This window comes from Chromobacterium sp. CV08, from assembly GCF_051129845.1.
Taxonomy (GTDB): Bacteria; Pseudomonadota; Gammaproteobacteria; order Burkholderiales; family Chromobacteriaceae; genus Chromobacterium.
On the sequence record NZ_CP150453.1, the window covers coordinates 4,706,203 to 4,762,074 of the forward strand.

The following is a 55,872-nucleotide window of genomic DNA, read 5'->3' on the forward strand; positions in this document are numbered from 1 at the left end:
CGCGGCGCCGGCCGCCGCCAGCTCGGCATTGGCCTTGTCCAGCGCCGCCTGGGCGCCGGCCAGCCGCTGCTCGGCCAGCGCCTTGGCGTCCTCGGCCGCCTTCATCCTGGTATCGGCCAGCCGCTGCTGGCTCTGCGCCTGCTGGAACGCCATCTGCGCCGCCAGCAGCTGCTCGTCCGCCGTCTGCGCCAGCGCGGCGCCCGCCCACAGCGCCGTCAGCAACGGCACGCTCTTGATCAGTGTCATCGAATTCCCCTTGGCCGCCATCCGGCCGTTCTGCCGCCATTATGCGGCAAGCCGGCCGGCAGCTCCATTGCGCCGGGCGCGGAGCCCGTCAACGCGGCCTCGATGGCCGGCCGAGCAGATAGGCCAGCACCGCCAGCTCGATCGCCGCCACCAGCCAGGGCACCCAATGCGGCGGCCGCGCCAGCAGCAGCGCCGCGAAGCCGGCGCCCATGCCCAGCGCCGCGAAGCACTTGGCCTTGACCGGCACCACCCGTTGCTCGCGCCAGAGCCTCAGGCCGGGACCGTAGCGCGGATGCGCCAGCAGCCTGGCCTCCAGCCGCGGCGACGACTTGCTGAAACAGGCCAGCGCCAGGATCAGGAAGATGGTGGTCGGCATCACCGGCAGCAGGGCGCCCATCACCGCCAGCGCCACCATCGCGCAACCGCCCAGCAGATAAAGCCAACGCACCGCCCGATGCGGCGTCGCGCTCAAGCGTACACCCGGTCCAGATGGCCGTTCATGCAGGCGAAGGCCGCCACCGCGCCGGCGGTGACGCGCGCCTCCGCCTCGTCGTCCAGCTGCAGGCCGTCCAGCGCCGAGGTGAAGCTGCGCCAGTGTCGGGCGCGGCCATCCGGATGGCCGGCCAGGTGGCGGGCGCCGAAGTTCTCGTCCAGACCCAGCTTGCCGGCCAGCTTGTACAGGATGGCGGCGCCGAGCTTGGAGCCCTCGACCACGTAGAGCCAGCCCATCGCGCTGGCCACGTCCAGGCTGGCGCTGACCGGCGCCGCGTCGAGCTGCGGCAGCGGCCGGCCCAGATCGCCCATGTCGGCGGCGATGCTCAGATAACGGCGGCGCTCGGCCAGGTCGGAGAACAGCTTGGACAGTTCCGGGTTGTCGTACAAGGCGTCGGCGTCGCGCAGGAAACGGTATTGAGCATCGAGGAAGCGCGCGTAGTTGTCGCGGCTGGCGAACGGCTGATTGGCCATGATGCGCTGATCGAGCTGCTCATGGGTCTCGTGGGTGCGGGCCTTCAGGTCCTGGGTGCGGGTGCGTTCGATTACGGTGCTCATCACGGGTACATCCTGTTGCATGGTGGAACATGGCCGCCGGCGATTAAATCGTAATGATAACCATTTTTATTTAAAAGAAAAAGCGGCAACGGCTGCGAGACGGGAAAACGGCGGCAATGGGGAGATGGTGGGTCGTGCGGGATTCGAACCTGCGACCAACGGATTAAAAGTCCGCTGCTCTACCAGCTGAGCTAACGACCCGTTGTGGAATGCGTCTGGGGAGGGTGCAGGGAGGAGATGGTGGGTCGTGAGTGGCTCGAACACTCGACCTACGGATTAAGAGTCCGCTGCTCTACCAACTGAGCTAACGACCCATCGGTCTGCACTGTAAAACGAAGTCAACTTGATTGGTGGGTCGTGCGGGATTCGAACCTGCGACCAACGGATTAAAAGTCCGCTGCTCTACCAGCTGAGCTAACGACCCGCACAACGTACGGCAAGCATGTCTTGGGATGGTGGGTCGTGAGTGGCTCGAACACTCGACCTACGGATTAAGAGTCCGCTGCTCTACCAACTGAGCTAACGACCCGTCCGGGACATGCTACTACACTATATCAAGCTTTCTCTGGTGGGTCGTGCGGGATTCGAACCTGCGACCAACGGATTAAAAGTCCGCTGCTCTACCAGCTGAGCTAACGACCCAACGAGAGTCCGCAACTATAGTGAAACCGTTCAGGCGCGTCAAGCCATGTCGTGAAAAATATTTCGCGCGCGGCCTGGCTGCCGGGAACGAAACGGGCGCCGCGGGGGTCGCATCACGATGCGCCGCGCACGCCGCCACTTGAAAGCACGCTGTCCGATACCCATGTCAGGTAGGCGGGCAAGCCGCAGGCCAGCGGCAGCGCGATGATTTCCGGCACCTGGAACGGATGCAGCTGCATCAGTCGCCGCTCCAAGCTGTCGTAGGCGTCGCGGCGGGTCTTGATCAGCAGCGGGATTTCCTCGGCCCGCTCCAACCGGTCCTGCCAGCGGTACACCGAGCGGCACGGCGCCAGGATGTTGACGCAGGCGGCCAGCCGCTCGTCCACCAGCGCCGCCGCGATCCGTTCCGCCACCGGCTGATCGGGCGCGTTGCAGACAACCAATAAACATTCGTCAGATGGAAAAGTATTCAAGATGCGCGCACTCCTGTTGTTGTTGCTGATCTACCCGTTCGCCGAAATCGCGGCGCTGGTCGCGCTGGCCGATCATATCGGCGGCCTGGCCGTCTTCCTGCTGGTGGTGCTGTCGTCGATGCTGGGACTGTGGATGCTGCGCCACCAGAAGCTCGGCGCGCTGCTGACGCTGGGCAGCATGATGCGTCAGGGCGACAAGGTTTCGCTGTACTCGCTGCTGTGGCCGCTGCGCTACGCGCTGGCCGGCGTGCTCTTCCTGCTGCCCGGCCTGCTCAGCGATCTGGCGGCCATCCTGCTGCTGCTGCCGCTGAAGGGCCCGGACATCCAGTTGCGCACCGCCCCGCCGGCGCCCGGCGGCGGCACCGCTTCCGGCGACGTGATCGAAGGCGAGTACAATCGCGTCGACGAGCAGACGCCGCCGGAGCGCCGCATTCAGTGAAGTCCGAATTTCGCCAGCGCCTCGCCGTCGGCCAGGTCGCAGCGGATTTCGACCACCTTGTGGCGGCTCTTGTCGCCGGACAGCAGCGCGACGTCGCGCCGCGCCACGCCGAAGCGCTCGGCCAGCCACGCCAACAGCGCGACATTGGCCTTGCCGTCCACCGGCGGAGCTGCCAGCCTGATCTTCAGGCTGTCTCCATGCTCGCCGGCCGCTTCGGTTTTGCGCGCGCCGGGCTGCACGTAGAGCGTCAGGCGCACGCGGCCGGCTTGGCAGGACAACCAGGGTTTCATCGCCATTTTCCGTCCAAAACGGAAAGTGTAGTTCAAAACGCGGCCCGGCAGCGCGGCCGCCACACAGGAGCATCGCCATGGATATCGGCATCAACGAACAAGACCGCCAGCACATCGCCGAAGGACTGTCCCGGCTGCTGGCCGACAGCTACACCCTGTACCTGAAGACCCACAACTTCCACTGGAACGTCACCGGGCCGATGTTCAACACGCTGCACCTGATGTTCGAGACCCAGTACAACGAGCTGGCGCTGGCGGTGGACGCCGTCGCCGAGCGCATCCGCGCGCTGGGCCATTACGCGCCCGGCAGCTATGCCGATTACGCCCGTCTGACCGCCATCCCCGAGGCCAGCGGCGTACCCAGGGCTGAGGACATGATCCGCCAGCTGGTCGACGGCCACGAGACCGTCTGCCGCACCGCGCGCAGCATCTTCGAAGTGGTGGACCGCGCCGGCGACGAGCCCAGCGCCGACCTGCTGACCCAGCGCCTGCAGGTGCACGAGAAGACCGCCTGGATGCTGCGCAGCCTGCTGGAAAAATAAGCGCCGGCCGCGAAGACGCCATGCTTGGGTCCGGCGTCTTCGCGACGCCGCCGTGCTACACTCCGGCAAAGTCCGGAATCTCGCCATGGCCGACCATCTGTACAGCACACGACCGAGCGCCCCCGACAACCGCCTGCTGTGGTTGACGGCGGCGCTGTCGCTGCTGGCGCATCTGCTGCTGTTCGGCCTCGGCGGCTTCTCGCCGTTCGGCCCGCCCGCCGCCGAGCCGGCGCCGCGCCAGCTCAGCATACGGCTGACGCGCCAGGCCGCGCCGGCCGCGCCGGCCACCTCCCGCGCGGCCGAGGAGAACCACCTGGGCGCCGGCAACACCGCCGCGCCGGACCAGTTGCTCAGCCGCAGCGCGCAACACCGCCAGGCCGGCGCGCCGACGCCGCCGTCCCAGGCCCCGACCCCGCTCAATCCGATCACCCGGCCGGAACCGGCCAGGCCGCTGCAGCCGACGCCGGCGGTCAGCACCGCCTCGCTGCTGTCCCAGGTCCGCGATCTGGCCAATAGCAGCGGCGACAACGCCGCCGCCGACAACGACCGCGAGACCGGCCGCGACGGCGCCGATCTCGGCGAGGCCGCGCGCGGCTATTCCTGGGCGCGCTACCAGGCCGACTGGCAGCTGAAGGTCGAGCGGATAGGCAATCAGAACTATCCGGAGGAAGCGCGCCGGCAAGGGCTGCACGGCGCGGTGACGCTGGAGGTGACGATAGCGGCCGACGGCAGCCTGCGCGGCCAGCGCGTCAAACGCAGCTCCGGCAACGCCATACTGGACGAAGCGGCCCGGCGCATCATCGACATGGCGGCGCCGTTCTCTCCGTTCCCGCCGGCGCTGGCCAAACGCTTCCCGACCCAGCGCCTGAGCCTCAGATTCATCTTCACCCGCGACAACCTGTTGTCCAGCCAATGAACAAGGATGCATCATGTTTGAAGTCAACCGCAGCATCGCGCTGCTGCGCCCGCAGGCGCCGTTCCTGGCCTGGCTGAAAAGCCTGCCCGGCGGCATCGATCCGCAGCTGACGCTGGAGGCGCTGGCCGCCGCCGGCAACGCGCTGCTGATCCCGGCCGCCGACGACTACGACGACGCGCGCCATTTCGTCCAGCAGCGCTACCGGGAGCTGTTCGAGGCCGAACTCGCCGACTGGTGCGAGGACCAGAGCCTGTGGCCGCAGAACCTCAGCCCGAATCTGTTCCAGCAATGGTTCCGGCTGGAGATTCACCCGGTGGTCACCGACCTGGCCGCCGAGCCGCTGGAGCGGGAGGCCTTCGTCCCGCTGGACCTGGACGGCAAAACCGAATAAGCGCTACGCCATACACAAGGGGGAAACACATGGCACACCACACACGGATCAAGGTCCGCGGCTATCACCTGGACCTGTTCGGCCACGTCAACAACGCCCGCTACCTGGAATTTCTCGAGGAGGCGCGCTGGAACAGCTTCGAGGACAGCGGCACGCTGCCGCAATTCCTGCAGAGCGGCCTCGGCCTCGCCGTGGTCAACATCAATATCGACTACAACCGCCCGGCGACGATGGGCGAGATGCTGCTGATCGAAACCACGGTCAAATCGATAGGCAACCGCAGCGCGGTGATACACCAGCGCGTGCTGCTGGACGGCAGCGATACGCTGGTCGCCGAAGCCGACGTCACCTTCGTGGTGTTCGACACCCGCGCCGGCAAGGCCGTGGTGCTGGAAGGCCAGCTGAGGGAAGCGCTGGAACTGATACAGGCCAAGTCGGCCTGACACCGTAACGGAAACGCGAAATGAAGAAAGCCCTGCTGATCGCGGCGGCGCTGCTGGTGGCGGCCGGCGTCGCCTACGCGCTGCTGTTCTCGAAAAATCCGGCCCCCGAGGTCAGGCTGACCTCGCTGGGCGGCGTCAGCACCAGCACCTCGGCGCTGAAGGGCAAGGTGGTGCTGGTGAACTTCTGGGCCACCAGCTGCCCCGGCTGCGTCGAGGAAATGCCGGAGATCAAGAAGCTGCACCAGCAATACGCCGGCCGCGGCCTGGACGTGCTGGCGGTGGCGATGAGCTACGACCCGCCGAACTACGTGCAGAGCTACGTCGCCAAGAACCAGCTGCCCTTCTTCGTCGCGCTGGACCCGCAGGGGACGACGGCCAAGGCCTTCGGCGACATCCAGCTGGCGCCGACGACCTTTCTGATCGACAAGCAGGGCAATATCATCAAGCGCTACGTCGGCGTGATGAACTTCGCCGAGGTGCGGCAGCTGATCGAGCAGCATCTGTAATCCCGCGTACAGGGCGAAGCATCCGACAGGGTGCTCCGCCCGCGGCGGCATTCAGACTTTGGCCCTGGACACCCACTTTCCGGGCAGCTTGTAGTCCGTTCCCATTTGGATTTTCATACTGACAGGCAGGTAGGCGACAAAAACCGCGTTCTCCACCTCCTGCCGGAAGTCCTGCTTCGTTGCCGCCAGCATCGTCGAATGCTTCTGGATGGCATCGTCGATGTCGTCGGCCATCGCGTACAGATCGTCCAGCAAATCCACCACAGGCTTCCAGCCGGCCTCATCCGCCCCCATCTTCAGCGCAGACTGTCCCTTGCTCTGAGCCGCTCGCGCCTTACGACTCAATTTGTCCAGCTGTTGTTGGATGCTGTATTCCATCATGCCCCCCTCTTTCATTTGGCGCCCAAGCTGGATCAAAAGCTCATGCGCCTCCACACACCGCGCAGCCCGGATCGCGCGGCACGCCGATCTGCTTGAAGCTCCCGCCCAGCGCGTCGTACAGCGTCAGCCGGCCCGGGACCGGCCGGATGCCGGCCAAGAGCTTGACCGCCTCCACCGCCTGCAGGCTGCCTATCGCCCCCACCAAGGGCGACAGCACGCCGAAAGTGGCGCACGGGCCGTCGTCCGCCTCGCCGTCCTCCGGAAACAGGCAGTGATAGCACGGCGACGCCGCGTCGCGGCTGTCGAACACCGCCAGCTGGCCGGAAAAACGCACGGCGGCGCCGGACACCAGCGGCACGCGCGCGGCGACGCAGGCGCGGTTGACCGCGTGGCGGGTCGCGAAATTGTCGGAGCAGTCCAGCACCAGGTCGTGGGCGGCCACCTCGTCGACCAGCCTATCGCCGGACAGCCGCTCGGACAGCGGCCTCACCGTTATCGACGGATTCAGCGCCCGCATCCTCGCGGCGGCCGATTCCGCCTTGCCCCGCCCGAGGCTGGCGCTGTCGTGGGCGATCTGCCGCTGCAGATTGGACAGTTCCACCGTGTCGTCGTCGACGACGGTGATCCGGCCGACGCCGGCGCCGGCCAGGTACAGCGCGACCGGCGAGCCCAGGCCGCCGGCGCCGACGATCAGCGCGCTCGCCGCCAGCAGCCGGCGCTGGCCGACGATGTCGATCTCGGGCAGCAGGATGTGGCGGCTGTAACGCAGCAGCGCCTCGTCGTCCAGTTCGCGGTCTTGCTCCATGCTCGTGCTCCAGAATGCGAAACGCCAGCCGGAAAGGGCTGGCGTCGGTAAGCGATTCGTGTCGAGCAAAAACGCCTGAGACAAGGCGCGCCTCCTCAGACAGTACAAACCGTACGGCAAGGAGGCGTAACGCCGTATCAGGCGTCTTGCCCTACTCTTCGGCCACCTTGCGGGCGAACTTGATGCCCAGCTGCTTCAGCTTGCGGTACAGGTGGGTGCGCTCCAGGCCCACTTTCTGCGCCACCCGGCTCATATTGCCGTTTTCCAGCGAGATGTGGTACTCGAAATAGCGGCGCTCCAGCTGTTCGCGCAATTCGCGCAGCGGGATGTTGAAGTCGAAGCCCGACTCCTCCACCGGCTTCTCGTGGCGGAACTGCGCCAGCACCTTGTTGACCTCGCCGGCGTCGACCTCGTCGGACTCGGCGGTCAGCGCCAGGCTCTTGATGATGCTCCTGAGCTGCTCCAGATTGCCCGGCCAGTCGTACTGGCGCATCGCGTTCAGCGCCGCCGTGGTCAGCTTGCGCGCCGGCACCTGCTTCGATTCGACCAGTTCGACCAGGATCTGCTCGGCGATGAAGGTGATGTCCTCGGAATGCTCGCGCAGCGGCGGAATGGGCACGATGACGCTGGACAGCGCCGTCAGCAGACGGTTGTCGCACTCGGGATCGACCAGCAGCTCCTGCAGCGGGCGGCTGCAGGAACAGAGCAGCCGCACATTGAAGCGGTCCAGCTTGGACAGCAGGAACAGCAGGCCCTGCTGGACGCGGCGGCTGTACTGGCCGATTTCCGGCAGATACAGCACGCCGTTGTTGGCCTTCTGCAGCAATTCCAGCGGCGCGTCGGCCAGCTGCTCCAGCTTGGCCGGCGTGACCCACGGCGTGTTGCCCTGGTGGAAGAAACGCGCCACCAGCTCGAAGCCCGAGCCAGACTCGCCGGTCAGCAGCACCGGCGACTTGACCTTGGCGACGCGCTCCAGCTGGCGCTTCAGCTCCTGTATCGGCTCGCTGCGGCCCAGCTTGTCCAGGTTCAACGAGGTGTTCGCCTGCATGTCGCCGTACTTCAGCGCGCGCTGGACGGTGGTCAGCAGCTTCTGCAGCGCGATCGGCTTTTCCAGGAAGTCGAAGGCGCCGATGCGGGTGGCCTCGACCGCGGTGTCTATGCTGGCGTGGCCGGACATCATCACCACCGGCATATTGAGCAGACCGGACTTGGCCCATTCCTTCAGCAGGGTGACGCCGTCGCAATCGGGCATCCAGATGTCGAGCAGCACCAGCGCCGGACGCGTCTGGTTGCGCAACTGCCTGGCCACTTCGGCGTTTTCCGCCAGGGCCACGGTATAACCTTCGTCCTGCAGGATCTCGGAGAGCAGTTCTCGGATACCGATCTCGTCGTCCACAATCAAAATATCGCTGCTACGCATTAGGCCTCCAGCAATGGCAGGGAGAGAAGGATGCGCGCGCCTCGCCGTTCGGCATTCGCCAAGATGACCTGACCATGATGTTCTTCCATAATCTTCTTGACCACGGCCAGTCCCAGACCGGTCCCCTTGGCCTTGCTGGTCACATAGGGCTCGAACGCGCGCCTGAGGATGTCGGGGCTGAAGCCCGCGCCATTGTCCTCGACGCAGACGAGCGCGTTTCCTTCTTCTTGTCGGCTGCTAATTTGAATCATCGGGATGCCAACGTCAAGGACTGCATCCTGAGCGTTCTGCATCAGATTATGCAGCACCTGGCGCAGCAGGGCGGCATCGCCCATGACAGTCAACGGCACCTCTTCCAGCGCAATCTTAACAGCAGGATTGGATTCGTAAAGGGCCATCACCTCGCGGACCACCTGATTGAGATCAAGCTTGACCAGTTTGATCCTCGGCGCGCGGGCATAGTCGCGGAACGCGTCCACCATGCTTTTCAGCGCGCCGACCTGCTTGATGATGGTGTCGGTGGAGCGTTTGAGCATGTCGGCGTCCGGGCCTTCCAGCTTGTCCGCCAGCTTCATCGCCAGCCGCTCGGCCGACAGCTGGATAGGCGTCAACGGATTGCGGATCTCGTGCGCCAGCCGCTTGGCCACCTCGCCCCAGGCGGCGTCGCGCTGCGCGCGCGCCAGCTCGGTGATATCGTCGAACACCAGCACATAGCCGTCGCTGGAGTGTTCCGGCAGCCGCGCGCCGCGCACCAAGAGCGTGCGCTCGCCCTGGCTGGTCTCGTAGTTCAGCTGGGTCTGCCAATCGCTTTCGACGTCGCTGTCGGCATGCTCGATCACCGTCTCCACCAGCGGCGCCACCGCCGGGATCACGCCGCCCCAGTCCGGGAAGCCGTGCTCGGCCAGCTGGCTGAAATCGATGCCGAGTATCCGCGAGGCGCTGCTGTTGGCGGCGCGGATCTGCCAGTCGCGGCCGAAGGCGATGACGCCGGCCGACAGGTTGGCCAGTATGCTCTCCAGGTACAGCTTGCCGCCCTCCAGCTCGCTGCGGCTCTTGTCCGCCACCTGGCGCGCCTCGTCCAGCTGCTGGGTCATCCGGTTGAACAGCGTGGTCAGCATGCCCAGCTCGTCGCGGCGGTAGACCGGATGGCGCTTGGAGAAGTCGCCCTGCGCCACCGCCCGCGTGCCGGCAGCCAGCTCGGACAGCGGCGCCGACAGGCGCTCGGACAGGAACAGCGCGAAGGCCAGCGCGGCGGTCAGCGCCAGCAGCACCGCCAGCGCCAGCGTCAGCATGTAGAAGGTGCGCAGGCCCTGCCGCGACAGCAGCAGCTGGCGGTATTCGGAACGGGCGCTCTCGATCTGCTCGGCGTCGCGGCTGATGTCGCCGGGCGCGGCCTGCAGCAGTTGCAGCACCCGGGACGATTCGTCCGGCGCCCGATAGGCCAGCAGCACCCGGAGCGCCAGGCCGTTGTTGCCGTCGTTTTCTATGCTCTGCTGCGGCGCGCGCAGCTTGACCCCGCGCAAGGCATCGCGCGTCGGCGCCGTCGGCGGCGGCCGGGAACCGGAGGCGGCGAAGGCCACCAGCCGGCCGTCGGCACGGCCGAAGACGGCGATCTCCTTCAGGCCCAGCTGTTCGCGCATCCGCTCCAGTTGCACCGGCAGCTGGCCGTCCGGCAAGAACTCCACCTCGTCCAGCACCATCCGCCCCTTGCGGCCGACATCGTCGAGCACGTAGTTCAGCGCGCTGCGTCCCAGCACCAGGCCGCGGTCCAGCGCCGCCTCGACGCGGACGTCGAACCAGCTTTCTATGCTTCGGGTCAGGAACTGCGCCGACACGGTGAACACCAAGAGACCCGGCACCAGCGCGACGCCGGCGAACATCAACGCCAGCTTCTGCGTCAGCTTGGCGCCGAACACCCGATTGCGCACCCGCTGCCTGAGCCGCAGCAGCTGGCGGCCGACCACGCTGAGCAGCGCCAGCAGCAGCAGGCCGTTCAGGCCGAACACCCACCAGTAGTAATCGTTGAGTTTGGAGGCGTTGCCGGTCGCCACCGCCAGCAGGTAGAGCAGGATCGCGCCGACGGTCGCCATCGCGATGGTGGCGTAGCGCATCAGCCGGCGTCCTTGACGTCGAGCTTGATCCAGTCGGACTCCAGCGACCAGTCGTCGGAGCCGAGCGCGTTCATCTGGAACGGCTTCGGCAACTCGCTGATGTCAAGCAGCAGCCTGACCTGGCCGGCGACCTGGCCCGGCTTCTTCGGGTCCAGCGCGCCGGGGTTCAGCACGCGCCAGCCCTGGATCGCGCCGATGGCGGCCAGCGCCTCGCGCAAGGTGGGATAGTAATTGGACAGGCTGCCTATGCTGACGCGGTAGCGGCCGGTCAGCGACTGATAAGACAGTTTGAAACCCAGCTGAGCGTGCGGATCGAACCATTCGCGCAGGCTGAGGTAGTAGGCGGTGGTGCGCGGCCGCGTCAGCTGGAACTCCAGGCGGAAGCCCAGCACCACGCCCTGCTGCAGCGCCTCGCTGAGGCTGGGCGTCAGCTTGGTCAGAAAACGGGTGCTGACCGACAGCGTGCCGTCGGGCATCACCTCGGCCTCGGCGCGGCGCGAAGCGATGGAGTCGGCCTGCGCCGCCGGCAACAGGCAGCACAACAGGGCCAAGACCAGACTAAGATTTCGCAAGCAGCGCGTAATAGAAGCCGTCATGTCGCTCACAGGGCAGCAGTTGCTCCTGCTTCAGGCACGCCGCATCCGGGTGGCGCGCGAGAAAGCTTTCCAATTGCTGGCGGTTTTCTTCGGGAAAAATCGAGCAGGTAGCGTATAGCATTTTGCCGCCGCTGGCGAGCAGCGGCCACAACGCGTCGGCCATCGCCGCCTGCTGGCGCCCGAGCGCGGCGAAATCGCCGGGACGGCGCAACCACTTGATGTCCGGATGGCGGCGCACGACACCGGAGGCCGAGCATGGCACATCGGCCAGGATTCGGTCGAAGGGCTTGCCGTCCCACCAGTCCTGCGGCCGCGCCGCGTCGGCCTGGCGCAACGAGGCGTTCAGGCCCAGCCGCTCCAGATTGTCGCCGACCCGCGCGAGACGGGCGGCGTCGATATCGAGGGCGACGACTTCCAGATCGGCCAGCTCCAGCATATGGCCGGTCTTGCCGCCGGGCGCCGCGCAGGCATCCAGCACCCGCAGCCCCGGCGCCAGGTCCAGCCAGTGCGCCGCGCGCTGCGCGCCCTCGTCCTGCACCGACACGTCTCCGTCGGCGAAGCCCGGCAACTCGCGCACCGCCACCGGCTTGGCCACCCGGACGGCGTCGCCGCCGAGCGCCGAGGCCGCCATGCCGGCCGCCTCCAGCCTCGCCAGATAGTCGGCGACCGAGCCGCGGCGGCGATTGACCCGCAACGTCAGCGGCGGATGGACGTTGCTGGCGTCGACGACGTCGCGCCATTCGCCGGGATAGGCCGCCTTCAGCCGCGCCACCCACCAGTCCGGATGATTGGACCAGGCCGCCTCGTCGGCCGCAGCCGCGGCCAGCACCTCGTCGCGGCGGCGCTGGAAATTGCGCAGCACGCCGTTGACCAGGCCCTTGAACTTGCCGCGCGCCAGCTGGCCGGCCTGGGTCACCGCCTCGTTCACCACCGCGTACGGCGCGGCGCGGGTGTGCTGCAACTGGTACAGCGCCACCAGCAGCAGGCGCTCCACACGCGGCTCCGGCAGCGGATTGGGCACCAGTTGGCGCAGGCAGTGGCGCAGCACGCCCAGGTGGCGCAGGCTGCCGTAGCTGAGGTCCTGCAGCGCGCCGCGCTCGGCGGCGCTGAGCCCGGCCTGCTGGCGCTGGGCGTCGGCCAACGCCTCGGTCAGGGTCGTGCCCTCCTCGATGCGGCCCAGGATATCGGCGGCCATTTGCTGGATATGATGCATGGCGATTCTTTCGATGAAACAAGGCCAGTCCGCGGGGACTGGCCGGGATGCTTGGGGAGCGGTCGCAATCAGCGGCCGCCGCGCGCCAGCGCGTGCAGCCGCTCTATCCGTTCGGCGGTGTGCGGGTGGGTGCGGAACAGGTCGCCCAGCGCGCCGCCGCCGGACAGCGGGTTGATGATCATCATCTGCGCCGTTTCCGGATGGGCCTCGGCCGTCGGCATCGCGATGCCCTGGGCGTAGTATTCTATTTTCTGCAGCGCCGCGGCCAGGGCCAGCGGATCGCCGCTGATCTCGGCGCCGCCGCGGTCCGCCTCGAATTCGCGCGCGCGCGAGATCGCCATCTGGATCAGGCCGGCCGCCATCGGCGCCAGCAGGGCCACCGCCAGGCGCGGCAGCCAGCCAACCGGCTGGCCGTTCTCGTCGCGGCCGCCGAAGAACATCGCGAAGTTGGCCAGCGCCGAGATCGCGCCGGCCATCGTCGCCGAAATGGTGGAGATCAGCGTGTCGCGGTGCTTGACGTGGGCCAGCTCGTGCGCCATCACGCCGCGCAGCTCGCGGTAGTCCAGCATGCGCATGATGCCGCTGGTGGCGGCCACCGCGGCGTTTTCCGGATCGCGGCCGGTGGCGAAGGCGTTCGGCTGCTCCTCGTGGATCACGTAGACGCGCGGCATCGGCAGGCCGGCGCGCTGCGCCAGCTCGGCCACCATGCCGTAGAATTCCGGCGCGCTGCTCGCGTCGACTTCCTGCGCATTGTACATGCCGAGCACCATGCGGTCGGAGTTCCACCAGGCGAACAGATTCATGCCGCCGCCGAACAGCAGCGCCAGCAACATGCCGCCCTTGCCGCCTATCAGGCCGCCTATCAGGACGAACAGGGCCATGATCGCGGCCATCAGCACCGTGGTCTTGAGCCAGTTGTCGTTCATGCTTTCCTTTCGAATCCGCCGTTTTACACCAAACTTAGTGCGTCAAACGCCCAGACGGGTTCCCGCCGGCAGGCCGCGCCCGGCGACAAAGTCGCGCGCGGCCAGCCGCTTGCCGCCGGCGGCCTGCAGCACGGCGATGCGCACCAGGCCCTGCCCGGCGCCGACCAGCACGCCGTCGGCGTCGGCCGACACGACGACGCCCGGTTCGGCCGAGCCGGCCTCGGCGCTCGCCATCCACAGCTTCAACGGCTCGCCGCCAAGCGAGGTGAACGCGCCCGGCGCCGGATTGTAGGCCCGGATCGCGCGGGCGACGTCGTCGGCCGGCAGCGTCCAGTCGACCTCGGCCTCGGCCTTGGACAGCTTCTGCGCATAGGTGACGCCTTCTTCCGGCTGCTTCTGCGGCCGGATCGCGTCCAGGCGGCCCAGCGTCTCGACGATGGCCGCGGCGCCGCAGGCGGCCAGCTTGTCGTGCAGCGTCGCGGCGGTCTCGTCGGCGGCGATCGCCAGCGGATGCACGCTCAGCATGTCGCCGGTGTCGAGACCGACGTCCATCTGCATGATGGTGATGCCGGTTTCGCCGTCGCCGGCCAGGATCGCGCGCTGGATAGGCGCGGCGCCGCGCCAGCGCGGCAGCAGCGAGGCGTGGATGTTCAGGCAGCCGCGCGCCGGGATCTCCAGCACGTCCTGCGGCAGGATCAGGCCGTAGGCGGCCACCACCATCACGTCGGCGCCGACGTCGCGCAGCATCTGCTGCGCCTCGAGGTTGCCGCGCAGCTTTTCCGGCTGGGCTACGCGCAGGCCGTGGGCCAGCGCCACTTCCTTGACCGGGCTGGGCTTCAGCTTCATGCCGCGGCCGGCCGGCCGGTCCGGCTGGGTCAGCACCAGCGCGATCTCGTGGCCGGCGGCGATCAGCTCGCGCAACGCGGCGGCGGCGAATTCCGGCGTACCGGCGAAAATCAGTTTCATCATTCGGGCTTTCCGCTACGAGCCTGTTTACGATCTTTTTGCGGCATCGGCGGTTTTCTGCTGGATGCAGGGCGCGGAAAACGGCCCGCCGCAGTATCGATCACTGCAAGGGGCGTTTGACAAAGCCATGCGCCGGCAGAAAACGGCCCCGAAGGGCAGCCCAGCCAGCAGGCCATCTGCGGCGTTGTCAGGCTAGGCCTTGGAATGCCAAGGCCTACGCCCTCCGCCTTGCATCTGGCCTGCTGGCTGGACTGCGACGCTCGTAAAAAGATCATAAACAGGCTCTAAAGACAACGGCGCCGTCGCGCGGCGCCGCCTACTCCGTGCCGGGGGCCGGAGACTGTTACATATTCTGCTTCTCGCGCTTCTTCAGCTTGGTCTTGATCCGCTGCTGCTTCATCTGCGACAGCCGCTCGACGAAGACCACGCCGTTCAGGTGGTCGATCTCGTGCTGGATGCAGATCGCCAGCAGGCCGTCGGCCTCCAGCTCGTACGGCTTGCCGTCGCGGTCCAGCGCCTTCACCTTGACGTGCTCGGCGCGGGTCACCTTGTCGTAGATGCCGGGCACCGACAGGCAGCCTTCCTCGTAGACGGTCTCCCCGTCCTTCTCGACGATTTCCGGATTGATGAACACGCGGCGCTCGTCACGCTCCTCCGAGATGTCCATCACCACCAGCCGGCGGTGGTAGTCGACCTGGGTGGCCGCCAAGCCTATGCCCTTGGCCTCGTACATCGTTTCGAACATGTCGTCGATCTGCTGCTGCAAGGCGGCGTCGAAAACCTCCACCGGCTTCGCCACGGTGTGCAGTCTCTCGTCCGGGTAATGCAAAATGTTCAACAGCGCCATTGCTTTTCATTCACTCCAAGTTGTCGTATCGCTGCGCCCGCGCCGATAATAGAGCCATCCGACGCAGCTTTCGTTCCGTTCCTGCCCCAGGCGCCCGCCCGGCGGCAACAAAAAATGGGATTCACCGTTATGCGTAATCGCATTATATCGCTTGCGCTGCTTCTGGGGCTGGTCTCTCCGGCCTTTTGCCACGATCTGACGCTCAAACCCAACGCGCCCTCGCGCTACACCGTTAACCGCGGCGACACGCTGTGGGGCATCGCCGGCCGCTATCTGAACAGCCCGTGGCAATGGCCGCAGCTGTGGCGGATGAACCGCAGCCAGATCCGCAGCCCGCACTGGATCTATCCCGGCGACGTGCTGGTGCTCGACTACGCCGGCGGCCAGCCCAGGCTGTCGCTGGCCATGGACGTGCAGCGCGAGGTCAAGCTGTCGCCGCGCGCCCGGCCGGAACAGCTGGACCGCGCGATCTCCAGCATCCCCGCCGACGCGATCGAGCCCTTCCTGGTCCGCCCGCTGGTGGTCGACGCGCAACAGTTCGCCACCGGCCCGCGGCTGGTGGCCGGCCCGGACGAGCACCTCAGCATCAGCAGCGGCGACCGCGTCTACGCCAGCGGCGTCGGCGAAACCGGCACCTGGCAGGCCTACCGGCTGGGCAAGGAGCTGGTCGATCCGGACAGCAAGGAAGTGCTCGGCATCGAAGCGGTATATGGTGGCGATCTGATCGTTGACAAGCTGCGCCCCGACATCCAGTCGATGACCGTCGGCCGCGTCGCCGGCGAGGTGCTGGTCGGCGACCACCTGGTGCGCTCGCCGCAGCAGCAATTCGTCAGCTATGTGCCGCACAGCCCGCCGGACGGCCTGCGCGGCAAGATCATCTCCACCTACCAGGGCATAGACGGCGCCGCCCAGTACTCGACGGTGGCCGTCAATCTGGGCAGCCGCCAGGGCATGGAGCCCGGCCTGGTGTTCGGCGTGTTCAAGAAGGGCGGCGACATCGAGATCGTCGGCGCCGACGGCAAGAAGCGGCGGGCCCAGCTGCCGACCGAACAGGCCGGGAAGCTGTTCGTCTACCGCGTGTTCGACCGCGTCTCCTACGCGCTGGTGCTGGACAGCCGCGGCGCCGTCTACGTCGGCGACGGCATCGCCCCACCGGAAAGCGAATGAACGAGAATACCGAAGACTGGCTACGGCTGGCGCTGACCCCCGGCATCGGCCCGCTGGGCTTTCTGAAACTGATAGACGCCTTCGGCTCCGCCGGCCACGCCGTCGCCGCCGGCGCCGCGCAGACCGAGAAGCTGGTGGGCCGCGAGGCGGCCGAGGCGCTGCAAGGCGGCGCGGCCGACGAGGCGGTCGACGCCGCGCTGGCCTGGGCCGACGGCGACGACTGCCACCTGCTCACGCTGCTGGACGACGACTATCCGCCGCAGCTGGCGGAAGCCGCGTCGCCGCCGCCACTGCTGTTCGCCCGCGGCCGACGCGAGCTGCTGGCGCGGACCATGCTGGCCATCGTCGGCAGCCGGGCCGCCACGCCGCAGGGCCGGCGCAACGCCGAGGACTTCGCGTCGGCGCTGGCCGGCCACGGCTATACCATCGTCAGCGGCCTGGCCAGCGGCATAGACGCCGCCGCCCACCTGGGCGCGCTGTCGCAGCCGGCGTCCACCGTCGCGGTGATCGGCACCGGCATAGACCGCGTCTACCCGGCGTCCAACCGCCAGCTGGCGCACCGCATCGCGGCCGAAGGCCTGATCCTGTCCGAGTTTCCGCTGGGCACCGCCCCGCTGGCCGGCCATTTCCCGCGCCGCAACCGCATCATCGCCGGCCTCGCCCGCGGCTGCCTGGTCGTCGAGGCCGGCATCGCCTCCGGCTCGCTGATCAGCGCGCGGCTGGCGATGGAGAACAACCGCGACGTGATGGCGATACCGGGCAGCATACACAACGCCCAGGCCCGCGGCTGCCATCGGCTGATCCGCGACGGCGCGCGCCTGGTCGAAAGCCCGGACGACGTGCTGGACGAAATCGGCCGCCTGGCCGCCGCGTCGCCGACGACCCCCTCGCCCCCGCCGCAGGCCTCGCCGCTGCTGGCTGCGATGGGCTGGGAGCCGGTACTGGCGGAGTCGCTGGCGGCCCCGCTCGGGTTGACGGCCGGGGAGGTTTACGCGATGCTGCTCGAACTGGAGCTGGACGGCCAGGTCGCCAGCCTCGCCGGCGGCCGCTTCCAGCGTCTGGCACAACTCTGAGCGCCCGGCGTTCCATCATGAAAAATACCGATGTTTGACGTACTCACCTATTTATTCGAGCAATACAGCGATCCGGCCGCCTTCGGCGATCGTTCCGCGTTGACCCGGCAGCTGAACGCCGCCGGCTTCGACGACGACGACATCGGCGAGGCGCTGGACTGGCTGGACAGCGTCGGTTCGACCAGCGTCGAGGCCTATGCCGGCGCCGACGACGGCGACGGCCTGCGCGTCTACGCGGCCAGCGAGCTGGAACATCTGCCGGCCGATGTGCGCGGCCTGATCCGCTTCCTGGAAGACAACGGCGCGCTGACCCCCTCCCAGCGCGAGATGGTGATAGACCGGCTGCTGGAACTGGACAGCGACGAGCTGGACGTCGACAACGCCAAGCTGCTGGTGCTGATGGTGCTGTGGGCGCAACAGGCCGAGCTGCCGATACTGTTGGGCGAAGCGCTGCTGGAAGCCGTGCACGGCGAGCCGACCATGCAATAACTTGTCAGGCCCTGCGCAGCGGCTTAACATGCCGCCGTCCGACAAAACGGCTTTTCGCGACCAAGAGCGCCCTTGCGCTCTTGTTTCGTTTGACGGATATAACAAGATGTGTCCGCCGGAGACTCCGGCAATGGAATATTGAAAAGACAACATGCCCACCAGCCTCCTGATCGTCGAGTCGCCCTCGAAGGCGAAAACGCTGAAGAAATACCTGGGCCCGGACTTCGAAGTCCTGGCCTCCTACGGCCACGTGCGCGATCTGGTGCCGAAGAACGGCGCCGTCGATCCGGAAAAAGACTTCGCGATGAAGTACCAGCTGATCGCGCGCAACAGCAAGCACGTCGACGCCATCGTCAGCGCGGTGCGCGAAGCCGACCACGTCTACCTGGCGACTGACCCGGACCGCGAAGGCGAGGCCATTTCCTGGCACCTGGTGCAGATCCTGAACAGCAAGAAGCTGCTGAAGGACAAGACCGCCCAGCGCGTGGTGTTCCACGAGATCACCAAGAACGCGGTGCTCGACGCGATCCAGAATCCGCGCGACATCGCGCAGGACCTGGTCGACGCGCAGCAGGCGCGCCGCGCGCTGGACTATCTGGTGGGCTTCAATCTGTCCCCGCTGTTGTGGAAGAAGATACGCCGCGGCCTGTCCGCCGGCCGCGTGCAGAGCCCGGCGCTGCGGCTGATCTGCGAGCGCGAGAACGAGATCAAGGCCTTCGTCCAGCAGGAATACTGGTCGGTCCACCTCGACAGCCACAAGAGCCGCACCAAGTTCTCGGCCAAGCTGACCCAGCTGGCCGGCAAGAAGCTGGACCAGTTCGACATCCCGAACGAGGCCGAGCAGGCTTCGGTGCTGGCCCGCCTCGAAGGCAAGCCGGCCCGCGTCGGCACGATAGAGAAGAAAAAGAAGACCCGGAGTCCGGCCGCGCCGTTCACCACCTCGACGCTGCAGCAGGAGGCCGTGCGCAAGCTGGGCATGACCACCGACCGCGCGATGCGCACCGCCCAGCAGCTGTACGAGGGCATGGACATCGGCCAGGGCACCGTCGGCCTGATCACCTATATGCGTACCGACTCGGTGGCGCTGGCCAACGAAGCGGTGGAAGAGATCCGCGGCTACATCGGCCTGAAATGGGACGCCGACTACCTGCCGAAGAACCCGGCGGTCTACAAGAGCAAGGCCAAGAACGCCCAGGAGGCGCACGAGGCGATACGCCCGACCTCCATCCTGCGCACGCCGGAGATGGTCAAACCGTTCCTGACCACCGACCAGTTCAAGCTGTACGACATGATCTGGAAACGGACGCTGGCCTGCCAGATGGCGCCGGCCAAATTCGACACCACCAGCGTCGACATCCTGGTCGGCGAAGGCGTGTTCCGCGCCAGCGGCCAGGTGCAGACCTTCGCCGGCTTCCTCGCCGTCTACGAGGAGGACGTCGACGACGCCGAGGACGAGGACAACGCCAAGCTGCCGCTGCTGACCGAGGGCGAGGACCTGCCGGTCGACAAGCTGTACGGCGAGCAGCACTTCACCCAGCCGCCGCCTCGCTTCTCCGAGGCCAGCCTGGTGAAGGCGCTGGAAGAGTTCGGCATCGGCCGGCCGTCGACGTACGCCAGCATCATCTCGACGCTGAAGGACCGCGAATACGTGATCCTGGACAAGAAGCGCTTCCTGCCGACCGACACCGGCGACATCGTCAACAAGTTCCTGACCGAGCACTTCGCCCAGTACGTCGACTACAACTTCACCGCCAAGCTGGAGAACCAGCTGGACGAGATCGCCAACGGCGGCCGCCAGTGGGTGCCGGTGATGGACACGTTCTGGAAGGGCTTCAAGAAGCAGATCGACGAGAAGGAAAGCATCTCCCGCGCCGAGGTCACCACCGAGAGCCTGGACGAGGATTGCCCGAAATGCGGCAAGCCGCTGTCGATCAAGTTCGGCAAGCGCGGCCGCTTCATCGCCTGCACCGGCTACCCGGAATGCGATTACACCCGCAACCTCGGCGAGACTGCGGAACAGGCGGCGGAAGAAGCGGAAGCGCCGACGGTGATCGAGGGCCGTTCCTGCCCGGACTGCGGCGGCGAGCTGCACATCAAGAAAGGCCGCTACGGCAAGTTCATCGGCTGCGCCAACTACCCGAAGTGCAAGCACATCGAGCCCTTGGAGAAGCCGCGCGAGACCGGCGTCACCTGCCCGGAGTGCAAGACCGGCCAGCTGATCGAGCGCAAGAGCCGCTACGGCAAGCTGTTCTACAGCTGCAACACCTATCCGAAGTGCAAGTACGCGACGTGGAACCCGCCGATCGCCGAACCGTGCCCGAAGTGCAACTGGCCGATCCTGACGATCAAGACCACCAAGCGCCGCGGCACCGAGAAGGTGTGCCCGCAGAAGGAATGCGGCTACGCCGAACAGATCGCGCCGCCGGAAGGCAAGGACGCGGCGCCCGCCGAAGAGGCGTAAGCCCTACCCGCCGAAACCGCTCCCCCGGGAGCGGTTTTTTTTGCGCGCGCCGCCGGCGAAAAGACAAGGCCCCGCAAGCGGGGCCTTGGTCTTGTCAACGCGCCGACGCCGTCAGCCGAACAGCACGATGCCCCAGACCGTGGCCAGATTGATCAGGCCCAGCAGCTGGGCGGCGCTGCCCATGTCCTTGGCCCGCTTGGCCAGCGGATGGCGCTCCAGCGAGGTGTGGTCGACGGCGGCCTCTATCGCCGAGTTCAGCAGCTCGATGATCAGCGTGGCCAGGCTGCTGGCCACCAGCATCGCGCGCGCCAGCGGCGCGGCGTGGATCAGGAAGGCCAGCGGGATCAGGATCAGCGCCAGCATCGTCAGCTGGCGGAAGGCGTCCTCGTGGCGAAACGCCGCCTTCATCCCGTCCAGCGAATAGCCGAAGGCGTTGATCAGCCGCGTCAGCCCGGTCTTGCCCTTGAACGGGCTCTCCTGCAGTTTTCCCATCATCGCTCCACGGCGTCGGGCGGACGTCAATGCTGGCAGCGCCGCTCCAGCGCGTCGATGTACAGGCCGGCGACATTGATGCCGGTCTGGTCCATGATCTCGCGGAAGCAGGTCGGGCTGGTGACGTTGACCTCGGTCAGATAGTTGCCGATCACGTCGAGGCCGGCCAGCAGGATGCCGCGCTTCTTCAGCTCCGACGCCACCGTTTCGACGATCTCGCGGTCGCGCGCCGTCAGCGGCCTCGCCTCGCCGCGGCCGCCGGCCGCCAGGTTGCCGCGGGTCTCGCCGGCGGCCGGAATCCGCGCCAGGCAATAGTCGACCGGCACGCCGTCTATCACCAGGATGCGCTTGTCGCCGTCGCGGATCTCGGGGATGTAGCGCTGCGCCATCACCGTGCGCTTGCCGCGCCAGGTGATGGTCTCGATGATGACCGACAGGTTCGGATCGTCCGGCTTGACGCGGAAGATGCTGTCGCCGCCCATGCTGTCCAGCGGCTTCAGTATCACGTCCTGGTGCTGGTTGACGAAGGCGCGCAGCCGCTGCGACTCGCCGCTGATCAGCGTCGGCGAGGTCAGCTCCGGGAAGTTCAGGATGGCCAGTTTCTCATTGAAATCCCGCAGCGCCTGGCCGCTGCTGAACACCTTGACGCCCTGCGCCTCGGCCAGCGTGAACAGCTGCGACGCGTACAGGTACTCCAGATCGAACGGCGGGTCCTTGCGCATCACCACCGCGCTGAACGCGGTCAGCGGCTGGCGCAGCGTCGGCCCCAGCCGGTACCACTGCGGCCGCTCGTCGGTGATGGCCAGATCGCAGGCGTCGACCAGCAGCCGGCCGCCCTCGACCGACAGCTGGTGCGCCTCGGCGAAACTGATGGCGTGGCCGCGTCTATGCGCCTCCTCCATCATCGCGAAAGTGGTGTCCTTGTAGATCTTGAAATGTTCCAGCGGGTCGGCAATGAACAGGATACGCATGATGGAGCTCCAGGGTTATTCGGCGTCCGGGTCGGTGGCTTCCAGCTCCAGCGCCGACGCCAGCAGCGCCAGACGCGAGATCACGCCGTAGGCGTAGAAGCGATTCGGCGCGCAGTCGGGCAGGCCCTTGCGGTCCGGCAGACACGGCGTCTCGAACGACAGCGGCACGAAATGCATGCCGGGCGCGTTCAGGTTTTCGTCTATGCCGCGGCCGGTGTGGACGCGGTAGAAGCCGCCGATCACGTAGCGGTCCATCATGTAGACCACCGGCTCGGCCACCGCCTCGTTGACGGTCTCGAAGGTGTAGACGCCCTCCTGGACGATGACCTCGGACACCTCCAGGCCTTCCTTGACCACCGACATCTTGTTGCGCGCCTTGCGGTTTAGGCCTATCACCTCGTCCGGACTCTTGACGCTCATCACCCCCATGCCATAAGTGCCGGCGTCGGCCTTGACGATGACGAAGGGGTCGTTGTCTATGCCGTATTCGCGGTATTTGCGGCCGATCTTGTCCAGCATCTGCGACACCGTCTCGGCCAGCTGCTCCTCGCCGGTGCGGGCATGGAAGTCCAGGCCGCCGCAGCTGGCGAAATAGGGATTGATGGTCCACGGATCGATGGAGATCAGCCGCGCGAACTCGTCGCAGACCCGGTTGTAGGCCTCGAAATGATGGGTCTTGCGCCGCACCGCCCAGCCGGCGTGCAGCGGCGGCAACAGCGTCTGCTCCAGATTCTTCAGCATGTCGGGGATGCCGGCCGACAAGTCGTTGTTCAGCAACACCACGCAGGGATTGAAGCCGTCGGCCAGCGCCACGCGGTTGCCTCGGCGCTCCAGCGGCTCCAGCGTCAGCTTGTCGCCGTTGGCCGCCACCAGCTCGGTCGGCTCGGTGATTTCCGGATTCAGCGAGCCCAGGCGGACTTTCAGCCCGGCCTGCTCGAAGATGTGCACCAGCGTCGCGACGTTCTGCAGGTAGAAGGTGTTGCGGGTGTGGTTTTCCGGAATCAGCAGGATGCTGCGCGCCTCCGGACAGACCTTGTCCACCGCGCTCTGCGCCGCCTGCACCGCCAGCGGCAGGAATTCCGGATTCAGGTTGTTGTGGCCGCCGGGAAACAGATTCATGTCGACCGGCGCCAGCTTGAAGCCGCTGTTGCGCAGGTCCACCGAGCCGTAGAACGGCGTCGCGTGGGCGTGCCACTGGCTGCGGAACCAATGCTCGATCTGCGGCTGCGCCGCCAGGATGCGGCTTTCCAGCTCGTAAAGCGGACCGGTGAGGGCGGTGGCCAGGTGCGGTACGGGTGACATGAATTCCCCTTGGAGCAGACGTTGAATTCGCTAATGGTGGGGGTGGCGGCGGCCATATTCAAGTGCCGGCGCGCAATGGGCGGCGTCCGGCGCCGGGGAGCCCGGCCCCGGCGGTCTCGATTCGGCCCGCCCCGCTCCCCTCGGCCGGCGCGGCGACAAGACCCTCATCATACAAACAAAAAGGCGCCGCGAAACGCGGCGCCTGCCAAAAACGCGGATCCGGACCGGATTACAGCGGCCATTCCTCGCCATAGGCCTCGAAATAGATGCCCTTCAGCGAATCCCAGTCGAAGAAATGGTTCTGGCAGCCGGGCGTCGTGACCTTGATCGCGCCGATCACATTGGCCAGCCGGCCGGTGATCTTCCAGTCGACGCCCCGGCTGATGCCCCACAAGAGGCCGGCGCGGAACGCGTCGCCGCAGCCCATCGGGTCCACCGGCTTGATCGGCATCTGCACGCGCGGGATCAGGTGCACGGTGTCGTCGACATAGATTTCCGCGCCCTTGGAGCCGCGGGTGACGATCAGCGCCTTGACCTTCTTGCGCAGATCGTCGACGGTCAGGCCGGCGCGCTCGCGCATCAGCTCGCTCTCGTAGTCGTTGATCGCCACATAGCTGGCCAGCTCGACGATCTCGTGGATCTCGTCGCGCGACAGCAGCGGCAGCTCCTGGCCCGGATCGAAGATGAACGGGATGCCGGCGGCGGCCAGCTCGCGCGAGTGCTGGATGAAGGCGGTGTAGCCTCCCGGCGACAGTATGGCCAGCTCGATCGGGTCCTGGATGTCCGCCACGTGGTTCTCGGTGGCGAAATCCATCGCGCCCGGATGGAAGGCCATCAGCTGGTTGCCGTCCTTGTCGGCAATGCCGAAGCATTGCGGGGTATACTGCTTGCGGATCAGGCGGATGAAGCGGTCATCGACGCCCACCCGTTTCAGGTGCTGCCGGTACGGTTCGAAGTCCTCGCCGACCACGCCCATCACGATGGGCTTTTCGCCCAGCAGACACAGGCTGTAGGCGATGTTGCCGGCCATGCCGCCGAATTCGCGGCGCATCGTCGGCGCCAGGAAGGTGGTGGAGATCTTGTGCAGCTGATCCGGCAGGATCTGGCTGTCAAAACGGCCGTGAAACGAGAACAGGGTATCGTATGCGAGCGCCCCGCAGACGAGGATAGACATGCCCACTCCGCAAAGAAATCAATCGAACATTTTAACATAAAGTTTGTTTACGCCGCACCTGCGCCGGCCGCAAGTGGCGGAAACGCAAGACAATTCCAACGACATCACAGGAACCGCCGATGAACTCGAAACGCTTTCTCGCCACCCTGCTGCTGGCCGCGCTGCCGCTGGCCGCCGGCGCCGCCCCGACGCTGGAACAGAGCCGCTTCTCCGACCTGGGCGCCAAGCCGGTCGCGCTGTCCGCCTACAAGGGCAAGGTGACGGTGCTGAACTTCTGGGCCACCTGGTGCGGTCCGTGCCGCGAAGAGATGCCGATGCTGAACGGCCTGCGCAAGAAGCTGTCGCCAAAGGGCGTGGAAATCGTCGGCGTGGCGCTGGACAGCAAGGAGCAGGTCGAACCGTTCGTCAAGCAGCTGAAGATAGGCTACCCGATCCTGCTCGGCAACGACGACACCCTGGACCTGATGCGCAGCCTCGGCAACAAGACCGGCGGCCTGCCTTACACGCTGGTGCTGGACCGCCAGGGCAAGGTGGCGGCGACGCTGACCGGCAAGCTGGACGAGAAGAAGCTGGAAGCGGCGGTCAAACCCTACCTGTAAGCCCGCCCCCTCTCCCCAAGCCCTCTCCCGCGAAGGGAGAGGGGTCTCCTCTCCGGCTCAGCTCGCGCCAGCCCGCAACAGGCAGACCTGCTCGACCAGTTCCGCCACCGCCTCCGGCACGGCCGGCTCAAGCAGCCAGTAACGCCGGCAATCGTCGGTGCGGCCCATCCAGCCGCCCTCCACCAGTTCGCGCCGGATCAGCACATGGTCGCCGAAGGCCTCCAGCGCGCGGATCGCGGCGTTGACGGCCGGCTCGTTCCATTCCTGGCCGCGCGGCAGGCCGGCCCACAGCGCCCACAGGCAGGCGCGCTGCTCGCTGAATTTCTTCGGCCAGCGCGCGAGCCGGCCCTCGGCGTCGAAGTGGCGCAGCAAGCGCCGGGTTTCCGCCGTCGTGGCTTTCGCTTCGGCCGGGGCGGGACGGTCGTGCTCGGCGCGCAGATGCTGGAAATTCTGGAAGCCGGCGGCGCGGGCCAGCATGTTGAGGATCTGCAGATGGCCGGGCGGCTGCGATTCCTCGCCCCACTGCCGCTTCAAGGCGCGGGCGAGGGACGAGATGTCACTGCTGTAGAACGGGTAAACGGTGCGAGACATGGTTCGAATCCTGTCTGCGTGCCAAGATCTTGAGAGACTGCCGCGGTCGCCGTTGCGGCCTGGCACGAGGTTCGAGCCAAGCGTGGAATGGATGCTGCTGCCAAGACAGGTTTAGCGTGGCGAAATCGCCGGCGACGCCTGGGTGAACTGTTGACCCGCCGCCATGCTAACACCATGGCATGGCCTTGCAAAGCGCGGCGGCGCGCCGGGACGAACAAAAAAAGCCGACGCGTTCGCGTCGGCTTTGTCGTTGACTACGCCGTCTGGCGATCAGGCCAGACGGCCGTGGCACTGCTTGTACTTCTTGCCGCTGCCGCACGGGCAGGCGTCGTTGCGGTTGATGCGCAGGCCTTGCGAAGCCAGCGCCTCCGGCGACAGCGGATTGTCCTCGTCGTCGCCCAGCGCCGAACCCGGCTCGGCGTGCTGCATTTCGAAGTCAGGCAGCGGATGCGGCTCCACCGCGTCGACGTCGTCCTGGCCGCGGATCTGCACCGTCATCAGCACCTGAACCACGCTGCGCTTGATGCGGTCCAGCATGTCGGCGAACAGTTCGAAGGCCTCGCGCTTGTATTCCTGCTTCGGGTTCTTCTGCGCGTAGCCGCGCAGATGGATGCCCTGGCGCAGGTGGTCCATCGCCGCGAGGTGTTCGCGCCAGTGGTTGTCCAGCATCTGCAGCACCAGGCTGCGCTCGAACTGGCGCATCACGCCGTCGCCGGCCTGCTCGACCTTGGCCTGGTAGGCCGCGGCGGCCAGATCGACGATGCGCTGGCGGATGTGGTCAATGTCCAGATTCGGCTCGGCCTTGATCCACTCAGCGACCGGCGCGTCCAGCAGGAAGTCGGACGCCAGCGTCTTCTCCAGGCCGGCCAGGTCCCACTGTTCCTCCAGCGATTCCGGCGGCAGGTGCTGGTCGACCAGGTCGGAAATCACGCCTTCGCGCATATTGACGACCACATCGGACACGTCGTCCTCGACCAGTATCTCGCTTCGCTGCTGGTAGATCACCTTGCGCTGGTCGTTGGCGACGTCGTCGTATTCCAGCAATTGCTTGCGGATGTCGAAGTTGCGGCCTTCCACCTTGCGCTGGGCGTTCTCGATCGAGCGGCTGACCCACGGGTGCTCGATGGCCTCGCCTTCCGGCATCTTCAGCCTGTCCATGATCGCGGCGACGCGGTCGGACGCGAAGATGCGCAGCAGCGGATCTTCCAGGCACAGGTAGAAGCGGGACGAACCCGGATCGCCCTGACGGCCGGAACGGCCGCGCAGCTGGTTGTCGATCCGGCGCGACTCGTGGCGCTCGGTGCCGACGATGTGCAGGCCGCCGGCCTCCAGCACCGCGGCGTGGCGCTGCTTCCATTCGGCGCGTATCGCCTCGACCTTGGCGTTCTTCTCGGCGTCGGACAGGCTGTCGTCGGCGCGCACCGCCTTGATTTCCGGCTCCGGGTTGCCGCCGAGCACGATGTCGGTGCCGCGGCCGGCCATATTGGTGGCGACGGTGATCATGCCGGGGCGGCCGGCCTGCACGACGATGTCGGCCTCGCGGGCGTGCTCCTTGGCGTTCAGCACATTGTGCGGCAGCTTGGCCTCGCTCAGCAGGCCGGCGATCAGCTCGGAATTCTCGATGCTGGTGGTGCCGACCAGCACCGGCTGGCCGCGTTCGTGGCAGTCCTTGATGTCGGCCAGGATGGCGTCGTACTTCTCGCGCGCCGAACGGTAGACCTTGTCCTGCGCGTCCTTGCGTATCATCGGCTTGTTGGTCGGGATCACCACGGTTTCCAGGTTGTAGATGCTCTGGAACTCGTAGGCCTCGGTGTCGGCGGTGCCGGTCATGCCGGACAGCTTGCCGTACAGGCGGAAATAGTTCTGGAAGGTGATCGACGCCAGCGTCTGGTTCTCGCGGTTGATCTCGACGCCTTCCTTGGCCTCGACGGCCTGGTGCAGGCCGTCCGACCAGCGGCGGCCGGCCATCAGGCGGCCGGTGAATTCATCGACGATCACCACCTCGCCGTCCTGCACCACGTAGTGCTGGTCCTTGTGGAACAGCGAATAGGCGCGCAGCGCGGCCATCAGGTGGTGCATCAGCGTGATATTGGTCGCCGAGTACAGGCTGTCGCCGTCCTTCAGCAGGCCCAGGCGGGTCAGGATGTCCTCGCTGTGCTCGTGGCCGGCCTCGGACAGCAGCACGGTGTGCGCCTTCTCGTCGACCCAGTAGTCGCCCTCGCCCTCTTCGGTCTCCTGGCGCTTGAGCAGCGGGGGCACCGCGTTCATCCGCTGGTAGAGGTCGATATTGTCTTCGGCCGGGCCGGAGATGATCAGCGGCGTGCGCGCCTCGTCGATCAGGATGGAGTCCACCTCGTCGACGACGGCGAAAGCCAGCTTGCGCTGCACCTTCTCCTCGGTGCTGAACACCATATTGTCGCGCAGGTAGTCGAAGCCGAATTCGTTGTTGGTGCCGTAGGTGATGTCGCAGGCGTAGGCGGCCTGCTTGTCGTCGTGGGCCATCTGCGACAGGTTCACGCCGACCGACAGGCCGAGGAAGTTGTACAGCGGCGCCATGATGCCGGCGTCGCGGCTGACCAGGTAGTCGTTGACGGTCACCACGTGGACGCCGTCGCCGGACAGCGCGTTCAGGTAGACGGCCAGCGTCGCGACCAGGGTCTTGCCCTCGCCGGTCTTCATCTCCGGGATCTTGCCGTAGTGCAGCGCCATGCCGCCTATCAGCTGTACGTCGAAGTGGCGCATGCCCATCACGCGGCGAGAGGCCTCGCGGCAGACCGCGAACGCCTCCGGCAGCAGCTCGTCCAGCGTGCTGCCCTTGCCGAGCCGGTCGCGGAATTCCTGGGTCTTGGCGGCCAGCGCCTCGTCGGACAGGGCCTGCATGTCCTGTTCCAGGGCATTGATGCGTCCCACCGTCTGGCGGAACTGCTTCAGCAGACGATCGTTGCGGCTGCCGAACACCTTCTTGAGTAGCGAAGAAATCATGTAGTCGAATCCAGAAACCAGCGGGCCGGAAAGAGTGTCCGCAAAAAATGCTGAAAAGTGTAGCACATTCGCAGACAAGGTTATGGGGGCATCCATGTCCGACATCAAGAGGAGGCCGCAAAAGCGGTGTTGGATTTAGGCGACGGAAACTAGAGCAAACGCTCGATTCAATTGACCGAACCGTTAATGCAATTTAAATATTTCCCGACGATAATCCGCGACTTTATCCCGGCTACGGCCCACTGGAGAAACAATGGACAGGCGGCAATTTTTGAAATGGGGCAGTTTCCTGACGGTATCGGCGGCCAGCAGCGGCCTCTCCGGCTGTTTCGACGGCGGCGCCGGCTCCGACGCCACGGCCCAGAACCTGAACGCCGCCGGCAGGGGCTTCAGCCTGGGCGTGGCCTCCGGCGATCCGCGGCCGGACAGCATCGTGCTGTGGACCCGCGTAGACGGCGGCGACGGCGCGACGGCGCAGAACGTCATCGTGCAGCTGTCGGACCGCGCCGACTTCTCCCGCTTGCTGGTCAACCAGCCGCTGTCCGCCGATCCGGGCTGGGACTACACGGTGCGTCACAAGGTGACGGGCCTCTCCAGCGCCACCACCTATTACTACCGCTTCCTGTCCGGCCGCAACGTCAGCGCCGCCGGCCGCACCAAGACCGCGCCGGCCCCTGGCACGCCGCTGTCGCAGCTGAAATTCGCCTACATCACCTGTCAGGACTGGAGCGTCAACCACTGGGGCGCCTTCGACGAGATCGCCAAGCTGGACCTGGACTTCGTCATGCACGTCGGCGATTACATCTACGAGACCGTCGGCGCCGGCTTCCAGACCGGCAACAACGAGGCCCGCCATCCGCCGCTGACGCTGCCCAACGGCACCCGGCGGGCCGACGGCGCGATCTACGCCACCACGCTGGCCGACTACCGCTACCTGTACAAGAGCTACCGCGCCGACCCGCGCATCCAGGCGCTGCACGCCAACTTCCCGGTGATCTCGATCTGGGACGACCACGAGTTCTCCGACGACTGCTGGCAGGACCGCCAGGTCTACTACCCCGGCGACGACAGCGCGCCCAACACGCCGCGCCGCCGCAACGCCAACCAGGCCTGGTTCGAGTACACGCCGGCCGACGTCCAGCTGAACCTGGCCAATCCGTCGTTCCAGAACATCCAGATCTACCGCAGCTTCGCCTTCGGCAATCTGGCCACGCTGGTGATGACCGACCAGCGGCTGTACCGCGCCGACCACATCATTCCCGAGACCGCGGTGCCGAACACCGGCCTGGCCAATCTGGGCAGCCGCTACTTCGTGCCGAAGGCGACGCTGGCCCAGGCCGAGGCCGCCAAGATCGCCGCCGCAGGCGGCGGCCTGCAGCCGGTGTCCATCCTAGGCGACAGCCAGCGCGCCTGGTGGCAGCAGCAGATGCAGGGCGCCGCCACCACCTGGAAACTGTGGGGCAACGAGGTGTCGCTGCTCAGGATGGGCGTGGACGGCACGATGGCGGTGGCCGGCCTCTTGGAGCAGGGCCTGTCGGCCGCGCTGGCGCAGAACTTCGGCCTCAATCTGAGCGCCGCCCAGCAACAGCAGCTGAGCGGCGCGCTCTACCTGGACCTGAAGGCGGCCGACACCAGCGGCGCGACGCCTGTGCTCAGCTACGCCAACACCCAGCCGCTGCTGGCCGCCCTCAGCGGCGGCGCCATCGGCGCCGGCGTGTTCGCCGCCGCGGTCAAGCCGTCGCTGGACGCCAATCTGCCGCCGACGATGCTGCTGAACCAGTACATCCTCAACGCCGACCAGTGGGACGGCTACAACGCCGAGCGCAAGGCGCTGATGGCCTTCCTGAAGAACAACAATATCGGCAATGTGGTCGGCATCACCGGCGACATCCACGCCTTCTTCGCCGGCCCCGTGATGGACGATTTCGACGCCGCCAGCCCGACGCCGGTGATGGTGGACCTGGTGACCGCCGGCATCTCCAGCAACTCCTTCTTCAGCTATTTCAAGAACGTCGTCGACACCGTGCCGGCCTTCGCCAAGGCCGCGCCGCTGATCTACCAGACGGTGAACCGCCAGACGGTCAACACCTTCACCGGCACGCTGCAAGCCTTCAACCCGTGGCTGAAGTACGCCGACACCGACGCCCAGGGCTACGCGGTGGTGACGCTGACGCCGGCCAAGCTCAGCTGCACCTTCCACAAGATGGCCAGGCTGGCGAACGGGGTCGCCCCGACGCCGGCCACCGCCAGCACCCAGACGCTGGAGGTGCCGTCCGGCACGCCGACGGTCAACGTGCTCTGAGCCACCTGTACGGGGCCTTCCGCAAACCGCGCCGCCGGCCCGCCCGGCGGCGTCCTCCCTCGCCCCGCCTACCTGCTTCGAATCAGTACATTTCGTCACAAAATAGCCGCGAGACTGTCGTGTTTTTAACATTCGTTTTACGGCATCTCTGGTAGCATGCATGCCCTGAACCGGACCGGCCGCCGGCAACGGCAGGCGGCCCCCGGACGCCCCGGAAAAATGCCGGTCCCGCCCGCGAACGCGCCGGTCCGCGGCCAGACGCGGCCATAATACAAGCGGGACGCCAGACACCCGCAGCCAACACCCGTCACACCGGAGAGGCCCGATGAACACCGCCGTCCGCCACTTCATGCCCGCCACCGCCCGGCGGCTGATCCCCAATCGCTGGGACCTGATCGCGTTTCCGCTGATCCTCGGCTTCCTGCTGCTGGCCACCACGGGCATACGCGCCACCTGGGCGCCGCTGACCGCGCTGCAGACGGCGCCGATCTCGCTGGACCCCGGCCACCTGCCCGATTACGCGCTGCGCACCACGCTGCGGATGCTGGCGGCGATGGCCGCCTCGCTGGCCTTCACGCTGGTCTACGGCACGCTGGCCGCCAAGAGCCGCCGCGCCGGCCTCTTGCTGGTGCCGATACTGGACATCCTGCAGTCGGTGCCGGTGCTCGGCTATATCTCGTTCACCGTCACCTTCTTCCTGGCGCTGTTTCCCGGCCGGGTGCTCGGCGCCGAGTTCGCCGCCATCTTCGCCATCTTCACCAGCCAGGCCTGGAACATGACCTTCAGCTTCTATCAGTCGCTGCGCACCGTGCCGCGCGACCTGCAGGAGGTGTCGGTCAACCTGAGGCTGACCGCCTGGCAGAAGTTCTGGAAGCTGGAAGTGCCGTACGCGATGCCAGGCATGATCTGGAACATGATGATGAGCATGTCCGGCGGCTGGTTCTTCGTGGTGGCCTCGGAGGCCATCACCGTCGGCGACAAGACCGTGATGCTGCCCGGCGTCGGCTCCTACCTGGCGCTGGCGATCCAGCACAAGGACCTGGCCGCCGTCGGCTGGGTGATCCTGACCATGTCCGTCGTGATCCTGATCTACGACCAGTTCCTGTTCCGCCCGCTGGTGGCCTGGGCCGACAAGTTCCGGCTGGAGGACACCGCCAGCCAGAACGCGCCCGAGTCGTGGGTGCTGAACCTGATACAGCGAACCCGCTTCATCCAGCAGCTGCTGAAACCGTTCGGCAAGCTGCTGAAGACCGTCGCCCGGCTGAAGCTGAACTTCAGCCTGCCCAAGGGCCTGCACTCGGAGGCGCACACGCCGGTGTCGCGCGGCATAGACGTGCTGTGGTGGAGCCTGGTGGCGCTGCTGGCCTTTCTGTTCGCCAGCAAGCTGGTGCACTTCGTCGCCACCGAGGTCGGCGCCTGGGAGGTGCTGAAGGTCTTCGGCCTCGCCCTGATCACGCTGGTGCGCGTCAGCCTGCTGATCGCCATCGCCTCGCTGATCTGGGTGCCGCTGGGCGTGCTGATCGGCCTGCGCCCCCGGCTCGCCGAGAAGGTCCAGCCGCTGGCGCAGTTCCTGGCCGCCTTCCCGGCCAATCTGCTGTTCCCGGTCTTCGTGGTCTTCATCGTCCACTTCAAGCTGAACCCGGACATCTGGCTGTCGCCGCTGATCGTGCTCGGCACCCAGTGGTACATCCTGTTCAATGTGGTGGCCGGCGCCACCGCCTTCCCCAACGACTTCCGCGAGGCGGCGGCCAACTTCCGCATCCGCGGCTGGCAATGGTGGCGCAAGGTGATGCTGCCCGGCATCTTCCCCTACTACGTCACCGGCGCGATCACCGCGTCCGGCGGCGCCTGGAACGCCAGCATCGTGTCCGAGTACGTGTCCTGGGGCAACGACAAGCTGGCCGCCCACGGCCTGGGCGCCTACATCGCCCAGACCACCAACGCCGGCGACTATCCGAAGATCCTGCTCGGCATCAGCGTGATGTCGCTGTTCGTCGTGCTGTTCAACCGCCTGCTGTGGCGTCCGATGTACGCCATCGCCGAAAACAAACTGCGTCTCAACTAAAGGGGGCCCGAGCATGACTACCGAAAACAACGCCCTGGGACGGGAAATCTTCACGCTGAAAAACGTCTGCCGCGGCTTTGCCAAGGGCAGCGACGAGATCCAGGTGCTGGACGACGTCAACCTGAATCTGCGCGAGGGCGAGATCGTCGGCCTGCTGGGCCGTTCCGGCTCCGGCAAATCGACGCTGCTGCGCATCATCGCCGGCCTGATCCCGCAAAGCAGCGGCGAGGTCAACTACCGCGGCAAGCCGCTGACCGGCCCGGCCGAAGGCGTCGCCATGGTCTTCCAGACCTTCGCCTTGTTCCCGTGGCTGACCGTGCTGCAGAACGTCGAGGCCGGCCTGGAGGCGCTCGGCGTCGAAGCCAAGGAACGCCGCCGCCGCGCGCTGGCCGCGATCGACCTGATCGGTCTGGACGGCTTCGAGAACGCCTATCCGCGCGAGCTGTCCGGCGGCATGCGCCAGCGCGTCGGCTTCGCCCGCGGCCTGGTCGTCAACCCGACGCTGCTGTTGATGGACGAGCCGTTCTCGGCGCTGGACGTGCTGACCGCCGAAACGCTGCGCACCGACATGCTGGACCTGTGGAGCGAGGGCCAGTTGCCGATCAAGTCGGTGCTGATCGTCACCCACAACATCGAGGAGGCGGTCTTCATGTGCGACCGCATCCTGGTGCTGTCGTCGAATCCCGGCCGCGTCGTGGCCGAGATCAAGGTGCCGTTCCCCCACCGCCGCAACCGGCTGGACCCGGCCTTCCGCAAGATGGTGGACGACATCTACGCGCTGATGACCGCGCGCCGCAGCGCCCACACGCTGCACAAGCTGCCGCTGGAGATAGGCAGCCACCTGACCGAGGTGTCGACCAACCTGATGGCCGGCCTGATCGAGGAAGTGGCGCAGGAGCCGTACTTCGGCAAGGCCGACATGCCGGAAATCGCCGAAAAGCTGTTGCTCGAGGTCGACGACCTGTTCCCGGTGGCCGAGGTGCTGGAGCATCTGGGCTTCGTCGAATTGAAGGACGGCGACATGCTGCTGACCGCCGCCGGCAAGCTGTTCGCCGACTACGGCACGCAGGAGCGCAAGGTGATGTTCGCCGAGCACCTGCTGCGCAACGTGCCGATGGCCGCCCACATCCGCAAGGTGCTGCAGGAACGTCCGGGCCAGCGCGCCCCTCGGCTGCGCTTCGCGCAGGAGCTGGAGGATTCGCTGTCCGACCAGGCCGCCGAGGAGACGCTGGACACCGTGATCAGCTGGGGCCGCTACGCCGAGATCTTCTCGTACAACGACCACACCGAAACCTTCAGCCTGGAAGACGTCGAGGGCTCGCAGTAGGCCCGTTCAGCCGCCCGCCTCCCCGGCGGGCGGCCGATGCTACAATACGGCATCGACTTCCCCCCGCTGATCCCCCCATGTCCGGACGCCCGCTAAACGACATCACCCGCCAGGACCAGACGCTGTCCCGCCTCGCCGCCGCCGCGCGCGAGCTGATGGCGCTGGACCGCGCCTTCAAACAGCTGATTCCGCCGGCGATGGGCGAGGCCTGCCGCGCGGTCCGCATCCGCGACGACGAACTGGTGATACACGCGGACAACGGCATCGTCGCCGCCCGGCTGCGGATGACCGCTCCCGGCCTGCTGCCGCAGCTCGCGCAGCGCGGCTATCCGGCGTCCAAGGTCAAGGTCAAGGTGGCGCTGCGGCTGGTGAAGACGAAGAAGCCGAAGACGATGGCGATCAGCGAGACGGCGCTGGACGGCATGGAGGCCGCCGCCGACAGCATAGGCCACCCGGAGGTCAGGCGCGCGCTGGCCCGGCTGATCGCGCACCAGCGGCGCGGCTGACTGTTCTGACGGACAGTTTCCTTTTTCGGAATTTTCGCCATCAATTAGTCTCCCGCGGAATCAATCGACAGGAGACGCCATGCCCGCGCTGCAACACTTCCATCCCGACAGCCCCGCCGCCGACATCATCGCCGCGCTCGAGAACGACGGCGGCGTCGTCATCGAAAACGTGCTGGACGCCGAGGCGCTGGCGCGCTTCCGCGCCGAGCTCTATCCGCTGCTGGACGCCGCGCCCGACTGCCAGGGCGATTTCTACGGCTACGCGACCCGCCGGCTGTCCGGCCTGATCGCCCGCGTGCCGACCTGCCGACGGCTGGCCGTCGATCCGCTGATCCTGCAGGTGATGGACGCCTTCCTGCTGAAAGGCTGCCGCGAATACCAGCTGAACCTGACCCAGGCGATACGCATCGGCCCCGGCGAGCCGCGCCAGTTCCTGCACAGCGACGGCCTGATGTTCCCGGTCAAGGTGCCCGGCTCGGAAAGCATGATCAACTGCATGTACGCGCTGGACGACTTCACCGAGGACAACGGCGCCACCAATGTCGCGCCGGGCAGCCATCTGTGGGCCGAGGGACGGCTGCCGGAGGACGACGAGGTGGTCCGCGCCGTCATGCCGGCCGGCTCGGTGCTGATCTACCTCGGTTCGGTGATCCACGCCGGCGGCGAGAACCGGACCGACCGTCCCCGCACCGGCGTCGTGCTCAGCTACTGCCTGGGCTGGCTGCGCCAGGCCGAAAACCATTATCTGGCGGTGCCGCAGGACTTGGCCCGCACGCTGCCTGAACGGCTGCAGCGGCTGCTGGGCTACTTCGTCCACGCGCCCAATCTGGGCAGCGTGGACGGCCAGGACCCGATCGCGCGGCTGCGCGAGCCCGCCCCTGGCCCGGCGTTGTTCACCGAGTTCCTGCCGGAGGAGATACGCGGCCCGCTGGCCGAGGCGCGCGCGGCGATGCAAAAGGCCTGAGCGCCTTCAGATATTCACCCAAGCGGAGTAAAGTGGCGGTTTTGCCTCCCGTCCCAGGATGACCGCCATGTCCGAACACGATACGCCCGAAACCGCTCCCGAAACCGCGCCGCGGGATCCGTCGCGCCGCCGCCTTTTCGAGGGCCTGGCGGCCATCGGCGCCGCCAGCGTGCTGCCGGCCGCCGTCAGCGAGGCGGCCGACGCCGCGCCGGCCGTCCACGGCTCGCTGGACGCCAAACTGCGCCATCATGTGAAGAATGTGGTGGTCATCTATCTGGAAAACCGCAGCTTCAACAATCTGTACGGCAACTTTCCCGGCGTCCTCCACCCGCTGTCGCAGGCGCCGGCCGCCGCCTGTACCCAGCGGGACCGCGACGGCTCGCCGCTGAAGCAGTTGCCGAAGATCTGGGGCGGCATGGTGCAGCGCGGCCAGACCGTGGCCGGCAAGTACTACCTGATAGACGAGAACAAGATACAGAACCTGCCCAACGGCCCGTTCCCGCTGAAGGACGCCGAAGGCCAGCCGCTGCCGGAAGCGGTGATCACCCGCGACCTGTGGCATCTGTTCTACCAGAACCAGATGCAGATCAACGGCGGCAAGAACGACCAGTTCGTCGCCTGGGCCGACTCCGGCGCGCTGGTGATGGGCTATTACGCCGAGACGGCGCAGAACCTGAACCAGTGGCAGATCGCCCGCCAGTACACGCTGTGCGACAACTTCTTCATGGCGGCCTTCGGCGGCTCCTATCTGAACCACCAGTTCCTGATCTCGGCCCGCACGCCGGAATACTTCAACGCCAGGGACACCGCCGCGGCGAAGAAGATCGCCGTGCTGGACGACGGCCCGCAGGGCTACCGGCTGACGGTGAAGGCGCCGAGCTCGGCGATGGACGGCCCGCCGCAATTCGTCAACAACGGCGCGATCACGCCGGACGGCTACGCCGTCAACACGATGGCGCCGCCGTTCCAGCCCAGCTACATCAAGCCGGCAGAAGGCGGCGACCCGCGCTACGCCGACCCGGCCGACGCCGGCACGCTGCCGCCTCAGACCTACGACACCATAGGCGACCTGCTGTCGCGCAAGGGCGTCAGCTGGGCATGGTACGGAGGCGGCTGGCAGGCGGCGCTGGACGGCAGGGGCGGCGCCGACGCGCCGAACTTCCAGTACCACCACCAGCCGTTCAACTACTTCAAGAACTTCGCGCCCGGCACCGCCGCGCGCGCCGAGCACCTGCGCGACGGCGGCCTGGGCGACAGCCCGATCAGCAACCGCTTCCTCGCCGACGCGGTGGCCGGCAAGCTGCCGGCGGTGGCCTTCTACAAGCCGCAGGGCAATCTGAACATGCACGCCGGCTACTCCGACGTGGAGAGCGGCGACCGCCACGTCTCCAATGTGCTGCAGCACCTGATCAGCGGCCCGCAATGGAAGAATATGGTGGTGGTGATCACCCACGACGAGAACGGCGGCTGGTGGGACCATGTCGCGCCGCCGAAAGGCGACCGCTGGGGGCCGGGCAGCCGCATTCCGGCCATCGTCGTGTCGCCGTTCGCGAAGAAGGGCCACGTCGACCACAGCTTCTACGACACCACGTCCATCATCCGCTTCATCAGCCGGCTGCACGGCCTGCCGGAGCTGGACGGCGTCAAGCTGCGCAACCGGGCCTTCCGCGAACGCGGCGCCGAGCCGCCGGGCGACCTGACCGGCGCGCTGCAATTCTAGCGATCCGCCGGTCCGCCTTCGCGGGCCGGCGGTTTTTCCCCACCCTCCCCGCTGCCGCGTAAAAGAAAAATGAACAGATTCGCCCTTCGCCTGCCCGCCCTGCTGCTGCTTTTCCTCCCCGCCGCCAACGTCCTCGCCTGCGCCGAGGAAGCGTCGTACAGCCACCATTACGACCGCTGCATGGACCAGGCCGGCGGCGTCACCGTCGGCATGCTGGACTGCATCGCCGCCGAGCACGCGCGCCAGGACAAGCAGCTGAACGACACATACCGCAAGCTGATGGCCACGCTGCCGGCCAAGCGCCAGCAACGACTGCAGACCGCCCAGCGGCTGTGGTTGAAGTACCGCGCCGCCAATTGCAACGCCTATGTCGATCCCGACGGCGGCACCGCCGAATCGCTGGTGGCCGCCGACTGCGAGCTGGCGTCGACCTCGGCCCGCGCCGCCGAACTGGCCAGGCTGCAGCCCGGACCGCGCTGACCATCCGGCCGGCATCGCTGCGCCAAATGATTGCCTGACAATATCCAATACATATCCGGACTGTCTCTGTTCGCTGGCCGCGCTTTGGTTTAAGCTGCAACCAATCGACAAAAACGACAACCACCGGGACGCTCCGTCATGGACATCAAAGAATACATGCAGCAAGTGGGCCAGGCCGCGCGCAAGGCGTCGCGGCTGCTGGCCCGCGCCGACACCGGGCAGAAGAACGCCGCCCTCGTCGCCATCGCCGACGCCATCGTCCGCGAGCGGGAGCCGCTGCTGGCCGCCAACCGCCGCGACCTGGACGCCGCGCGCCAGGCCGGTCTGGACGCCGCGATGCTGGACCGGCTGACGCTGAGCGCCGCCGGCGTGCTGGCGATGGCCGACGGCCTGCGCCAGATCGCCGCGCTGCCGGACCCGGTCGGCGAGATAGACGAGATGAGCTACCGCCCGTCCGGCATCCAGCTGGGCAAGATGCGGGTGCCGCTCGGCGTCGTCGGCATCATCTACGAGGCCCGCCCCAACGTCACCGCCGACGCCGCCGGCCTGTGCCTGAAATCCGGCAACGCCACGATACTGCGCGGCGGCTCCGAAGCCTTCCACAGCAACCAGGCCATCGCCGCCTGCGTGCACGAGGGCCTGGCCGCCGCCGGCCTGCCGCCTGAGTCGGTGCAGGTGCTGGCCACCACCGACCGCGCCGCGGTCGGCGAGCTGATCTCGATGCCGGAATACGTCGACGTGATCGTGCCGCGCGGCGGCAAGGGCCTGATCGCCCGCATCAGCGCCGACGCGCGGGTGCCGGTGATCAAGCATCTGGACGGCAACTGCCACGTCTACATCGACGACAGCGCCGACGCGGACAAGGCCTTCGCCATCGCGCTGAACGCCAAGACCCACCGCTACGGCACCTGCAACACGATGGAGACGCTGCTGGTGCACGAGGCCCGCGCCGAGGCGGCGCTGCCGCGGCTGGCCGCCGCCTACTGGGCGAAGGAAGTCGAGCTGCGCGGCTGCGAGCGCACCCGCGCGATACTCGGCGAGCGGGTCAAGGCCGCCACCGACGACGACTGGGCCACCGAGTACCTGGCGCCGGTGCTGGCCGTCAAGGTGGTGCGGGACCTCGACGAGGCGATAGAGCACATCAACCGCTGGGGCAGCCACCATACCGACGCCATCGTCGCCGAGGACTACGGCCGCGCGCGCCGCTTCCTGCGCGAGGTCGACTCGGCCAGCGTGATGGTCAACGCGTCGACCCGCTTCGCCGACGGCTTCGAATACGGCCTCGGCGCCGAGATCGGCATCTCCACCGACAAGATCCACGCGCGCGGCCCGGTCGGTCTGATCGGCCTGACCAGCCAGAAGTGGATCGTGCTCGGCGACGGGCAGATCCGCAAGTAGGCCCTCCGGTATCGGGGCGGGAGATCAAGCGGGTCGATCGCCCCGTCTCTCGCGCCTGCCGGCCCCCGGCCGCCGCGTCTGGACACAAGTCCCCCGTTTCGCGCCATAATCGCGCTTTGTCCCACACGCTCGCCTGATGAAAACCATAGACAATCAAGACCTGGCCGCGCTGTCGGCCAAGGCCGCCTGTGCGCCGCGGCTGCGCGCCCACCACAATGTCCACGCGGAACTGGACGACTCGATACAGCGCCTGGCCATCGCGATGGAGCCGGACACCTATGTCCGCCCGCACCGCCATCCGGGCAGCCCCGAGCTGCTGATCGTGCTGTCCGGCGCGCTGGACTGGATAGAATTCGACGCCGCCGGCGAGACCGTCGTCGGCCGCCACCGGCTCGGCGACGGCGGCGCCCGCGTGTTCGAGATGCCGGAGAACACCTGGCACTCGGTGGTGTCGCTGGCGCCGGGCACCGTGGTCTTCGAGGTCAAGCGCGGCCCTTACCTGCCGCTGCCCGAGGCCGATGTGGCCGCCTGGGCGCCGGCCGAGGGCGAGGCCGGCGTCGCCGACATGCTGGCCTGGCTGCGCGGCTGCCGGCCCGGCGACCGCCGCGCGTAACATCGCTTAACATCTTGCCGCCGCGGACGCCGGAACCCGCGGCGGCGGCCTGCGCACCAACAGGGCATTGTGTCACGAAGCGATGCCCCCCGATGTCCGTATTCCGTCCGCTGCTGTCCGTCGTTCTCTTCCTTCCGCTGCTGGCCTGCACCACGCCGTTGCGCGCCGCCCCGTCCCTCAGCCTGAACAGCCCGCGTCCGCCGCAGCAGGTGGCCGACTGCCTGCAACAAGGCCTGCAAAAACTGCACATCCCCGACGACTTCGTCGAGCGCCGCGACGAGAGCGACGGCAGCCGCAGCCTGACGCTGCGCAATCCGGTCAGCGACGTCTCCGGGACCCGGGTCGACATCCAGCCGCAGGGAGAAGGCAGCCGTGTCGAAATTCGGCCCAACGGCATGCCGCTGAGCCCGGCCTGGAACAAGCAGATCCGGCTATGCCTGCGCCGGTGACTGTGGATAACTTTTCGGATCGGCCGCAAGCTGTGGATGAGTGGGATAGTTCGGGATAAGCCTGTACATAACTTGCGCCGAAACGACTTTCCCGCTTTCCGATTGTGGATAAGGAAATTCATCCACAGCCGCCTGTGCATAATGTGGGCAATTTCTGGACAAGCTGTGAATAAGGCCCGCGCCAGTCGGCGGCAACCGACGGTTGTCGTCGACACGCCCGGCGCGCCAGCGCTTACACTGACGACATACGCCTGACATGGATTCGCCTATGACCACCGCTTCCCACCCGAAGTACGACCAGCACTACGCCAACGGCAAGGCCCGCCGCCGCGACTGTCCCCGCACCAGCCAGGCCCAGGTCCATCTGGCGGCGGAGCGCGACGTGGTGGCGCTGGTGGAATCGTCGTCGCAGGGCCGGGTGCCGGCGCTGGCGCCGCTGCGCCACGCGCGCATGCACGCTTCGCCGTTCGCCTTCTTCCGCGGCATGGCGATGATACAGGCGGCCGACCTCGCCGCCGGGCCGGACAGCGGCCTGCGCCTGCAGATCTGCGGCGACGCCCACCTGATGAACTTCGGCTTCTTCGCGTCGCCGGAACGTCAGCTGGTATTCGACATCAACGATTTCGACGAGACCCATCCCGGCCCGTGGGAATGGGACCTGAAGCGGCTGGCGGTCAGCCTGGTGCTGGCTTCGCGCGGCCTGGGCTTTTCCGCCGACGAGGCGCGCGCCACCGTGCTGCGGCTGGCGGAAACCTACCGCCGCCGCCTGCTCGGCTTCTCGCAGATGAGCCAGCTCGATCTGTGGTATTGCCGCGTCGGCTTCGAGCAGCTGCTGTCGCAGGCGACCGACGCCGGCATGCGCCAGCAGTTGCAGAAAATCGCCGACAAGGCGCGCAACCAGACCCAGGAGCGCCTGCTGCCCAAGATGGCCGAGCTGGACGACGGCGGCCTCAGGCTGCGCGACAATCCACCGGTGATCTTCCACCTCGACGATCAGAACAGTCCGCTGGCCGCCTGCGACGACTGGCTCGGCGACGACGGCCTGGCCAAGACGCAGGCGATGCTGGTCCGCTACATCGACACCTTGAAGGAGGACCGCCGCGAACTGCTGCAGCGCTTCCGGCTGGTGGACGCCGCGTTCAAGGTCGTCGGCGTCGGCAGCGTCGGCACCCGCTGTCTGGCGCTGCTGCTGCAGGACGACTACGACCAGCCGCTGTTCCTGCAGCTGAAGGAGGCGAGACCGTCGGTGCTGGAGCCGTTCACCGGCCGCTGCGTGCACGGCAACCAGGGCAAGCGGGTGGTGTTCGGCCAGCGGCTGATGCAGGCCACCAGCGACCTCTTCCTCGGTTGGACCGACAGCGAGGACGGCCGCCATTTCTACATGCGCCAGTTGCACGACATGAAGGCGGCGCCGGCGCTGGAAACCTTCGCCAACGCAGAGGAGCTGGCCAGCTACGGCCAGGCCTGCGCCTGGACGCTGGCGCGCGCGCACGCCAAATCGGGCGGCTGCGCCGCCGAGATCGCCGGCTATCTCGGCGACTCGGACAAATTCGACCAGGTGCTGGCCGACTACGCGCAGGCCTACGCCGACCAGGTCGAGGCCGACTACCGGCTGTTCGACGCCGCCGTCCGCGGCGGCCGGCTGCCCTGCGCGCCGACGCCGCGCTGAGAGGCGCCAAGATTCGGGAAAGTTCCAATATCGATATTGGCGCGCTGAACTAGACTGTAACAACAGAAACGCATAATCAGTCGGCGCCCGCGGCCTCACCGCGTCCACGGGCGTCTCCGCCTTCCGGCGGCTTGTCCCCACGCACAGAGTGTCGAAAATGCAGCTGAATACCCGCCTGATCATCATCATCGTCGCCAGCCTGCTGGCGCTGTTAAGTCTCTCCACCGTCGCGCTGTTCTCCACCCGCGCCACGCTGCACCAGGAAAAACGCGAACAGATCGTCCACCTGCTGAAAATGGCCGAAAACAGCCTCACCCACTTCCAGCAGCTGGAGGCCAAGGGCATGCCGCGCGCCGAGGCGCAGAAGCAGGCCATTGCCGCGCTGTCTGCACTGAAGGTCGGCGACATCTACTTCTTCGGCCGCAACCGCGACAATCTGGTGCTGTTCCACCCCAGCAAGGACCGGGTAGGCAAGGTGGACATGGGCAGCAAGCTGCCGGACGGCCGCACCACGGTGCAGGCCTACGAGGAGGCGATGCAGCAGGACCACTACGGCGTGCTGGTGATCCAGACCAAGCGCAAGGGCGGCGGCGACGAGGAGTTTCCGAAGCTGAACGGCGTGTTCCGCTTCGCGCCGTGGGACTGGAGCATAGGCACCGGCATCTTCATCGACGACATCGACCAGCTGTTCTGGAGCGAGGCCCGCACGCTGATGCTGATGGCGGTGATCTGCGTCGTCGTGCTGGGCTCGCTGGTCGGCTGGATGTCGCGCTCGATACTGCAGTCGCTGGGCGGCGAGCCGCGCTACGCCGCCGACGTGGTCAAGGCGATCGCCGACGGCGACCTCAGCGTCGAGATCGCCGTCAAGGGCGGGCCGGACAGCCTGCTCGGCGCGATGCGAGAGATGCAGGGCCGGCTGCGCCGGATGATAGACGAGATCGGCCGCGCCACCTCCAGCATCAACCACTCCTGTCACCAGCTGTCCAGCGACATGGACAAGGTGCACGAGGTGTCCGGCGTCGCCAGCTCGTCGACGACCTCGGCCGCCGCCGCCATCGAACAGCTGTCGGTCAGCATAGACCACGTCAGCGCCAGCACCCGCGACACCGAGGCCGGCGCGCGCGACACCGCCGAGCTGGCGCGCCACGGCCAGACGCTGGCCGGCGACGCCGCCGACGGCATACGCCAGATCGCCGACCAGATCCACGGCGCCAGCGACATGGTCGGCCAGCTGGCCGAGCGCAGCCGCAGCATCAGCAGCATCGCCGAGACCATACGCGACATCGCCAACCAGACCAATCTGCTGGCCTTGAACGCCGCGATCGAGGCGGCGCGCGCCGGCGAGATGGGCCGCGGCTTCGCCGTCGTCGCCGACGAGGTGCGCAAGCTGGCCGAACGCACCGCCAGCGCCACCGACGAGATCAGCAGCATCGTGCAGGCGGTGATCAACGAGACCGGCAACGTCTCCGGCCGCATGGACGAGATCCGGCCGGCGGTGCAGGCCGGCGTCGAGCAGGTGAAGCAGGCCGCCGACACGCTGGAATCGATCAGCCGCCAGGCGAGCACCGCGCTCGAACACGTGCACAACGTGGTGGTGGCGATGGGCGAGCAGAGCCAGGCCGGCACCAATATCGCCGGCAATGTCGAACAGGTGGCCGGCGTCGTCGAGGAGACCCAGAACTCGGTCAGCCACGCGGTCGAGGCGGTGCGCGCCATCGATCAGCAGGCCAGCAATCTGCACCAGACCGTCAGCCGATTCAGGCTGTAGGCACCGCCGCGCTTGCCGCCGCCGTTGCGGCTGGCATAATGGCTGTGGGCACACGCTCCATGACAGCAAAAAAAATACTGAGGGCAGACAGGAATCCCGCAAGCTCAGTGGAGAAACGTATGTCTGAAGCCCGCATGCCTGCCGGCCAGGCCGAATGGCTGCAACAAAGCAAGGCGAGAGACGTCGAGCTCGCCTTCGCCGACGTCCACGGCTTCGCCCGTGGCAAGACCCTGCCCGCGCAGGCTTTTATCGACGGCCAGCAGCTGCGCATCGCGCGCGCCGTGCCGTTGCAGAGCTGTATCGGCGAATTTCCCGATTACAGCTTCTATGGCGAACACGATCCGGACGTCACGCTGGCGCCCGATTACGACACGCTTCGGCTGCTGCCGTGGGCGCGGACCCCGCGCGCGCTGGCGATATGCGACTGCGTCGACCACGACGGCAGCCTGTCGCCGCTGGCGCCGCGTTCGGTGCTGAAGCAGGTGCTGGCGCGCTACGCCGCCCGCGGCTGGGCGCCCGTCGTCGCGCCGGAACTGGAGTTCTACCTGTTCGCCGCCCACGGCGACCCGGCGCAGCCCTTCCTGCCGCCGGCGCTGCCGTCCGGCCGCCGCGAGACCGGCTTCGACGCCTTCGGCTTCGCCGCGCTCGGCGAGCTGGAGGCCTTCTTCGACGAGCTGTACCGGGCCTGCGAGACGCTGGCCATCGCCACCGACACCTGCGTGCACGAGATGGGTCCGAGCCAGTTCGAGATCAATCTGAAACACGGCGACGCGCTGAAGCTGGCCGACGACACCTTTCTGTTCAAGACCGCGCTGAAGGAAATCGCCCACCGCCACGGCCTCAGCGCCGTGTGCATGGCCAAGCCGCTGTCCGGCCAGCCCGGCAGCTCGATGCACATCCATCAGAGCGTCGTCGACCGCGACGGCCGCAATGTGTTCAGCGGCGACGGCGGCGAGGCCAGCCCGGCCTTCTTCGGCTTCATCGCCGGCCTGCAGCGCTTCCTGCCCGAGCTGATGCCGATGTTCTGCCCGAACCCCAACTCCTACCGCCGCTTCGTCAAGGGCATGGCGGCGCCGGTCAACCTCAGCTGGGGCCTGGACAACCGCTCGGTCGGCCTCAGGGTGCCGGTCTCCGGCCCGGAGGCCCGGCGGGTCGAGAACCGCCTGCCCGGCTGCGACGCCAACCCGTATCTGGCGCTGGCCGCCAGCCTGGGCGCCGGCCTCGCCGGCATCGAGCAGGGCCTGGCGCCGGACGAGGCGGTGCACGGCAATGTGTTCAAGCAGCAGGCCGCCAGCCTGCCGTCGACGCTGGACGCCGCCTGCGCGGCGATGGCCGCGGGCTCGGCCGAATCGCTGTTCGGCGCCGATTTCAGCCGCGCCTATCTGGCGGTCAAGGAAGTCGAATTGAACGACTACCACCGCCAGGTCACCGCATGGGAACGGCAGTACCTCGGCTTCCTGGTCTGATCGGTCGGCCGGCCCCGGCCGGCCGCCATCGCCGGTCCCGGCGTCCGTCTTGATTGTCCTGGATCAATACCCGCGCATCGCCGCGAGACGGCGGCGCCGCCGCCGGGTTATGCTGCAAGCATCCCACCGAGCAATGTTTCGCGAAGGAGCAGCCATGTACCGTCACATCATCGCCGCGATAGACGGCGGCAACAATTCCGACAAGGCCCTGCACGAGGCCATCCGCCTGGCCAAGCACAGCGGCGCGCGGCTGACGCTGGCCCACGTCGCCGGCCTGCGCGACCTGGTCGTCGACAGCCTGGGCGTCTATTCCGGCGACCCCGGCTACGACCTGGCGCTGCAGCAGGGCCAGGAGGCGCTGGAACGGGCGCAGAACATCGCGCACGTCGCCGGCCTGACCGACGTCGCCAGCCATATGGAGAAAAGTTGGGAAGGCGGCCACGATCTGGCCGACCTGCTGCTGGGCTACGCCCGCGAACAGCAGGCCGATCTGATGGTGGTCGGCACCCATGGCCGCAGCGGCCTCGCCCACCTGTTCCTCGGCAGCTTCGCCGAGGACATCCTGCGCCGCAGCCACTGCCCGGTGCTGGTGGTGCGCAGCCTGGACGACGACGACATCAGCGTCGACTAGCCTTTCCCGCCGACGTCCGCGCGGCGGCGCTCAGCGCCGCGCGGCGTGGACGAAGAATTCGCGGTTGCCGTCGCCGCCCCTGATCGGGCTGTCGAACCAGGCCAGCGGCCGCATGTTCTGCTCGGCCAGCACCCGGTCTATCTTGTCCCGCACCAGCGGGTACAGGCTCTCGTCGCGGACGATGCCGCCCCGGGACAGGCCCTCGCGCCCGACCTCGAACTGCGGCTTGACCAGGCTGAGCAGCCGGCCGCCCGGCTTCAGCAGCGGCAGCGCCGACGGCAGCACCAGGCTCAGCGAGATGAAGGACACGTCGCAGACCATCAGGTCGAAGCCGTCGCCGTCGTTGGCGGCCAGCAGCGCCGCATGGTCCAGCGCGCGGGCGTTGACGCCCTCGAAATAGCGGACCCGCGCATCCGAGCGCAGGCGGGCGTGCAGCTGCTCGTGCCCGACATCGACGCCGACGACCCGGCGCGCGCCGGCCTGCAGCAGGCAGTCGGTGAAGCCGCCGGTGGACTGGCCGACGTCCAGCGCGTCCCAGCCGGTCACGTCCAGGCCCGCCGCCGCCAATGCGCCCTGCATCTTCAGGCCGCCGCGCGACACGTAGCGGTCGGCCTCGTCGGCGACGACGGCGAATTCGGCGTCCGCTGGAAACTTCTGGCTGGGCTTGGCCACCGGCGCGCCCTGGCAGCTGACGCGGCCGGCGGCGATCAGGTTCTGCGCGGCGGTGCGCGAAGCGGCAAGCCCTTGTTCCACCAGCAAAATATCGACTCGAATCACATCCGCTCCCACCCGGCACCGACCGGTAAACGCGACAGGTTGGCGAAGGCCGCGCGCGCTGTCAAGCGGCCGCGGCGCGCCCGCCCTGCGCCGCCCAAATCGGTCGCCAAGGTTTACAAGCAAACGCTAATAATGTTAGCCTAAAAAACAACAGCCTGATTTTACTCAGAAATTCAATCGAAACGGCACCGGATTCCGCGCCGCCGGCCACGCCCGGCGGCGCCGCTTATGAATCCGAGATGATGCCCTTCGTCCCGCGCCCGCACACCGGGCCATCCGCGGCGCTCGCCCCGAGCCGCCAGTCTTGCCATTTCCCGCGGCGGCCCGCCTCGCGCCAGGTCCGCGCCGCCGCCATTGCCATAGGAGTTCCGATGGTTTTACGCCTGTCCCTATTGTTGACCGTATTGTTCGCCCTGTGGGGCGTAGCCGCCCCCGAGCACATGAGCGGCGTCGCCTCCGCCTGGCTGAGCTACACCATTTCCCGCTTCGGCTGGTTCTATCTGCTGTCGGTGTTCGGCTTCCTGGTGTTCGCGATCTATCTGGCCTTCGGCCGCTTCGGCCACATCCGCCTGGGCAAGGAGGACGAGGAGCCCGAGTTCTCGCGTCTGAGCTGGTTCGCGATGCTGTTCTCCGCCGGCATGGGCATAGGCCTGGTGTTCTGGGGCGTGGCCGAACCGATCTCTCACTTCGCCACGCCGGCGAGCGGCTCCACCGCGCCGGAATCGGCCGAGGCGGCTCGGCTGGCGATGCGGCACGTGTTCTTCCATTGGGGACTGCATCCGTGGGCGGTGTACAGCCTGACCGCGCTGGCGCTGGCCTATTTCAAGTTCAACCGCGGCCAGAAAGGCTTGATCAGCGTCGCCTTCCGCCCGCTGCTCGGCGATCGCGTCGACGGCCCCGTCGGCATCGCCATCGACGTGCTGGCGGTGCTGGCCACCGTGTTCGGCGTCGCCACCACGCTGGGTTTCGGCGCGCTGCAGATAGAAAGCGGCCTGCAGATGCTGTTCGGCATCGCGCCGTCCGACTGGCTGACCGTCGCCATCGTCGCCATCGCCACCGCGCTGTTCCTGTTGTCCTCGCTGACCGGCCTGGCCCGCGGCATCAAGTGGCTGTCCAATCTGAACGTCGCGCTGGCGCTGCTGCTGTTCCTGGCGGTGGTGCTGCTCGGCCCGACCGGCTTCGTCTTCGACACCTTCACCACGACGCTGGGCGACTATCTGGGCAATCTGACCAGCACCAGCCTGCGCATGAGCCCGTTCAGCCAGGGCACCTGGATGGCCAACTGGACGCTGTTCTACTGGGCCTGGTGGGTGACCTGGGCGCCGTTCGTCGGCATGTTCATCGCCCGCGTCTCGCGCGGCCGCACGATACGCGAATTCATGGTCGGCGTGCTGCTGGTGCCGGCGCTGGCCAGCTTCGCCTGGTTCTCCGCCTTCGGCGGCACCGCGCTGGACCTGCAGCTGTTCGGCGGCGTCGACCTAGTGGGCGCGGTCAAGGCCGACGTCTCCACCGCGCTGTACGTGATGTTCGAGCATCTGCCGGGCGGCCATCTGCTGTCTCTGCTGGCCATGCTGCTGGTCATCATCTTCTTCGTCACCTCGGCCGACTCGGCCACCTTCGTGCTCGGCATGTTCACCAGCGGCGGCAGCCTGAATCCCAGCCACAGGGTCAAGCTGATCTGGGGCGTGCTGCTGGCCGTCATCGCGCTGGTGCTGCTGCAGAGCGGCGGCCTGAAGGCGCTGCAGGCCGTGCTGATCGTCAGCGCGCTGCCCTTCATGCTGATCATGATAGGCATGGCCGTGTCGCTGTACCGGGCGCTGGACCAGGAGGAGCGCGACGGCCGCCGCCGCGAGATCCGCAGGCTGCGCCAGCTGGAGGCGCTGGAACGGCAGCAGCAGGGCTAGGGGCGCGACGCGCCGGCGATTTGATGCGATGATGGCGGGATGGTCCCGCGATGGAGGAAACAATGGAGACGCATCAACTCGACCCGCAACAAGTGCGCGTGCTCGGCGCGCTGGTCGAAAAGCAGGCGCTGACGCCGGACGCCTACCCGATGACGCTGAACGGCCTCGCCGGCGCCTGCAACCAGCTGACCAGCCGCGAACCGGTGCTGCAATTGCCGGAAGCCGAAATCAGCGCCGCGCTGGATGCCTTGATCGCCGCCAAACTGGTCGCCGAGCGGCTGCCGGCCGGCAGCCGGGTGGCCAAATACGAGCACCGCCTGAACTACGCCTGGAACATCGACGGCGCGCGGCTGGCCGCGCTCTGTCTGCTGATGCTGCGCGGCCCGCAGACCGCCGCCGAAATCCGCACCCGCTCCGGCCGCATCTACGCCTTCTCCGGCGTCGACGAGGTCGAGACCGCGCTGAATGCGCTGGCCGACAAGTATCCGCCGCTGGTGATGAAGCTGGAGCGGCAGCCCGGCGAGCGCGAGGCGCGCTGGTGCCATCTGCTGTCCGGCGAGCCGCAGATCCTCCCGGCCCAGCCAGCCTGCGAAGTGATAGACGTCGGCCTGACCGGCCGCGTGGCCGCGCTGGAGGCCGAGGTCGCGGCGCTGAAGGCCATGGTGCTGGCGCTGGAGCAGCGGCTGAACGGCTGAACAGGCGCGCTGAACTTGTTTTTTAGCAATCGGTCACTATCTGTTGACGTTCGAACCAAACAGGAATGACCGCATGAAGCACCTCGCAATCGCCCTGGCGCTGGCCGGACTGGCCGGCGGCGCCCACGCCGCCGACTACCTATTCGGCGCCGGCAACGGCACCCAGCAATTCAGCCGCACGCCCGACGGCTTCGGCATCGGCCTCAATCTCGACTACCTGCGCGAAGACCACAAGGGCAGCGCCGGCGGCGCCGGCCTGGAGTTCGCGCTGCCGCTGGGGCCGCTGACGGTGGCCGGCGGCGGCAAGCTGATGGCGCTGTCGCCGGACAGCGGCTCCGCCACCGCCGCGCTGATAGGCGGCCGCGCCAGCTTCGACCTCGCGCCCAAGGTCAAGCTGTTCGGCCAGGCCTATTACGCGCCGGACAGCTTCGCCAGCGGCAGCGTCAAGCGCGTCAGCGACTACGCCGCCGGCGTGCGCTGGAACGTCGTCGGCCCGCTCAGCGTCGAAGCCGGTTACCGCTATTTCGACATCCGCCGCAGCGACGATGCCCGCAGCCGCCGGCTCGCCGACGGCGCCTACCTGGGCGCCGGCCTGAGCTTCTGATCCCGACCCATCGATGCGAAAACGGCAGCCCAGGCTGCCGTTTTTCATGCCCCTACGCTTACCACCACAGGTGGAAGCGCTGCTCCGGCGGCAGATACATCTTGTCTCCCGGCTTGACGCCGAATGCCTGGTAGAACGGGTCCAGATTGCTGGCGGTGCCGATCGGCCGCCACAGGTCCGGCGTATGCGGGTCGGACACCAGCTGCTTCAGCACGGCCGCGTCGCGGGCCTTGCCGCGCCAGGACTGGGCGAAGGCGATGAAGAAACGCTGGTCGCCGCTGAGGCCGTCGCGCACCGGCGCGTCCTTGCCGCCCAGCGCGATCTTGTACGCCTTGTAGGCGATCTCCAGCCCGGCGTTGTCGGCGATATTCTCGCCCAGCGTCAGCTCGCCGTTGACGCGATGCCCCTTGACCGGTTCGAAGCGGCCGTACTGCTTGACCAGCCTGGCGGTCACGTCCTTGAAGTGCTTCTCGTCGGCCGGCGTCCACCAGTTGCGCATATTGCCGTCGCCGTCGAACTGGTGGCCCTGGTCGTCGAAACCGTGGCTGATCTCGTGGCCTATCGTCGCGCCTATGCTGCCGTAGTTGACCGCGGCATCGAACTTCGGATCGAAATACGGCGCCTGCAGAATGGCGGCCGGGAACACGATTTCGTTATTGGCCGGGTTGTAGTAGGCGTTGACGGTCTGCGGCGTCATGCCCCATTCGCCGCGGTCCACCGGCTGGCCCAGCCGGACGCTCTGCCGGCGGTAGTTGAATTCGGCGATGCGCCGCACGTTGCCGGCCAGGTCGTCCGGTCCGATCGCCAGGCTGGAGTAGTCGCGCCATTTGTCCGGATAGCCTATCTTGGGCATGTATTTGGACAGCTTGACGTGGGCTTCCCGCTTGGTCTCGGCGCTCATCCAGTCCAGGCCGTCTATGCTCTGGTCGTAGGCCGCCAGCAGATTGCGCACCAGCTCGTCGGCCTGGCGCTTGGCCTCGGGCGTGAAATACTTGGCGACGTACAGCTTGCCGACCGCCTCGCCCATGCCCTCGTCCACCAGCGTCACCGCCTTCTTCCAGCGCGGCCTGTCGACGCTGCGGCCGTCCAGCGCCTTGCCGTAGAAGTCGAAGCGCGCCGCCGTCCACGCGCGGTCCAGATACGGCGAGTAGGCATCCAGCAGGCGCAGCGTCAAATAGTCGCGCAATACCGCCGGCGGCGTCTGCCGCAACAGGCCGGGCAGCTTGGCCAGATAGCTGGGCTGGTCCAGGTTCAGGTCGGCCGCCGCGGCCAGGCCGGCGCCGTTCAGCAGGCGGGGCCAGTCGTAGCCGGGCAGGCGCCGGCCCAGATCGGCCACCGCCACCTTGTTGTAGGTCTTCTGGATGTCGCGGTTCTCGACATTGCTCCACTGCGCCTCGGCCAGGCGGGTCTCCAGCGCCAGCACCGCGCCGGCGCGGGCCTGGGCCCGCTTCTCGCCGGCCAGCGTCAGCAGGCGCGCCAGATAGCCGCGGTAGGCCTTGCGCGCGGCGGCGAAGTCGGCCGACTTGCCCAGATAGTAGTCGCGGTCCATCGCCAGGCCGGCCTGGCCGACCCCGGCCAGATAGGCGGCGGAGTTCTTGCTGTCCTGCGCCACGTAGAAACGGAACGGCGTGTCTTCCGGCTGGTCCTGCAGCGTCGCCATATAGGCGATCGCCTGCTCGGCGTCCTTCAAGGCGGCGATCGCCGCCAGCTTGGTCCGCAGCGGCGCCAGGCCGCGCTTGGCGATGGCCGCCTCGTCGAGGAAGCTGTGGTACAGGTCGGCGATCTTGCGCGCGTCCGGCGAGACGGCCGGGTCGGCGTGCTCGATGATGTCCCTCACCCGCTGCTGGTTGCGGTCGTACAGCAGCTCGGTCACGCCTATCGACGAGCGCTCGGCCGGAATCGGCGTGCGCTTCATCCACGCGCCGTTGGCGTACAGCGAGATATTGTCCTGGATGCGCACCGAGTGGTCGATGCCGCCGAAATCGATGCCGTAGCTGCCGTAGTCCAGGTCGCCGCCGTCGGCCCAGGCGGCCATCGGCAGGCACAGCAGCCACGCCAATGGCAGCAATTTTCTTCCTTGCATGGTTTTCCTCTTTATATTTTTCCAAATACGGGGCGGGGCCGCGCTGACGCGGCCCCGCCGCCGTCCATGGTACGCCGCACCGACCGCCGCCAGCAACGGCGCGATGCAATCGGCATCGCCGCCGCCGGACGCGAAAAAGGGCGCCTCGCGCCCCTTTTCCTCGTTGTCGCCGACCCTAGTCCATCAGCCGCTGGTACAGATACACCAGCACCCGCGCCAGTTCGGCGGCGGTCTCCTCCTGGCCGGCGTTGCCGGCGTGGCCGCCGCCGTCGGTCTCGTAGAACAGCGCATCGTGGCCCAGCTCCAGCAGTCTCGCCGCCATCTTGCGGGCGTGGCCGGGATGCACGCGGTCGTCGCTGGCGCTGGTGGTGAACAGGGCCAGCGGATAGCGCGCGTCGGCGCGGATGTGGTGGTAAGGCGAATAGGCGGCCAGCGCGGCGCGTTCGGCCGGATCGTCCGGGTCGCCGTATTCGTCTATCCAGCTGGCGCCGGCCAACAGCTCGGTGTAGCGCAGCATGTCGAGCAGCGGCACCTCGCACACCACGGCCCGGAACAGCTCGGGCCGCTGCGCCATCGCCGCGCCGACCAAGAGGCCGCCGTTGCTGCCGCCCTCTATCGCCAGCTTGGCCGGCGAAGTCAGCTTGCGGGCCATCAGGTCCTCGGCCACCGCGATGAAGTCGTCGAAGCTGACCTGGCGCTTCGCCCCCTGCGCCGCCTGGTGCCAGTCAGGGCCGAACTCGCCGCCGCCGCGTATGCAGGCCAGCACGAAGGCGCCGCCGCGCCCCAGCCAGTGCGGGCCGAAATTCTCGATGTAATAAGGCAGCATCGGCACCTCGAAGCCGCCGTAGCCATACAGCAGCGTCGGCGTCGAACCGTCGAACGGCGCGTCGCGCCGCCTGACGACGAAGTACGGTATCCGCTCGCCGTCCGGCGCCGTCGCCTGCCATTGCTCGGCGACATACGGCGCCGGATCGAAGGCCTCGGGCTGGCGGCGCAGGCATTCGGCTTCACCGCCGTCCAGGTCCAGCCGATACAGGCCGCTGGGCGTCAGAAAATCGCTGTAGCTGTAGTACAGCACATCGCTCTGCCACGGCTGGTCGGCGATCTCGATCACGCCGTCCTCCGGCAGCGCCAGCGGCTGCGTCGTCCATACGCCGTCCAGCTTGGCGAAGCACAGCATGCGGCTCCTGACCTGGTCCAGCAGCTGGACCAGCAGCCGGCTGCGGGTGCTCTCCACCGCCGCCACCGCCAGCCTGGGCTCGGGCGCCTGCAGCAGCTGCGGCGCTGGGCCGTCGCCGACCAGGCCGGCCAGACCGACCGCCAGCAGGCTGCCGCTGCGGTAGCTTGCGCCCCGCCAGTCCCAGTCCTCGGCCAGCTTGACGATCAGGTCGCCGGCCAGATAGGCCTCGATCTCGGCCTTGGGCGGCAGGGGCAGCGGCCGCGACGCCAGCCCGGCGTCCAGCAGATGGTAGGTCTTGCGATAGAAGCCGTCGGACGCCTCGATCAGGTCGACGACGCCGCCGTCGCTGTCGAGAAAGCGCCAGGCGGCCGTCATCATCGCGTCCTCCGGCGCGGCGAACAGCTGCGTCCAGCGATGCTGGCCGCCGTCGCCGCGCTCTACCAGCCACACCTCGCGCGGATAGCCGGCGCGGGTCAGCGGCGCGCCCTTCCAGCCGGGGCAGACGAAGGCGCTGTCCGGATCGCGCCAGGCGATGTGGTTCTTGCCCTCGGGGAAGCTGAAGCCGTCCTCGGTCCAGCGCCGCGCGTCGACGTCGTACTCGCGCGCCGTCGTCGCGTCGCCGCCGCCGTCGCTCAGGTGCACCAGCGCCCGCTCGGGCCTGACGGTGCAATGCGACACGCCGTCCAGATACCAGTCGCGCTTGTCGGCGTCCGCCAGCGCGTCGATGTCCAGCACCGTCTGCCAGTCCTGGCTGCCGGCGCGGTAGGCGTCCAGCGTGGTCCGGCGGTAGATGCCGCGCGGATGCGCCTCGTCCTGGTGGAAGTTGTACAGCCAGCCCTCGTGCTCGGCGAAGTACGGAATCTGCCGCGTGTCGCGCAGGTGCTCGAGTATCTCGCGCCGAAGCGACGGGAAGCGCGGATCGGCGTCCAGCACGCTCTCGGTGCGGGCGTTCTGCTCGGCCACCCAGGCGGCGGCGCGGTCGGAGTCCAGGCTTTCCAGCCAGGCGTGGGTATCGTGGGACGGGTTCATGGCGATAGCGATGGAGAATCGATGAATGGCGGCGAGGGTAGCACCGGCGCGCGCCGCTGCCAAATCGCCTCAGCGCCGATCGTGGGCCAGCATCCAGCGCCCGGCCAGGTCCAGCACCCGGTTCTCGATGCCGTTGTAGCCATGCCAGGCCCAGGGCTGGCATGGATCGCCGTCGTTCTTGCCGCCGTCCAGCAGCATCAGCTCGCGCGGCGCGTCGGCGCGCAGCCTGTCCACTACCGGCCCCAGATTGCCGGGCCGGCTGGCGCGGCACTCGTCGCGGCGGTGCTGGATCATCAGCACCGGGATGGTCAGCCGCTCCAAGGGCAGGTGGGCCAGGTTGCCGCGTCCGGCGTCTATGCTGGAGGTCAGCAGCAGGCCGTCGGCCGCGTCCGGCCGGTTCAAGGCGACCGCCGCCGCCGACGTCGTGCCGCGGCTGGTGCCGGCCAGCCACACCGGCAGCGCCGCGCCGCGGCGCAGATAGCCGGACACGGCGGCGACGTCGGCCGCGTGCTCCGGGCTCTCGCGGAAATCGCCGAGCAGGCCGCGCGGCATGTCGGAAGGCGCGTCCACCACCGCGACGCGGAAACCCATGTCAGCCCAGTCCTGGCGGGTGCGCACCAGGAAATTGCCTCGACCGGCGCCCATCTCGCCACCGGCCGACAGCTTCAGCAGCCCCTCGCCGCCGGCGAGCAGGACCAGATTGGCGCGCGCCGGCCCCGGCGGCTCCAGCAGCAGGAAGCGCAGGCTGACGCCGGGTCGGGTCGGGATTTCGATCAGTTCCTCGCCCTGGGCCGGCAAGGCGGCCAGACAGCACAACAGCAGCAGGGTCGCGCGCATCGCGGCTCTCCTCAGGGGGCGTCGGCGGCCGCGGCGGCCGCTTTGAAGCGGGCGATGACATCCGGCGGCGTGTCCTTGTTGAAGGCGGCGTACAAGCCGCTGTCCAGCCCGTCCAGCCGGATGCCGCGCGCCACCAGCGTCCTGTCCAGGCCCAGCGCCTTCAGCTTGCCGGCGATGCCGGTCTCGGTCGACGGCAAGAGATCGCAGCGGCCGGCGGCCAGCTTCCTGACGTTCAGCGTGGAATCCGGCGACAGCTCCAGCCGCGCGAAGCCTTCCGCCGCCAGGTATTCGTGCCGGTAGTCGTTCAGCACCACGCAGACGCGGTAGCGGCGCGCCTCGTCCAGCGTACGCGGCTGGACGTCGCCGCGCGCCGCCAGCCGGTAGAAATAGATGTCGGCATCGAGAATCTTGAACGTGAAGTCCAGATACTTCTGCCGCTCGCGCGTCCTGGCGATCGGGAACACCATCGCATACGGCCGGGTCTTGGCCTCCTGATAGGCGCGCGCCCACGGCGCCGCCTGCATGACGCCGAACGGCAGGCCCAGCCGGCGCATCACCCGCGTCACCTTCTCCACCGTGGTGCCGCCCATCACCTGGCCGTCCGGGCTGACCATCACATACGGCGGGTCGTCGTCGGTGTAGATGCGCACCTGGGCCAGGCCGTCGGCCCGTCCCGGCGGCGAGGACAGGAAAACGGCCGCCAGCAGCGCGCCGTACGTCAAGCGATGCCGCATGCGGCCTGCTCCCATCGGTCCTTACCTACTGTTTATAGCCGCCCGCCGCGCCGTCAATCGCACAGCACGCGCTGCATCGCCTCCAGCAGCCGGTCGATGTCGGCGCGGCCGACCTGCCAGTGGGTGACCAGCCGCATCACGCCCTGCTGCGGCGGATTGGCGCGGAA

The 55,872-nt window shown here is 67.5% G+C and carries 54 protein-coding genes and 5 tRNA genes (2 of these 59 cut by a window edge); 28 read left to right on the forward strand and 31 right to left on the reverse strand.

All coding sequences use genetic code 11. The features are described 5' to 3' along the window. The 9 genes from WNM05_RS21530 to cutA form a co-directional block, all read right to left on the reverse strand. On the reverse strand, window positions 1-246 hold the 5' portion of the coding sequence (locus tag WNM05_RS21530) for a hypothetical protein (protein ID WP_434630894.1). Its footprint begins 81 nt before the window's first position; 246 of the gene's 327 nt are visible here — the first part of the coding sequence; its start codon is at window positions 244-246; its stop codon lies off the left edge, out of view. A gap of 88 nt (window positions 247-334) precedes the next feature. Continuing rightward, window positions 335-694, reverse strand: coding sequence for a YbaN family protein (locus tag WNM05_RS21535; protein WP_434630897.1), 360 nt, complete (start codon window positions 692-694; stop codon window positions 335-337). A 20-nt stretch (window positions 695-714) separates the two neighbouring features. Next, a complete protein-coding gene (locus WNM05_RS21540; protein WP_434635181.1) occupies window positions 715-1,296 on the reverse strand; it encodes a biliverdin-producing heme oxygenase in 582 nt (193 codons plus the stop codon). Between the two features lie 125 nt (window positions 1,297-1,421). Next, window positions 1,422-1,497 (reverse strand) — tRNA-Lys (locus tag WNM05_RS21545). A gap of 37 nt (window positions 1,498-1,534) precedes the next feature. After that, window positions 1,535-1,610, reverse strand: a tRNA-Lys gene (locus tag WNM05_RS21550). A 34-nt stretch (window positions 1,611-1,644) separates the two neighbouring features. Beyond that, window positions 1,645-1,720 (reverse strand) — tRNA-Lys (locus WNM05_RS21555). A gap of 29 nt (window positions 1,721-1,749) precedes the next feature. Then, window positions 1,750-1,825 (reverse strand) — tRNA-Lys (locus WNM05_RS21560). 37 nt (window positions 1,826-1,862) lie between these two features. Then, window positions 1,863-1,938: transfer RNA gene (locus tag WNM05_RS21565), tRNA-Lys, on the reverse strand. Between the two features lie 113 nt (window positions 1,939-2,051). After that, entirely contained in the window at window positions 2,052-2,381 is a 330-nt protein-coding gene (gene cutA / locus WNM05_RS21570; RefSeq protein ID WP_434630900.1) for a divalent-cation tolerance protein CutA, read from the reverse strand. Window positions 2,382-2,412: 31 nt separating this feature from the next. Here cutA and WNM05_RS21575 point away from each other — a divergent pair, with 31 nt between their 5' ends. Beyond that, window positions 2,413-2,850, forward strand: a complete 438-nt coding sequence (locus WNM05_RS21575; protein WP_434630903.1) for an FxsA family protein — start codon at window positions 2,413-2,415, stop codon at window positions 2,848-2,850. Here WNM05_RS21575 and WNM05_RS21580 read toward each other — a convergent pair. Then, window positions 2,844-3,140 (reverse strand): DUF167 domain-containing protein, encoded by a 297-nt coding sequence (locus WNM05_RS21580; RefSeq protein WP_434630906.1) that lies wholly within the window; start codon window positions 3,138-3,140, stop codon window positions 2,844-2,846. The two genes, WNM05_RS21575 and WNM05_RS21580, sit on opposite strands and share 7 nt — an antisense overlap. Before the next feature lie 77 nt (window positions 3,141-3,217). Between WNM05_RS21580 and WNM05_RS21585 the strand changes: the two genes are divergently transcribed. From WNM05_RS21585 to WNM05_RS21605, 5 genes are all read left to right on the forward strand, one after another. Next, window positions 3,218-3,682: a Dps family protein gene (locus WNM05_RS21585; RefSeq protein WP_434630908.1), complete on the forward strand. Its 465-nt coding sequence runs from the start codon at window positions 3,218-3,220 to the stop codon at window positions 3,680-3,682. An 85-nt stretch (window positions 3,683-3,767) separates the two neighbouring features. Beyond that, window positions 3,768-4,598: a TonB family protein gene (locus tag WNM05_RS21590; RefSeq protein ID WP_434630911.1), complete on the forward strand. Its 831-nt coding sequence runs from the start codon at window positions 3,768-3,770 to the stop codon at window positions 4,596-4,598. A 13-nt stretch (window positions 4,599-4,611) separates the two neighbouring features. Further along, entirely contained in the window at window positions 4,612-4,989 is a 378-nt protein-coding gene (locus WNM05_RS21595; protein WP_434630914.1) for a VacJ, read from the forward strand. 29 nt (window positions 4,990-5,018) lie between these two features. Then, window positions 5,019-5,432 (forward strand): acyl-CoA thioesterase, encoded by a 414-nt coding sequence (locus WNM05_RS21600; protein ID WP_434630916.1) that lies wholly within the window; start codon window positions 5,019-5,021, stop codon window positions 5,430-5,432. Window positions 5,433-5,452: 20 nt separating this feature from the next. Further along, window positions 5,453-5,938, forward strand: coding sequence for a TlpA disulfide reductase family protein (locus tag WNM05_RS21605; protein ID WP_434630919.1), 486 nt, complete (start codon window positions 5,453-5,455; stop codon window positions 5,936-5,938). A gap of 51 nt (window positions 5,939-5,989) precedes the next feature. Here the strand turns inward: WNM05_RS21605 and WNM05_RS21610 are convergent, their stop codons facing one another. The 9 genes from WNM05_RS21610 to def all read right to left on the reverse strand — a co-directional run bounded on the left by WNM05_RS21610 (window position 5,990) and on the right by def (window position 15,203). Then, the gene (locus tag WNM05_RS21610) at window positions 5,990-6,319 is read right to left on the reverse strand and encodes a hypothetical protein (protein WP_434630922.1); all 330 of its coding nucleotides are present in this window, start codon (window positions 6,317-6,319) and stop codon (window positions 5,990-5,992) included. A gap of 40 nt (window positions 6,320-6,359) precedes the next feature. Next, on the reverse strand, window positions 6,360-7,124 hold the full coding sequence (locus tag WNM05_RS21615; protein WP_434630925.1) for a HesA/MoeB/ThiF family protein: 765 nt from the start codon (window positions 7,122-7,124) through the stop codon (window positions 6,360-6,362). 151 nt (window positions 7,125-7,275) lie between these two features. Further along, a complete protein-coding gene (locus WNM05_RS21620; RefSeq protein WP_043571914.1) occupies window positions 7,276-8,544 on the reverse strand; it encodes a sigma-54-dependent transcriptional regulator in 1,269 nt (422 codons plus the stop codon). Beyond that, window positions 8,544-10,655: an ATP-binding protein gene (locus WNM05_RS21625; protein WP_434630928.1), complete on the reverse strand. Its 2,112-nt coding sequence runs from the start codon at window positions 10,653-10,655 to the stop codon at window positions 8,544-8,546. Before WNM05_RS21625 ends, WNM05_RS21620 begins: the two co-directional genes overlap by 1 nt. Beyond that, window positions 10,655-11,227, reverse strand: coding sequence for a DUF4390 domain-containing protein (locus tag WNM05_RS21630; RefSeq protein ID WP_434630931.1), 573 nt, complete (start codon window positions 11,225-11,227; stop codon window positions 10,655-10,657). The genes WNM05_RS21625 and WNM05_RS21630 overlap by 1 nt, the downstream gene beginning before the upstream one ends. After that, window positions 11,214-12,470 carry a 16S rRNA (cytosine(967)-C(5))-methyltransferase RsmB gene (rsmB, locus tag WNM05_RS21635; protein ID WP_434635182.1) on the reverse strand — a complete coding sequence of 419 codons (1,257 nt, stop codon included), beginning with the start codon at window positions 12,468-12,470 and terminating at the stop codon, window positions 11,214-11,216. Before rsmB ends, WNM05_RS21630 begins: the two co-directional genes overlap by 14 nt. Before the next feature lie 62 nt (window positions 12,471-12,532). Beyond that, window positions 12,533-13,390 (reverse strand): zinc metalloprotease HtpX, encoded by an 858-nt coding sequence (gene htpX / locus WNM05_RS21640; protein ID WP_434630933.1) that lies wholly within the window; start codon window positions 13,388-13,390, stop codon window positions 12,533-12,535. A 42-nt stretch (window positions 13,391-13,432) separates the two neighbouring features. Continuing rightward, window positions 13,433-14,356 (reverse strand): methionyl-tRNA formyltransferase, encoded by a 924-nt coding sequence (gene fmt / locus WNM05_RS21645; RefSeq protein ID WP_434635183.1) that lies wholly within the window; start codon window positions 14,354-14,356, stop codon window positions 13,433-13,435. A gap of 343 nt (window positions 14,357-14,699) precedes the next feature. Beyond that, a complete protein-coding gene (def, locus tag WNM05_RS21650) occupies window positions 14,700-15,203 on the reverse strand; it encodes a peptide deformylase (RefSeq protein ID WP_434630935.1) in 504 nt (167 codons plus the stop codon). A gap of 129 nt (window positions 15,204-15,332) precedes the next feature. Between def and WNM05_RS21655 the strand changes: the two genes are divergently transcribed. From WNM05_RS21655 to topA, 4 genes are all read left to right on the forward strand, one after another. Next, window positions 15,333-16,370, forward strand: a complete 1,038-nt coding sequence (locus tag WNM05_RS21655; RefSeq protein ID WP_434630938.1) for a LysM peptidoglycan-binding domain-containing protein — start codon at window positions 15,333-15,335, stop codon at window positions 16,368-16,370. Continuing rightward, window positions 16,367-17,443: a DNA-processing protein DprA gene (gene dprA, locus WNM05_RS21660; RefSeq protein WP_434630941.1), complete on the forward strand. Its 1,077-nt coding sequence runs from the start codon at window positions 16,367-16,369 to the stop codon at window positions 17,441-17,443. The genes WNM05_RS21655 and dprA overlap by 4 nt, the downstream gene beginning before the upstream one ends. A gap of 30 nt (window positions 17,444-17,473) precedes the next feature. Then, window positions 17,474-17,932 (forward strand): DUF494 family protein, encoded by a 459-nt coding sequence (locus WNM05_RS21665; protein WP_434630943.1) that lies wholly within the window; start codon window positions 17,474-17,476, stop codon window positions 17,930-17,932. 151 nt (window positions 17,933-18,083) lie between these two features. Continuing rightward, window positions 18,084-20,393, forward strand: coding sequence for a type I DNA topoisomerase (gene topA, locus WNM05_RS21670; protein WP_434630946.1), 2,310 nt, complete (start codon window positions 18,084-18,086; stop codon window positions 20,391-20,393). 111 nt (window positions 20,394-20,504) lie between these two features. On the opposite strand, the gene WNM05_RS21675 is transcribed toward topA, so the two are convergent. From WNM05_RS21675 to WNM05_RS21690, 4 genes are all read right to left on the reverse strand, one after another. Next, the gene (locus tag WNM05_RS21675; RefSeq protein WP_434630949.1) at window positions 20,505-20,885 is read right to left on the reverse strand and encodes a diacylglycerol kinase; all 381 of its coding nucleotides are present in this window, start codon (window positions 20,883-20,885) and stop codon (window positions 20,505-20,507) included. A 26-nt stretch (window positions 20,886-20,911) separates the two neighbouring features. Next, entirely contained in the window at window positions 20,912-21,856 is a 945-nt protein-coding gene (gene gshB / locus WNM05_RS21680; protein WP_434630952.1) for a glutathione synthase, read from the reverse strand. 15 nt (window positions 21,857-21,871) lie between these two features. After that, complete coding sequence (gene gshA, locus WNM05_RS21685) at window positions 21,872-23,158, reverse strand: glutamate--cysteine ligase (RefSeq protein ID WP_434630954.1); 1,287 nt, start codon at window positions 23,156-23,158, stop codon at window positions 21,872-21,874. Window positions 23,159-23,387: 229 nt separating this feature from the next. Further along, a complete protein-coding gene (locus WNM05_RS21690) occupies window positions 23,388-24,332 on the reverse strand; it encodes a carbohydrate kinase family protein (RefSeq protein WP_434630957.1) in 945 nt (314 codons plus the stop codon). Window positions 24,333-24,451: 119 nt separating this feature from the next. Here WNM05_RS21690 and WNM05_RS21695 point away from each other — a divergent pair, with 119 nt between their 5' ends. Next, window positions 24,452-24,931 (forward strand): TlpA family protein disulfide reductase, encoded by a 480-nt coding sequence (locus WNM05_RS21695; RefSeq protein WP_434630960.1) that lies wholly within the window; start codon window positions 24,452-24,454, stop codon window positions 24,929-24,931. A 57-nt stretch (window positions 24,932-24,988) separates the two neighbouring features. Here WNM05_RS21695 and WNM05_RS21700 read toward each other — a convergent pair whose 3' ends face one another. Next, window positions 24,989-25,522: a DUF2087 domain-containing protein gene (locus WNM05_RS21700; RefSeq protein WP_434630963.1), complete on the reverse strand. Its 534-nt coding sequence runs from the start codon at window positions 25,520-25,522 to the stop codon at window positions 24,989-24,991. A gap of 270 nt (window positions 25,523-25,792) precedes the next feature. Next, window positions 25,793-28,504, reverse strand: a complete 2,712-nt coding sequence (gene secA, locus WNM05_RS21705; protein WP_434630966.1) for a preprotein translocase subunit SecA — start codon at window positions 28,502-28,504, stop codon at window positions 25,793-25,795. Window positions 28,505-28,757: 253 nt separating this feature from the next. Between secA and WNM05_RS21710 the strand changes: the two genes are divergently transcribed. The 14 genes from WNM05_RS21710 (at window position 28,758) to WNM05_RS21775 (ending at window position 45,862) form a co-directional block, all read left to right on the forward strand. Further along, entirely contained in the window at window positions 28,758-30,806 is a 2,049-nt protein-coding gene (locus tag WNM05_RS21710; RefSeq protein ID WP_434630969.1) for an alkaline phosphatase D family protein, read from the forward strand. A 325-nt stretch (window positions 30,807-31,131) separates the two neighbouring features. Further along, window positions 31,132-32,871, forward strand: coding sequence for an ABC transporter permease (locus WNM05_RS21715; protein ID WP_434630972.1), 1,740 nt, complete (start codon window positions 31,132-31,134; stop codon window positions 32,869-32,871). A 13-nt stretch (window positions 32,872-32,884) separates the two neighbouring features. Then, complete coding sequence (locus tag WNM05_RS21720) at window positions 32,885-34,198, forward strand: ABC transporter ATP-binding protein (protein WP_434630975.1); 1,314 nt, start codon at window positions 32,885-32,887, stop codon at window positions 34,196-34,198. A gap of 77 nt (window positions 34,199-34,275) precedes the next feature. Further along, the gene (locus WNM05_RS21725; RefSeq protein WP_434630978.1) at window positions 34,276-34,704 is read left to right on the forward strand and encodes a DUF721 domain-containing protein; all 429 of its coding nucleotides are present in this window, start codon (window positions 34,276-34,278) and stop codon (window positions 34,702-34,704) included. 79 nt (window positions 34,705-34,783) lie between these two features. Further along, entirely contained in the window at window positions 34,784-35,668 is an 885-nt protein-coding gene (locus WNM05_RS21730; protein ID WP_434630981.1) for a phytanoyl-CoA dioxygenase family protein, read from the forward strand. 67 nt (window positions 35,669-35,735) lie between these two features. Beyond that, the gene (locus WNM05_RS21735; protein WP_434630984.1) at window positions 35,736-37,388 is read left to right on the forward strand and encodes an acid phosphatase; all 1,653 of its coding nucleotides are present in this window, start codon (window positions 35,736-35,738) and stop codon (window positions 37,386-37,388) included. 69 nt (window positions 37,389-37,457) lie between these two features. Further along, window positions 37,458-37,868 (forward strand): lysozyme inhibitor LprI family protein, encoded by a 411-nt coding sequence (locus WNM05_RS21740; protein WP_434630987.1) that lies wholly within the window; start codon window positions 37,458-37,460, stop codon window positions 37,866-37,868. Window positions 37,869-38,006: 138 nt separating this feature from the next. After that, window positions 38,007-39,266: a glutamate-5-semialdehyde dehydrogenase gene (locus WNM05_RS21745; RefSeq protein ID WP_434630990.1), complete on the forward strand. Its 1,260-nt coding sequence runs from the start codon at window positions 38,007-38,009 to the stop codon at window positions 39,264-39,266. Window positions 39,267-39,402: 136 nt separating this feature from the next. Next, window positions 39,403-39,879, forward strand: a complete 477-nt coding sequence (locus WNM05_RS21750; protein WP_434630993.1) for a WbuC family cupin fold metalloprotein — start codon at window positions 39,403-39,405, stop codon at window positions 39,877-39,879. A 92-nt stretch (window positions 39,880-39,971) separates the two neighbouring features. Then, window positions 39,972-40,328, forward strand: coding sequence for a hypothetical protein (locus WNM05_RS21755; protein WP_434630995.1), 357 nt, complete (start codon window positions 39,972-39,974; stop codon window positions 40,326-40,328). Window positions 40,329-40,596: 268 nt separating this feature from the next. After that, complete coding sequence (locus tag WNM05_RS21760; protein WP_434630998.1) at window positions 40,597-41,997, forward strand: DUF2252 domain-containing protein; 1,401 nt, start codon at window positions 40,597-40,599, stop codon at window positions 41,995-41,997. Window positions 41,998-42,154: 157 nt separating this feature from the next. Continuing rightward, the gene (locus WNM05_RS21765) at window positions 42,155-43,765 is read left to right on the forward strand and encodes a methyl-accepting chemotaxis protein (RefSeq protein WP_434631000.1); all 1,611 of its coding nucleotides are present in this window, start codon (window positions 42,155-42,157) and stop codon (window positions 43,763-43,765) included. 119 nt (window positions 43,766-43,884) lie between these two features. Continuing rightward, complete coding sequence (locus WNM05_RS21770) at window positions 43,885-45,231, forward strand: glutamine synthetase family protein (RefSeq protein ID WP_434631003.1); 1,347 nt, start codon at window positions 43,885-43,887, stop codon at window positions 45,229-45,231. Between the two features lie 154 nt (window positions 45,232-45,385). Further along, window positions 45,386-45,862: a universal stress protein gene (locus WNM05_RS21775; protein WP_434631006.1), complete on the forward strand. Its 477-nt coding sequence runs from the start codon at window positions 45,386-45,388 to the stop codon at window positions 45,860-45,862. Window positions 45,863-45,892: 30 nt separating this feature from the next. Here the strand turns inward: WNM05_RS21775 and WNM05_RS21780 are convergent, their stop codons facing one another. After that, window positions 45,893-46,639, reverse strand: a complete 747-nt coding sequence (locus WNM05_RS21780) for a TlyA family RNA methyltransferase (protein ID WP_434631008.1) — start codon at window positions 46,637-46,639, stop codon at window positions 45,893-45,895. Window positions 46,640-47,010: 371 nt separating this feature from the next. On the opposite strand from WNM05_RS21780, the gene WNM05_RS21785 reads away from it, so the two are divergent. The 3 genes from WNM05_RS21785 (at window position 47,011) to WNM05_RS21795 (ending at window position 49,842) form a co-directional block, all read left to right on the forward strand. After that, complete coding sequence (locus WNM05_RS21785; protein WP_434631011.1) at window positions 47,011-48,543, forward strand: glycine betaine uptake BCCT transporter; 1,533 nt, start codon at window positions 47,011-47,013, stop codon at window positions 48,541-48,543. Between the two features lie 62 nt (window positions 48,544-48,605). Beyond that, window positions 48,606-49,238: a YceH family protein gene (locus tag WNM05_RS21790; RefSeq protein WP_434631013.1), complete on the forward strand. Its 633-nt coding sequence runs from the start codon at window positions 48,606-48,608 to the stop codon at window positions 49,236-49,238. A 73-nt stretch (window positions 49,239-49,311) separates the two neighbouring features. Continuing rightward, entirely contained in the window at window positions 49,312-49,842 is a 531-nt protein-coding gene (locus tag WNM05_RS21795) for a YfaZ family outer membrane protein (RefSeq protein ID WP_434631015.1), read from the forward strand. Between the two features lie 58 nt (window positions 49,843-49,900). On the opposite strand, the gene WNM05_RS21800 is transcribed toward WNM05_RS21795, so the two are convergent. The 5 genes from WNM05_RS21800 to WNM05_RS21820 form a co-directional block, all read right to left on the reverse strand. Continuing rightward, complete coding sequence (locus WNM05_RS21800) at window positions 49,901-51,925, reverse strand: M13 family metallopeptidase (protein ID WP_434631018.1); 2,025 nt, start codon at window positions 51,923-51,925, stop codon at window positions 49,901-49,903. A 175-nt stretch (window positions 51,926-52,100) separates the two neighbouring features. Further along, window positions 52,101-54,134 (reverse strand): prolyl oligopeptidase family serine peptidase, encoded by a 2,034-nt coding sequence (locus WNM05_RS21805; RefSeq protein ID WP_434631021.1) that lies wholly within the window; start codon window positions 54,132-54,134, stop codon window positions 52,101-52,103. Window positions 54,135-54,203: 69 nt separating this feature from the next. Further along, a complete protein-coding gene (locus WNM05_RS21810; RefSeq protein ID WP_434631024.1) occupies window positions 54,204-54,971 on the reverse strand; it encodes an alpha/beta hydrolase in 768 nt (255 codons plus the stop codon). 11 nt (window positions 54,972-54,982) lie between these two features. Continuing rightward, window positions 54,983-55,705: a substrate-binding periplasmic protein gene (locus WNM05_RS21815; RefSeq protein WP_434631027.1), complete on the reverse strand. Its 723-nt coding sequence runs from the start codon at window positions 55,703-55,705 to the stop codon at window positions 54,983-54,985. 53 nt (window positions 55,706-55,758) lie between these two features. Then, on the reverse strand, window positions 55,759-55,872 hold the end of the coding sequence (locus WNM05_RS21820; protein WP_434631029.1) for a threonine aldolase family protein. 915 nt of this gene lie beyond the right edge of the window; the window shows 114 of its 1,029 coding nt (coding positions 916-1,029); its start codon lies beyond the right edge, outside the window; the stop codon is at window positions 55,759-55,761.

Excerpts from the sequence above, each read along its gene's own strand:
- WNM05_RS21540 (WP_434635181.1), bottom strand. The coding sequence starts at position 1,296 with ATGAGCACCGTAATCGAACGCACCCGCACCCAGGACCTGAAGGCCCGC.
- WNM05_RS21575 (WP_434630903.1), top strand. The coding sequence starts at position 2,413 with ATGCGCGCACTCCTGTTGTTGTTGCTGATCTACCCGTTCGCCGAAATC.
- WNM05_RS21580 (WP_434630906.1), bottom strand. The coding sequence starts at position 3,140 with ATGAAACCCTGGTTGTCCTGCCAAGCCGGCCGCGTGCGCCTGACGCTC.
- WNM05_RS21585 (WP_434630908.1), top strand. The coding sequence starts at position 3,218 with ATGGATATCGGCATCAACGAACAAGACCGCCAGCACATCGCCGAAGGA.
- WNM05_RS21590 (WP_434630911.1), top strand. The coding sequence starts at position 3,768 with ATGGCCGACCATCTGTACAGCACACGACCGAGCGCCCCCGACAACCGC.
- WNM05_RS21595 (WP_434630914.1), top strand. The coding sequence starts at position 4,612 with ATGTTTGAAGTCAACCGCAGCATCGCGCTGCTGCGCCCGCAGGCGCCG.
- WNM05_RS21600 (WP_434630916.1), top strand. The coding sequence starts at position 5,019 with ATGGCACACCACACACGGATCAAGGTCCGCGGCTATCACCTGGACCTG.
- WNM05_RS21605 (WP_434630919.1), top strand. The coding sequence starts at position 5,453 with ATGAAGAAAGCCCTGCTGATCGCGGCGGCGCTGCTGGTGGCGGCCGGC.
- WNM05_RS21610 (WP_434630922.1), bottom strand. The coding sequence starts at position 6,319 with ATGATGGAATACAGCATCCAACAACAGCTGGACAAATTGAGTCGTAAG.
- WNM05_RS21615 (WP_434630925.1), bottom strand. The coding sequence starts at position 7,124 with ATGGAGCAAGACCGCGAACTGGACGACGAGGCGCTGCTGCGTTACAGC.
- WNM05_RS21620 (WP_043571914.1), bottom strand. The coding sequence starts at position 8,544 with ATGCGTAGCAGCGATATTTTGATTGTGGACGACGAGATCGGTATCCGA.
- WNM05_RS21625 (WP_434630928.1), bottom strand. The coding sequence starts at position 10,655 with ATGCGCTACGCCACCATCGCGATGGCGACCGTCGGCGCGATCCTGCTC.
- htpX (WP_434630933.1), bottom strand. The coding sequence starts at position 13,390 with ATGAACGACAACTGGCTCAAGACCACGGTGCTGATGGCCGCGATCATG.
- fmt (WP_434635183.1), bottom strand. The coding sequence starts at position 14,356 with ATGAAACTGATTTTCGCCGGTACGCCGGAATTCGCCGCCGCCGCGTTG.
- def (WP_434630935.1), bottom strand. The coding sequence starts at position 15,203 with ATGGCGCTGTTGAACATTTTGCATTACCCGGACGAGAGACTGCACACC.
- WNM05_RS21655 (WP_434630938.1), top strand. The coding sequence starts at position 15,333 with ATGCGTAATCGCATTATATCGCTTGCGCTGCTTCTGGGGCTGGTCTCT.
- dprA (WP_434630941.1), top strand. The coding sequence starts at position 16,367 with ATGAACGAGAATACCGAAGACTGGCTACGGCTGGCGCTGACCCCCGGC.
- WNM05_RS21665 (WP_434630943.1), top strand. The coding sequence starts at position 17,474 with ATGTTTGACGTACTCACCTATTTATTCGAGCAATACAGCGATCCGGCC.
- topA (WP_434630946.1), top strand. The coding sequence starts at position 18,084 with ATGCCCACCAGCCTCCTGATCGTCGAGTCGCCCTCGAAGGCGAAAACG.
- WNM05_RS21675 (WP_434630949.1), bottom strand. The coding sequence starts at position 20,885 with ATGGGAAAACTGCAGGAGAGCCCGTTCAAGGGCAAGACCGGGCTGACG.
- gshB (WP_434630952.1), bottom strand. The coding sequence starts at position 21,856 with ATGCGTATCCTGTTCATTGCCGACCCGCTGGAACATTTCAAGATCTAC.
- gshA (WP_434630954.1), bottom strand. The coding sequence starts at position 23,158 with ATGTCACCCGTACCGCACCTGGCCACCGCCCTCACCGGTCCGCTTTAC.
- WNM05_RS21690 (WP_434630957.1), bottom strand. The coding sequence starts at position 24,332 with ATGTCTATCCTCGTCTGCGGGGCGCTCGCATACGATACCCTGTTCTCG.
- WNM05_RS21695 (WP_434630960.1), top strand. The coding sequence starts at position 24,452 with ATGAACTCGAAACGCTTTCTCGCCACCCTGCTGCTGGCCGCGCTGCCG.
- WNM05_RS21700 (WP_434630963.1), bottom strand. The coding sequence starts at position 25,522 with ATGTCTCGCACCGTTTACCCGTTCTACAGCAGTGACATCTCGTCCCTC.
- secA (WP_434630966.1), bottom strand. The coding sequence starts at position 28,504 with ATGATTTCTTCGCTACTCAAGAAGGTGTTCGGCAGCCGCAACGATCGT.
- WNM05_RS21710 (WP_434630969.1), top strand. The coding sequence starts at position 28,758 with ATGGACAGGCGGCAATTTTTGAAATGGGGCAGTTTCCTGACGGTATCG.
- WNM05_RS21715 (WP_434630972.1), top strand. The coding sequence starts at position 31,132 with ATGAACACCGCCGTCCGCCACTTCATGCCCGCCACCGCCCGGCGGCTG.
- WNM05_RS21720 (WP_434630975.1), top strand. The coding sequence starts at position 32,885 with ATGACTACCGAAAACAACGCCCTGGGACGGGAAATCTTCACGCTGAAA.
- WNM05_RS21725 (WP_434630978.1), top strand. The coding sequence starts at position 34,276 with ATGTCCGGACGCCCGCTAAACGACATCACCCGCCAGGACCAGACGCTG.
- WNM05_RS21730 (WP_434630981.1), top strand. The coding sequence starts at position 34,784 with ATGCCCGCGCTGCAACACTTCCATCCCGACAGCCCCGCCGCCGACATC.
- WNM05_RS21735 (WP_434630984.1), top strand. The coding sequence starts at position 35,736 with ATGTCCGAACACGATACGCCCGAAACCGCTCCCGAAACCGCGCCGCGG.
- WNM05_RS21740 (WP_434630987.1), top strand. The coding sequence starts at position 37,458 with ATGAACAGATTCGCCCTTCGCCTGCCCGCCCTGCTGCTGCTTTTCCTC.
- WNM05_RS21745 (WP_434630990.1), top strand. The coding sequence starts at position 38,007 with ATGGACATCAAAGAATACATGCAGCAAGTGGGCCAGGCCGCGCGCAAG.
- WNM05_RS21750 (WP_434630993.1), top strand. The coding sequence starts at position 39,403 with ATGAAAACCATAGACAATCAAGACCTGGCCGCGCTGTCGGCCAAGGCC.
- WNM05_RS21755 (WP_434630995.1), top strand. The coding sequence starts at position 39,972 with ATGTCCGTATTCCGTCCGCTGCTGTCCGTCGTTCTCTTCCTTCCGCTG.
- WNM05_RS21760 (WP_434630998.1), top strand. The coding sequence starts at position 40,597 with ATGACCACCGCTTCCCACCCGAAGTACGACCAGCACTACGCCAACGGC.
- WNM05_RS21765 (WP_434631000.1), top strand. The coding sequence starts at position 42,155 with ATGCAGCTGAATACCCGCCTGATCATCATCATCGTCGCCAGCCTGCTG.
- WNM05_RS21770 (WP_434631003.1), top strand. The coding sequence starts at position 43,885 with ATGTCTGAAGCCCGCATGCCTGCCGGCCAGGCCGAATGGCTGCAACAA.
- WNM05_RS21775 (WP_434631006.1), top strand. The coding sequence starts at position 45,386 with ATGTACCGTCACATCATCGCCGCGATAGACGGCGGCAACAATTCCGAC.
- WNM05_RS21785 (WP_434631011.1), top strand. The coding sequence starts at position 47,011 with ATGGTTTTACGCCTGTCCCTATTGTTGACCGTATTGTTCGCCCTGTGG.
- WNM05_RS21790 (WP_434631013.1), top strand. The coding sequence starts at position 48,606 with ATGGAGACGCATCAACTCGACCCGCAACAAGTGCGCGTGCTCGGCGCG.
- WNM05_RS21795 (WP_434631015.1), top strand. The coding sequence starts at position 49,312 with ATGAAGCACCTCGCAATCGCCCTGGCGCTGGCCGGACTGGCCGGCGGC.
- WNM05_RS21800 (WP_434631018.1), bottom strand. The coding sequence starts at position 51,925 with ATGCAAGGAAGAAAATTGCTGCCATTGGCGTGGCTGCTGTGCCTGCCG.
- WNM05_RS21805 (WP_434631021.1), bottom strand. The coding sequence starts at position 54,134 with ATGAACCCGTCCCACGATACCCACGCCTGGCTGGAAAGCCTGGACTCC.
- WNM05_RS21810 (WP_434631024.1), bottom strand. The coding sequence starts at position 54,971 with ATGCGCGCGACCCTGCTGCTGTTGTGCTGTCTGGCCGCCTTGCCGGCC.
- WNM05_RS21815 (WP_434631027.1), bottom strand. The coding sequence starts at position 55,705 with ATGCGGCATCGCTTGACGTACGGCGCGCTGCTGGCGGCCGTTTTCCTG.